Genomic DNA, 57,124 nt, shown 5'->3' with positions numbered 1-57,124 from the left:
CCTGGCCGAGGGGGTGCGGCAGCCCGCCCAGGCCACCGTGTACGTCCGCGCCTCCTCGGCGGTGACGATCACCTCGATCGCGGAGGAGGCCGTCACCACCCGGGCCGGGGTCGCGCCGGTGCTGCCCAGGGCCGTGGTGGCGACGTACAACGACGGGTCGAAGGACAGCTCGGTGGCCGTCACCTGGGAGTCCGTCGATCCCTCGCGGTACGCCCAGCCGGGCACGTTCACCGTGACCGGGCAGGTTGCGGGCACAACTGTGACCGCGAAGACCACCGTCACCGTCCAGTAGCGCCTATTCTGTCCTGGCCCCGCCCGTTTCGCGGGGCCAGGACAGGAGCGGGGACAGAGCACGATGGCCGAACTCGCGGAGCATCAGCGTGGACGCCTGACGGGCCCGTTCGTGGTCGCGTCGGTCATGGCCGTGGCCTCGCCGATCCTGTCCGTGACGACGTACCTGGTGTGGGCACGGCTGCCCGCGGCGTGGGCGCCCGACGTCACCGTCAGCCCCCAGTCGGCCGTCACCTTCACCTTCCCGGCCGTCGGCGCGTTCCTCATCTACCACCGGCCCCGGCTCAACATGGCCTGGCTCATGTGCGTCGGCGGGCTGGCCGCGGCCGTCAGCGACGTGTCCAGCGCGCTGATGTTCCACGCCGCCGCCGGCGGCGACCTCGCGCTGGCGGGATGGTTGCGGGTGCCGCTGCGGCTCGGGTGGGCGGTGTGCGGGCTGTCGCTCACGATGGTGCTGCCGCTGTACTCGCCGGACGGGCGCCTGCCGTCCAGGCGGTGGCGGCCCGCCCTGTGGCTGGGCTGCGTCTCGATCAGCGCCGCCGCCGTCCAGTACCTGTTCAGGGCGCCGCGCGTGCAGGGATACCCGTACCCCTCCGTCATCCCCAACCCGCTGCGGATCCCGGCGCTGACACCGTACGCGGAAACGATCGCGACGGTGGGCTGGACGGGCATCTACCTCGCGATGGCCCTGGCCGCGCTGTCGCTGGCGTCGCGGCTGCGCGGGGCCGGCCCGGCGGAACGGCGGCAGATCGGCTGGCCGCTGTTCGCGTTCGCCGGATACATCGTGTTCCTGATCGCCGCCGCGATCTCGCCGGTGTTCATGTGGCCGGCCATCGCCTGGGCGGCGGCCATCCCGTTCGCGGTGGCGTTCTCCGTGATGCGTTACCGGCTCTACGGCATCGACACCGTGATCAGCCGGGCCATCGTGGCCGCCGGCGTCATCGTCGTCGTCAGCCTCGTCTACTTCGGCGTCGGCACCCTGTCGAGCCTGGTCGTCTCCGGCTACCACCAGGTCGCCGGGGTCGCCGCCGCGCTGTTCGCCGGCGCGTTCTTCCAGCCGCTGCGGCGCGCGCTGCAGCGGGCCGTGGACCGGCTCCTGTACGGCGCCGTCGGCGACCCCGGCGTGCTGGCCGAGCGGCTGACCCAGGCCGTGCGCGGCGCCGACCCGGCCAGAGCACTGAACTCCGTGGTCAGCGTGCTGCGCGACGGGCTCGCCGTCGAAGGCGTGGCCGTCGAGGTGGCCGACGGCGAGCCCCGCTACGTGGAGAGCGGCCGCGTCGGAGCGGAACCCCGCGAGGTGCCGCTGGTCTGGCACGGGTCGCGGGTCGGCCGCCTGCTCGTCGGGCCGCCGGGGCCGCGCCGCTTCCCCGCCGCGCACAACGAGCGCGTGCTGGCCACGCTCACCCCGTACGCGGCGGACGTGGCGCACGCCGTGCGCATGGCGGCAGACCTGCAACGCTCCCGCGAGCGCATCCTGACCGCCAGGGAGGAGGAGCGCCGCCGCCTGCGCCGCGACCTGCACGACGGCCTCGGCCAGACCCTCTCCGCCATGGCCATGACCATCAACATGGCCCGGCTCAGCCTCAAGAGCTCCCCCGAGGCGGCCGACGAGCTGCTGCGCGAGCTGCACGCCGGCATGAGCGCCGTGACCGGCGACATCCGCGAGCTCGTCTACGGCCTGCGCCCGCCCGCCCTCGACGACCTCGGCCTCGCCCGCGCCGTCCGCGACCTGGCCGGGCAGTCCTCGCCCGGCACCGAGATCGAGGTGGCGGTCGAAGGCGACCTGGAGGACCTGCCCGCCGCCGTGGAGGTGGCCGTCTACCGCATCGTCCAGGAGGCGCTCACCAACATCCGCCGGCACGCCGAGGCGTCCCGCGCCCGGATCGCGCTGCAACGGGAGGAGCCGATGTTGCGCGTGCTGATCGCCGACGACGGCAAGGGCCTGCCCGCGTCGCACCGCGCGGGCGTGGGGCTGGGCTCGATGCGGGAACGGGCGGCCGAGCTGGGCGGCATCTGCGTGGTGACCGGTGAGCCGGGGGCGGGCACCCGGGTCGAGGTCATGCTGCCGCTTCTGACCGCCGGCATGAGCATCCGCTCATGACGGGCGCGGCCTCCGGTTTGGGAGGTCATGGCCGGAGCGGCGCATGGTGGCCCGCATGACCGGAACGTCGCGGGTCGCCGTCGCCTTCGCGGAAGTGGCCTGCGCGCACACGGGTGCCTGAGTGGTGGTTTCCTATACGCATGCCTGATCTGGTAGTCGACGGCGGCGACAAGCTCTGCGTGCAGTTGCTCATCGAGCTGCGGGCCCACGTACGCGCCGCGGGGCCGGGCGCCGTGATCCACCTGATCGCCACCGACCCCGCCGCCCCGGTGGACCTGCCCGCGTGGTGCCATCTGACCGGGCACACCTACCTGGGGCCGGTGGAGGGCTCCCGGCGGCCGACGTTCGCGCTGCGGGTGGCAGAGGCCGCCAACGAGACTCAGGATTCCCGGCCCTGGCACGCGACTTAAGCGGTTAACGGATGCTGTGCAGGGGCACCATGCCAGTGTCCTAGAGTGTGGAGGGTTATCCGGTTCAGAGAGGGAGTCCGGTGAAGCGACCGACGATCGCCGACATCGCCAGCCGGGCCGGCGTGTCCAAGGTGGCGGTCTCCTACGCGCTCAACGGGCAACCGGGGGTGTCGGAGGCGACCCGGGCCAGGATCATCGCCATCGCCGACGAGATCGGCTGGCGTCCCAACAGCGCCGCCCGCGCGCTCAACGGCGCCAGGGCCAACTGCGTGGGCCTCGCGTTGTGCCGCCCGGCCCGCATCCTGGGGGTCGAGCCGTTCTTCATGGAGCTGATCAGCGGCATCGAAGGGGTGCTCGGCGACCGCTCGTACGCGCTGCTGCTCCAGGTCGTCACCAGCCACCAGCAGGAGAGCGAGGTCTACCGCCACTGGTGGGGCGAGAGCCGCATCGACGGCGTGTTCCTCGTGGACCTGCACTACGACGACTCCCGCGTGGCCGAGCTCGAACGGCTCGGCATGCCGGCCGTGGTCATCGGCCACCCCTCCCAGTCGGGCTCGCTGTCGGCCATCTGGTCGGAGGAGGGCGAGGCGGTCCGCGAGACCGTCGGCTACCTGAGGGCGCTGGGGCACCGCCGCATCGCACGGGTGGCCGGGCTGCCCGAGCTGGTGCACACGACCGTACGCGACCAGGCGTTCACGCAGGCGTGCGAAGGGGTGGCGGAGCACGTCATCGTGCACACCGACTACACCGGCGAGGAGGGCGCCAGGGCCACCAGGCGGCTGCTCAGCTCGCCCGACCGGCCCACCGCCATCGTCTACGACAACGACATCATGGCCGTGGCCGGCCTGTCGGTGGCGCAGGAGATGCGGGTGGAGGTGCCCGGCGACCTGTCCATCGTGGCCTGGGACGACTCGCCGCTCGCCCAGGTGGTCAGGCCGCCGCTGACCGCGCTCACCCGCGACATCCCCGCCTACGGCGCGCACGCGGCGCAGCGGCTGCTCGCGCTGATCGCGGGCGAGGACGTGCCGCCGTACGAGGACCAGGCCGCCATCCTCACGCCACGTGGCAGCACCGGGCCCGCGCCCTCGCCTTCGTGACCCGCTCGGCACGTGTCGCGGGCCGGGACCGCGGCTGGCAGACCGCCCGTCCGAGCCCGTGACACGTGCCGTCCCCTCCTTGCGGCATTTCTCCTGGGAGCCGCCCCAGCGTCCCCCGCGCCAAGGCGACTCCATACTCCCCGAGGCACGGATGTACGCCCTGAGTACCTCCATACCTAAACGAGATGGGAAATACGGCGAACTGTGACCATCTCCAATGTAACACAAAGTTAGATATTCATTACTCTATGCGATTTTTGCAGCTAGATGGGCTAGAGAAGGAAGGGCGGTGCGTCAACCGGACGCATCTCGACAAAGAGAGGAGAACGTGATGGACAAGCAGGCTCCGTACCTGCCGCCGAGTCTGGAGGAGGCGGGCGACTTCGCGGAGGTCACCCGCGGCCACGGGCCGTACCACCGGCGCGACTGGCGTCGTCGCTACTTCGGCTGAGGGTGTGATCGGTGCCGATGCGTGCGGATGACTGGTTCGCGGTGCTGCCCGACAGCGCCGCCGCCGACGTCGCGGTGACTGGGCTGGTGCGGTCGCCAGGGGTCGTGGTGGTCCTGCGCCACCCCTCCGGCCGTCCCTGCCTGATCGGTGTCTTCACCGCGCCGGCGCCCGTCTGCGTGACGCTCGGCCCGATCCAGGTGGCGGTGATCGGCCACAGCCCGGTCACCGCCACCGACCTGGAACGCCGGGCGGCCCGGCTCACCCGCCACGGCACCGCCGAGGACGTGGTGGCGGGGCTGCCCGGCAGCTTCCACCTGGTCACCGTGATCGACGGCGCGCCGCGGGTCCGGGGCGACGCGGCCGGCCTGCGCCGTGTCTTCCACGCCCGGCTCGGCGGCGTCATGGTGGCCGCCGACCGGGCCGACGTCCTGGCCGCCTGGTGCGGCGCCGAGGTGAACCGGGACCGGCTGGTGGCGCGCATGCTGACGTTCGTGCCGCCGGCCCTGTCCGGCTCGATGTGGACGGGCGTGCACGCGGTCGAGCCCGGCCAGGCCGTGCGCCTGTCCCGTGACGGGTCGGTGCGGGCCACGCGTTGGTGGCAGCCGCCCGAGCCCGAGCTCGGTCTGGGTCAGGGCGCGCCGCTGCTGGGCCAGGCGCTGGCCGACGCGGTCGCCTGCCGCGTCCGCGAGGGGCTGACGGTCGCGGCCGACCTGTCCGGCGGGCTCGACTCCACCCCGCTCTGCTTCCTCGCCCAGACCGCCCTGCGCGAACGCGCCACCCAGCCCACCCGGTCCGGGTGCGGCGGCCGGCTGATCACTGTGCGGTCCGGCGCCCGCGACCTCGCCCACGACGACGAGCGCTGGGCCCGCCAGGCCGCCGCGCTGCTGGACGGCGAGCACCTCGTGCTCGCCCCCGGCGAGCTGCCCGACCGGTACGCGCGCGTCGCCGAGCCGATCACCGGCCTGGACGAGCCGCTGGGCGTCCTGTCCACCGTGGCGAGCGACCTCACCGTCGCCGCCCGGCTGGCCGCGCACGGCGCGAGCGTGCACCTGACCGGGCACGGCGGCGACGAGGTCACCCTGCCGCCGCCCTGCTACCTGCACGACCTGGCCGGGCAGCACCCCCTGGCGTGGTGGCCGCACCTGCGCGAGCGCCGCGCGAAGTCCCGCTGGCCGCTGGCCGCCGGCCTGGCCGCGCTGGCCGAACGCCGCTCCTACCCGTCCTGGCTGGCCCGCCAGGCCGACCGGCTCACCGCGCCGTACCCGCCCCCGCACCGGCCCGACCTGGGCTGGGAGTGGCCGTCCCGGCTGCCCTCCTGGACGCACCCCGACGCCGCCGCGACCGCCGCCCGCCTGTTCCGCGAGGCCGCCGCCCACGCCGAACCGCTGGCGGGCGCCCGCGCCCAGCACCTGACGCTGGCCGCCATCCGCGACAGCGCCGCCGACCTGCGTCTCGCGCAACGGCTGACCGCCAGGTACGGCGCCGCCATGCACACCCCGTACCTGGACACCCCGGTCATCGACGCCTGCCTGGCCATCCGCGTGGACCACCGCGCCCGCCCCGGCGCGTACAAGCCGCTGACCGTCGCCGCCATGACCGGCCGGGTGCCGCCCCAGTGCCTGAGCCGCACCACCAAGGGCGAGTTCTCCGCCGCCTTCTTCGACGGCCTGCGCCGCCACCGCGACCAGCTCCTGGCCCTGGCCGAGGACTCCCGGCTGGCCGCACTCGGCCTCGCCGACCCCGCCGCGCTGCGCCGCGCCGTCCTGCGCACCCCCACCACCGACGATCCAGGCGACGAGCTCGAACGGTTCATCGCGATGGAGAACTGGCTGCGCGCCCTGCCCCCACCACCCCGCACCCGGCCCGCACAGGAAGGTCCCGACCGATGAGGCTACGCCCCGGCGTCACCATGACCCAGGCCGACGACGCCGCCGTGCTGCTCGACGAACGCAACGGCCGCTACCGCCAGCTCAACGCCACCGCGGTGCTCGTGCTGCGCAGCCTGCTGGCGGGCGACAGCCCCGCCGAGGCGGCCCGCGAGCTGACGCGTGCCCACCCGGGCGCCGCGCCCACCGCCGAGGCCGACGTCGAAGCCCTCCTCGCGCTGCTGCGCGCCGCCGACCTGATCGACGAGACGAGGCATCCGTGAGCGTTTCCATGACCCCGGCTCCCCGCACGCGCCTGCCCTGGTGGCGCCGCCCGCCCGTGCTGGCCGCCGTGGGCGCCGCGCACCTGATCGGACGGCTGCCGCCCGCCCGGATCCGGGCCGTGCTCGAACTCGCCCGGCGCGGGGCCGCGCCCGCGACCGCCGAGCAGGCCAAGGCCGCCAGGGACGCGGTGATGGCCGTCAGCCTGTCCTGCGCCGGTGAAGGGTGCCTGCCGCGCTCGATCGCCACCGCGCTGCTGTGCCGGTTGCGCGGCTCGTGGCCGACCTGGTGCGCCGGGGTGCGGGTGCATCCGTTCGCGGCGCACGCCTGGGTCGAGGCCGGCAACCGGCCCATCGACGAGCCGCCCGCGAGCTACCACCGCACCATCGTCGTCCCTCCGCTCGACCCCCACCGCACCGTCGCCCCGCTGCCGAGCCATCCCCGCACCGCCGACCCGCCGCCCGACCACGGCCGCGCCGCCGTTCCGCCGCCGAGTCCGCCTGGTGATGACGGCGTCGGCCGCCGCGCCGGGTCCTGAGCCGCCGGAGCGGGCCGGCGTGCCGAGTCCTGAGCAGCCGGAGCGGGTCGGCGTGCCGGGTCCTGAGCAGCCGGAGCGGGTCGGCGTGCCGAGTCCTGAGCCGCCGGAGCGGGTCGGCGTCAGGCATCTGCTGCGGCTCACCGGCGCGCACCGCCCGGCCATGGCCGTGGCGGCGGTGCTCAGCCTGATCGGCACCGGGCTCGGCATGGCGCAGCCGCTGCTGGCCAAGCACGCCATCGACGCCGCCGGCGCCGGCCGCCCGTTCGGCGTGGCCCTCGCCGCGCTGGCCGCCCTGTTCGCCGCGCAGGCCGCCGTCGAGGCGTCCAGCCGTTACGTGCTGGGCCGCACCGCGGAGCACCTCCTGCTGCGCCTGCGCACCGCGCTTATCTCGCGGCTGCTGCGGCTGCCGATGGCCGAGTACGCCCGCCGCCGCAGAGCCGACCTCGTCACCCGCGTCACCGCCGACGTCGGCCAGTTGCGCGAGGTCGTCGCCGACACCGCCGTGGACGTCGCCACCAGCGCGCTGACCGCCGCCGCCGCCATCGCCCTGATGGTGTGGCTGGACCCGGTCCTGTTCACGTTCATCCTGGTCGTGATCGCCATCGCCGCCGCCCTCGTCGAGACCGCGCTCTCCGGCATCCGCACCGCGTCCGAGCGGGTGCAGGCGGGGGTGGGGGCGGTCGGCGCCGAGCTCGACCGCGCGCTCAGCGCCATCCGCACGGTGCGGGTCTGCCGGGCCGAGGAGCGGGAGAGCGCCGCCATCGGCGCCGCCGCGCGGGAGGCCTGCTCGGCCGGGGTGCGGGCGGCGAAGCTCACCGCCGTCGTGCATCCGGTCATGGCGCTGGCGGCCAACGGCTCGTTCCTGGTGATGTTGTTCGTCGGTGGCATCCGGGTGGCCACGGGGACCACTTCGCTGGGTGATCTCGTGGCCGTGCTGATGTACGCGCTCTATCTCGTGATGCCCGTGGCCGCGCTGTTCGAGGGTCTCGCCACCGTGCGGCGGGCGCTGGGAGCGCTGCAACGCGTCCACGAGATCATGGAGCTGCCCGTCGAACGCGACCGCCCCGAGCCGTCCTGCGCACCCGAACGGCCCGATCCACGCGGCGGGTGCGACCGCCCGCCCGCGGGCGGCATGCGCGACCGCCCCGATCCGGGCGGCGCCTGCGATGGTGCCGGGCGGCCGCCCGCGCTGGCGTTCCGCGACGTGTGGTTCGGCTACCCGGGCCGCCGCGTGCTGCGGGGCGTCTCCTTCAGCGTCCCTGAGCACGCCCACATCGCCCTGGTCGGCGCCTCGGGCGCGGGCAAGTCCACGATCTTCGCGCTGGCCGGCCGGTTCCACGACCCGGACGCCGGCGTCATCCTGTTCGACGGCGTCCCCGCCGACCGGCTCGGCCGGCACGCCTGCCGGGCCCGCATCGGCGTGGTGGAGCAGGACGCCCCGCTCCTGCACGGCACGCTGCGCGACAACATCGTCTACGCCCTCCCGCACGCGGACGACTCCCGCGTCGAGCACGTCGTGGACCTGGCCGGGCTGCGTCCCGTGGTCGAGCGGCTGCCCGGCGGGCTGGACTCGCCGGTCGGCGAGCACGGCGAGCTGCTGTCCGGCGGCGAGCGGCAGCGCGTGGCCATCGCGCGCGCCCTGCTGCCCCGCCCCCGCCTGCTCCTCATGGACGAGCCCACCGCCCACCTCGACCCCGCCGCCGAAGCCGCGCTCGCCGCCGCCACCGCGGCCCTGGCCGGGGAGAGCGCCCTGCTGACCATCGCGCACCGGCTGTCCACGATCCGCACCGCCCACCGCATCCTGGTGCTCGACCAGGGCCGGGTGTCCGCGGAAGGCACCTACGACGAGCTGCTGGCGACCAGCCCGGTCTTCCGCGCGTTCGCCCGCTGAGCTGTCGCGCCGGGCGTCACCTCAGCAGAATGTGCTGCGACGGATAGGTACGGGAGGGTTCGCGATGAGATTTCGCACCACGATCGAGCTGAACGGCAAGACCGCCACCGGCTTCGAGGTGCCCGCCGAAGTGGTCGACGAGCTGGGCGGCGGCAAGCGGCCCGCCGTGACCGTCACGATCAACGGTTACGCCTACCGCAGCACGGTGGCGACCATGGGCGGGCGTTTCATGATGCCGCTCAGCGCCGAGAACCGGCAGGGCTGCGGCGTGGCGGCGGGCGACGAGGTCGAGGTGGAGGTCACACTGGACACCGCACCCCGCGAGGTGACGGTGCCCGACGACCTGGCCGCGGCACTCGACGCGGCGCCCGAGGCCAAGAAGTTCTTCGAGAGCCTGTCCTACTCGCGCAAGCGGTGGCACGTGCTGAACGTCGAGGGCGCCAAGAAGCCCGAGACCCGGCAGCGGCGCGTCGCCGACACGGTGGCCAAGCTCGCCGACGGAGTGGGCTGACGGCCGTGACGCGTGGCCTGACCGCCTGCGAGAGCGCGGGCTGACGGCCATGACGGCGTGGCCTGGCCGCCTGGAAAGTGCGGGCTGACGGCCTGGACGGTGCGGGGCTGCGGCCGGAATGTCACAGGGGCGTAACGCGAGACCTGGCGGGTAGGCGGGCGAGTATGACTGAGGGCTTTGACACCGACATGCTGTGGGAAGAGTTCCACCGGGCGGTCAACATGAACTCCGAGGAGCTGCGCGCGTACCTGCTCGCCGACGCCTCCGACGAGGAGGGTTTCCCGCCCGACCCCGACCTGGGCATCGACGAGCTGGGCCGGGGCGTGCTGCATGTCCTGAGCAAGCGCAAGGGCGACCTCACCAAGAGCGATCTCGACGTGATGCGTCAGGTCGTGGAGCTGGTCGAGACGTTGGGTGACCGTACGGACGACGACTCGCGGCGCGAGCTCATGTCCGTCGGTCACGACCCACTGAGAGGATGACCCGGATGGTCAAGCCACACCCGTGGATCGAGGGCTACGTACGCGCGTGGAACTCCAACGATCCCGACGACATCGCCGCCCTGTTCACCGAGGACGCCGTCTACTACACCGAGCCGTACAGCTCGCCGTGGCAGGGGCGCGACGACATCGTCCGCGAGTGGCTGGGCCGGCAGGACAAGCCTGGTGAGGCCACCTTCGAGTGGCATCCGGTGAGCGTGACGGAGGACGTGAGCGTCATCCAGGGAGTCACGACGTACCCGGACAAGACGTACAGCAACCTCTGGGTGATACGGTTCGCTCCCGACGGGCGATGCCGGGAATTCACCGAATGGTGGATGCGGCACGATGCCAGATGATGCAATGGGCCGAACCGTCTTCACCCGAGGAGATCCGTTGAGAGACAACCTCGACCTCGCCGCGAGCGCCCAGGAACTGGCTGACGCCGCCCCGACGGGATCGATCGACCGCGCCGCCGCCTCGTCCGTGGCGATCACGCTGGCCACCACCCGCGACATCGACGACGCCAGGCAGACCCTGGACGGCGTCTCGCCCGAGGAGGTCAGGCAGGCGGCTCTGGCGCTGTTCGAACGTCTCTCGACCCAGTAGTGATCGCACCCAGGTGGCCCACCAGCTCGTCGATCTCGCTCGCGTACCGCTGCGGGAAGGAGATCCCGGCCTGCGTACGATGATCGGCCTGTCCCACCCGGACACGGTCACGCCGCCGCCGATCCGCACCTCCGTCCCGATCGGGCCGTGGCCCAAGGCCAAGGTGTTCTCCTGACGGTTGCGCTCAGCGACCGCGGCGAACACTGTGGAGACATGCCAGGCGTCGACACGCTGAGCGGCCTGCTGGAGGCCGTCGCCGAATTCCGCACGGACGACTACGAGCTGCCGGTCGGGAAGACCGCGCTCGACCGGGCCAGACGCTCGCTGGAGGAGACGGGGCTGCTGCTGCTCGGCGAGGTGCACGGCGTCAGGGAGAACCCGCTGGTCGTCCTCGGGCTCATGCGGGCACTCGACCTGACCCACCTCGCCCTCGAATGGCCGGAGAACCTGAAGCCACAGCTCGACGTCTACCTGTCCGACGGCACGGGGCTCGACCATCCGCTGTGGTGGCTCGGCGACGGACGCGTGACGGCGGGGCACTTCGCGATGCTCAAGGCCATCCCCGAGCTGTCCGTCACGCTGTTCGACGGGGGCATGTTCACCGGTGACTGGTCGCAGCGGGACGCGCTGATGGCGGAGCGGGTGCTGGCCGCGCGCATCGAACCCGCGCTGGTCGTGGCCGGCAACGCCCACACGCTCACCTCGCCGACCGAGCTGGGGCTGCCGATGGGGGCCTGTCTGGCCAGCGCGCGGCCGGCGGTGGAGAGCGTGCGCATCCAGTACGGCAACGGCAGCTACTACAACATCGAGCCGCGGGTGAGCAGGGGGTACGCGGCCGTGGCCGGGCTGTACGCGACCGAGGAGGAGCTGCTCGTGGGGCTGCCCGAGTTCAGCGAGGCGACGGTGCCGCACCTGCCCGTCGAGCTGCTGCGGGACCGGCTCGGCCTCTGAGCCCGTACGGGACGGGTGCGTCGGGTGCGTACTGTTGACTCGGCGCGCGGTCGTGGAGGGTGGATGCGGGTCGGGATTCTGGGGCCGCTGCGGGTGGCGGGCGGCGAGATCGGCGGCGCCCGGGTGCGTGCGCTGCTGGTGCGGCTGGCGCTCGACCCCGGCCGGGTGGTGACCGCCGACCGCCTGATCGGCGACCTGTGGCCCGGCGACTCGCCCGCGCATCCGATGGCGGCGCTGCAGTCGCTCGTGTCGAGGGCGCGCAGGGAGGCGCCGGGGCTGATCTCCTCGCATCCCGCCGGTTACCTGCTCGACGTGCCGCCCGGTGAGGTGGACGCGTGGGCGTTCGAGCGGCTGGTGCGCGAGGGTGACGTACGTGCGGCGCTGGCGTTGTGGCGCGGGCCCGCGCTGGCGGACGCGGCCGGCCTGCCCTTCGCGGCGGGGCCCGCGGCGCGGCTCGAAGAGCTGCGGCTCACGGCCCCGGCCACCCGCCTCACCGACGATCTCGACCGGAACGCCGCCGGGATGGCGGCCGAGCGGGAGGGGCGCACCTCCGAGATGGCGCCCAACCCGACAGGGCGCACCTCCAAGATGGCGCCCGGCCCGGAGGGGCGCGCCTCCGAAACGGCGGCCGAGCGGCGAGGGGTGGTGGTGGCCGAGCGGGAAGGGCTGGTCGGGGAGGTGGTGGCCGAGCTGGAGGGGCTGGTCGCCGCGTATCCGCTGCGCGAGCCGTTCCACGCGCTGCTCGTACGGGCCCTGACCGCGCAGGGCAGGCGCGCGGAGGCGCTGGCGCTCTTCGAGCGGATCAGGACGGCCCTGGCGACGGAGCTGGGCACCGACCCGGGCCCGGAGCTGCGGCAGGCCCACCTGGAGGCCCTGCGGGACGACGCTGAGCCGCCGGCACCCAGGAGCAACCTGCCCGCCAGGCTCACGCGCTTCGTGGGCCGCCGCGAGGACCTCGATCGGGTCCGCGGATCCCTGGCGGAGGCGAGGCTGGTCACGCTCGTCGGCCCGGGCGGCGCGGGCAAGACGCGCCTGGCGCTGGAGGCGGCGGCGGGGCTGGCCGTGCGCGACGGGGTGTGGCTGGTGGAGCTGGCCTCGGCCGCGAGCGTCCGGGCGGCCGTGGAGGGCGTGCTGAAGGCGACCGACCTGGTGGCGGCGCTGCGCGGCACCGCGCCGCTGATCGTGCTGGACAACTGCGAGCACCTGATCGAACAGGCGGCGCGGGTGGCGCGGTGGCTGCTGTCCGAGGTGGCGGGCCTGCGCGTGCTGGCCACCAGCAGGGAGCCGCTGGACATCCCGGGCGAGCGCCTGCACCAGGTGCTGCCGCTGCCGGCGGGTCCCGCCGCCGAGCTGTTCGCCGACCGCGCCGCCGCGGCCAGGCCGGACCTGGTGGTGACGCGGGCGGAGGCGGAGCGGATCTGCCGCGAGCTGGACGGCATCCCGCTGGCCATCGAGCTGGCCGCCGCGCGCCTGCGCACGATGCCGATGTCGGTGCTGGTCGAGCAGCTCGGCGACCGGCTGACGTTCCGCGGCGGCCGTACGTCGGAGCCGCGGCACCGCACGTTGCGGGCGGTCTTCGACTGGAGCTGGAACCTGTTGTCGGAGCGTGAGCGGGAGCTGCTGCGCGGCCTCACGGTGTTCTCGGGCGGCGCCACGTACGAGGCCGTCTCGCGGGTCTGCGGCGGCGATCCCGACCTGCTCTCCTCGCTGGTGGACAAGTCGCTGATCGCGGTGTCCGGCGACCGCTACACGATGCTGGAGACCATCAGGCAGTACGCCGCCGCCGACCTGCCGGAGCTGCGCCGCGAGCACGCCCGCTACTACACGGAGCTGGCCGAGAAGGCGGAGCCGCACCTGCGGACCGGGGCGCAGCTCGCCTGGCTGGCGGTGCTGGACGCCGAGCGGGACAACCTGGACGCGGCGCTGCACCGCTCCGACGACCCGCTCAGGCTCATCCTGCCGCGCTTGCTGTCGTGGATCGTGCGCGGCCGGTGGCGCGAGATGACAGAGCAGGCGGCGGCGGTGCTGGCCAGGGTGGGCGCGGCGGCGCCGCCTGGGCGGGAGCTGGCGCACGGGCTCTGCGTGGTGCTCACCGGGGGCGGGGTGAGCCGGGTGGTGCGCGAGTCTGACCATCCGGCGGCGCTGAACGCGTACCTGCTGGGCGGCAGTTTGACGACGCCCGCCGAGGCGGTGGAGCTGGCGGAGCGGGCGGTGGCGCGGCTGCGCGACCACCCCGACGTGTGGACGCGGTCGGCGGCGCTGCTGGCGGCGGGAGTCACGCGGTTCGAGTACGGCGCGGTGGCGGGCGCGGAGGACCTGCTGGAGCCGGCGCTGGCCGGGTTCCGCGAGACCGGCGACCGGTGGGGGCAGTGGGCGTCGCTCTACTGGCTGTCCCTGGTGGCGGAGAACCGGGGCGACTTCGCCGCGGCGGTGGCGCTCGGCGAGGAGCCGGAGCGGCTGGCCGCGGAGCTGTCAGGGCTGGAGACGCCGCTGGGGCCGATGACGTTCCTGCTGCGGCTGGGGCAGCTCAAGGGGCGGGCCGGTGATCGGGAGGGGGCGGCGCGGGCGCTGGATCGGGCGTGGGCCGCCGCCGAGCGTTGCGAGGACCAGGACATGATCGCCCGGGTGCTGCACGCAAGGGCCGAGCTGGCGCGGCGCGGCGGCGACCCGGGTGAGGCCGCGCGGCTGCTCGGGCTGGCCATGGCGCTGGGGGTCGAGACGACTCCGCAGTTCGGGGCGTTGCTGCGGGTGGAGCTCGCCCGGGTGAGCGAGTCACCGGCGGCGCCGCTGCGGCGGGCGCTGGAGCTGATGGCGGGCTGCTCCGACAGGACCGTTCGGGCGGCCGTGCTGGAGGGGGTGGCCGAGCACCTGGCTCCGCTGCCCGCCGCCGAGCTGCTCGGGGCCGCGCGGGGGTTGCGCGGCGTCAGGGAGTCGGCGGATCCGCACGTCAACGGGCTGGTGGACAGGTGCGTGCGGGCGCTGGGCGCCGACGTCTGCCAGGCGGCGCTGGCGCGGGGCGCGACACTGCCCGAGCCCGAGAAGTACGCGCTGGGACGGCTCGCGCCCGCATGAGGAGACACGCGCCATCAGGGCTCGCGCCCGTATGAGGAGACACGCGCCTCAGGGCTCGCGCCCGCGTGAGGAAACACGCGCCATCAGAACTCGCGCCCGCATGAGGAGACACGCCGATCAGGGCTCGCGTCCGCGCGAAAAGGCGCGCCGATCATGGCTTACGGCCGCATGATGGGGCATGGCCGATTGTGGCGGATTCCTCTCCCCCGGCCGGAGCTACGCGCTTCCGGTTTGGCGGCGGATGCGCCAAGGTTAGGGCAACTTGCACCGCGAGGTAAGGAGAGCAGTGGCCAGTCCTGGCACCATCGACACTCGAGGCAGTGACTTCGCCCGACTAGCCCATCGCATAGCGGACGCCGGTCTCCTCGACCGGCGTCCCTTTTATTACGCCATCCGGATGAGCATCATGGCCGCCGTGTACGCGGGCGGCTGGGCTCTGTTCGTCTGGGTAGGCGACTCCTGGTGGCAACTCCTCGTCGCGGCTGCACTGGCCGTGATCTTCGCTCAGCTGGGCTTTCTCGCCCACGATCTCGGGCACCGGCAGGTCTTCAGGACGCGCCGCCCGAGCGACGTCGCCGGCCTGATCATCGGCAATTTGGGCGTCGGTCTCGGCTGGGGCTGGTGGACGACCAAGCACAACAAGCACCACGCCAACCCCAACCACGAGGACCACGACCCGGACGTCTCACCCGCGGTGATCGTCTGGTCGCAGGATCAGGCGAGGCGGAGCGCCGGCTTGCCTCGATTTATCGCGAAATATCAGGCTTTCTGGTTCTTTCCGCTGCTGACGCTGGAGGCCTGGCACCTGCACATCGCCAGCTTCAAGGCGCTGTTCCAGGGGACGGCCAAGCGGCCCGCCATCGAGCTGACGCTCCTCATCACGCACGTCGTGGTCTACTTCGGCGCGGTCTTCGCCGTGCTGCCGTTCGGCAAGGCGCTGCTGTTCCTGGCGGTGCACCAGGGGCTGTTCGGGGTCTATCTCGGCTCCACGTTCGCGCCCAACCACAAGGGCATGCCGGTGCTGACCAAGGAGGACAAGCTGGACTTCCTCCGCAAGCAGGTGCTGACCTCCCGCAACGTGCGCGGCAACCTGTTCACCGACGTGGCGCTCGGCCAGCTCAACTACCAGATCGAGCACCACCTGTTCCCCAACATGCCGGCCCCGAACCTGCGCAAGGCGCAGCCCATCGTGGAGAGCTACTGCGCGGAGATCGGCGTCGACTATCTCCAGACCGGCCTCATCGAGTCGTACGGGCAGGCCCTGCGGCACCTGCACGAGGTCGGCGCCCCGCTGCGCTGACCTCATCCATGGGCGCCCCTCAGCGGGCGCCCTCCTCCTCCAGCCGCTCGATCAGCCGGTCACGGCGGCGTTCGAGCCCGGCGATCAGCTCGACCTGCTCGTCCGCCTGGCTGATCATCGCCGAGATCTCCACCTGGTCGGTCGCGCCCATGTCCCTGATCTGGTCGCGCACCTCCTGGTTCTCGGCCCGCAAACGGGTGAGGTCCTCTTCGACCCGCTGAAGTTCGTCCTTAGTGCTCATTCAACGGCTCTACCCAGAAGAGCGTAGAGAATGAGGGCATGCGCAGGCCGTCACCCAGCACGATCGTGTCACTCGTCACCATCGCCGCCGTGCTGGCCGGCTCGTTCTTCGCCTTCGGCAACTCCGGCCGGCTCAACGCGCTGGACGTCGTGCTGCCGCTGATCGCCTGCGCCGCGCTGCTGGCGCGGCAGCGTTACCCGGTGGCGTCGCTGGTCGTGATGACGGTGTCCGTGGCGGCGTACTACCCGTACGCGGGGCTGGACGGGCCGCTCATCGTGATGCTCTTCGTCGCCCTCTACACGGCGGCCGACCGGGGCCACCTGGTCGCGGCCATCGCCACGGGCGCGGCGGCGCTGCTGGCCATGGGGCTCGGCGAGACCGGCGGGGTCAGGCACGTGGACGACAGCATGTTCCTGATGATCACCGGCTGGGTGGTCGCGTCCATCGCGTTCGGCGGGGTCACCCGCAACCGCCGCGCCTACCTGTCGGAGGCCCGCCGGCACGCGCTCGACGCCCTGCTGACCAAGGAGGAGGAGGCCAGGCGGCGGGCCAGCGAGGAGCGGCTGCGCATCGCCAGGGAGCTGCACGACGTGCTCGGGCACAACATCTCCATGATCAACGTGCAGGCGTCCGCGGCGCTGCACGGGATCAGGAAACGGCCGGAGGACGCCGAGGCGGCGCTGCGGACGATCAAGGAGACCAGCAAGGACACGCTGCGCGAGCTGCGGAACACCCTGGGCGTGCTGCGACAGGTGGACGAGGACGCGCCGGTCGCGCCCGCCGACAGCTTGGCGCGGGTGGACGCGCTGGTCGCGGCGTCCGGGCTGAAGGTGCGCACGGAGCTGTCGGGTCCGCTCGACGACCTGCCGACCGAGGTCGACCTGGCCGCCGCCCGCATCGTCAGGGAGGCGCTGACGAACGTCTCCCGCCACTCGGGCACGGAACAGGCCACGCTCACGATCGCCAACGCGTCCGGAAATATCATCATCACCGTGGAGGATGACGGGCCAGGCGCCACCTACGACGGAGGCAGCGGCTTCGGCATCCAGGGCATGCGCGAGCGCGCGACCGCGCTCGGCGGCACCCTGGAGACCGGCGCACGCCCCGGGGGCGGCTTCCGCGTCACCGCCCGCCTGCCACTGACCCAGCCGACGAACGGGGCCCGATGATCCGCGTACTGCTAGCCGACGACCAGACCCTGGTCCGCGCCGGGTTCCGGTCCATACTCAGCGACGAGGACGACATCGAGGTGGTGGCCGAGGCCGCCAACGGCGCGCAGGCCATCGACGGAGCCCGGGAGCACCGCCCCGACGTGGTGCTCATGGACATCCGCATGCCCGAGCTGGACGGCCTGGAGGCCACCCGCCGCATCGCGGGCGACCCCGCGCTCGACGGCGTCAAGGTGATCATCCTGACCACGTTCGACCTCGACGACTACGTGTACGGCGCGCTGCGCGCGGGCGCGGGCGGCTTCCTGGTCAAGGACACCGAGCCGGCCGAGCTGATCCACGCCGTCAGGGTCGTGGCCAGGGGCGACGCGCTGATCGCGCCGTCGATCACGCGACGGCTGATCGCCGAGTTCGCCGGCCGGGTCAAGCGCCCCGAGCCCGGCCCCGAGCTGAACGCGCTCACCGAGCGGGAGCGGGAGGTCATGACGCTGGTGGCGGGCGGCCTGTCGAACGACGAGATCGCGGCCCGCCTCGTGCTCAGCCCCGCCACGGCCAAGACGCACGTCAGCCGGATCATGACCAAGCTGCGCGTGCGCGACAGGGCGCAGCTCGTGGTCATCGCGTACGAGGCCGGCATGATCACGCCGGGCTGGCTTACTCCCTGAGTCGTACGCCGGCGGCCCTCGTGCGACCGGGGAGGTAAGGCGAGAGCACGCCCCGGCATGACGCGGCGGGCGCAGCCGTACCGGGAGGGTCTGCGGTATGGACATCGTGGACCTCGCCCGCCTGCAGTTCGCGCTCACGGCCGGCGCGCACTTCCTGTTCGTGGCACTGACGCTCGGGCTGGCGACGCTGGTCGCCGTCGTGCAGACCCGCGCCACCTTCGGCGGCGATCCCGTGCACCTGCGAATGACGCGGTTCTGGGGCCAGCTCTACATCATCAACTACGCGATGGGCATCGTCACCGGGCTGGTGATGGAGTTCCAGCTCGGGCTGTCGTGGAGCGGGCTGACCACGTACGCGGGTGACGTGTTCGGGTCGGCGCTGGCCATCGAGACGCTGGTCGCGTTCTTCGTGGAGTCCACGTTCCTGGGATTGTGGATCTTCGGCTGGAACAAGCTGAACCGGTGGGCGCACCTGGCGCTCATCTGGGTGGTGACGCTGACCGCGTACGCGTCGGCGTTCTGGATCATGGTGGCCAACGGCTTCCTGCAGAACCCGGTCGGGCACGTCGTGGACGGCGGCCGGCTGCGGCTGACGGACTTCGGCGCCATGGTGGCCAACCCGGCGGCTCAGGTGGCGTTCGGGCACGTGCTGTTCGGCGCGATGATCGTGGGCGGCTTCTTCATGGCCGGGGTGAGCGCGTACCACCTGCGCAAGCGCACCGCCGAGCAGGACCTGTTCCGCAAGTCGCTGCGGATCGGGATCGGCGTGGCGCTGCCCGCCCTGCTGGTCACGGCGACGTTCGGCGGGCTCGGGTTCGAGACCATGCAGCCCACGAAGGTCGCCGCCTGGGTGAACGACCCGGAGCGGCTGGCCGCCGCGCAGGCCGAGATGGTGGCCAGGTTCGGCCCGGGTGACTACCTGCCGCCCGTGGAGGCGGTGCAGACAAGCGGCATCACGATGATGACGCTGTTCGCGCTCATGCTGTTCGTGGCGGGGCCGAGCTTCCTGCTCATGCTCATCAGGCCCGTCGTGCGCGGGTTCAGGGTGTGGCACTGGCTGCTGACGCTGATGATCCCGGTCCCGTTCGTCACCATGCTGGCCGGCTGGGTCTTCCGGGAGATGGGCCGCCAGCCCTGGGCCGTGTACGGGCTGCTGCGGACGTCCGACGCCATGTCGCCGGTGACCGAGGGTCAGATGGTGTTCTCGCTGGCCGCGTTCGTCACGGTGTTCACGATCCTGATCGCGGTCAACTACTGGCTGCTGGCCAGGCAGGCGCGGCGCGGGCCCGGCGCGGTGGCGCTGGGCGACCGGCCGGTCGACACCCCCGTTCCTGCTCCTTCGTTCTAGGGGACGCTCGTCATGGAGATCTTCGTTCTGGCCTTCTTCGCGCTCGGTTACCTGGTGCTGGCCGGCGCCGACATCGGGGTCGGCATGGCTCTGCCGTACCTGGGCAGGACGGCGGGCGAGCGGCGCGAGGTGATCGCCGCGATCGCGCCGTTCTTCCTCGGCAACGAGGTGTGGCTGGTGGCCACGGCGGGCGTGCTGGCGGGGCTGTTCCCCACGCTGGAGGGCGAGCTGCTGCACGGCAACCACACCGTGGTCGTGACGCTGCTGCTGGCCTGGGTGGTGCGTGACATGGGGCTGTGGCTGCGCGGGCGGCTGCCGGGGGCGCGCTGGCAGGCCTGCTGGGACGGCGCGATCGTGGCCGGTAGCTGGGGCCTGGCGCTGAGCTGGGGCGCGCTGCTGGCGCACGTGCTGCTCGGCATCGAGGGGCCGGTGGCGTTGCTGCCCGCGCTGGTGCTCGCCGTGGTGTTCGGCACGCACGGGCTGGCGTTCGCGGCGCTGCGGCTGCGCGGCACGTTGCGGGCGCGGGCGGCGGTGCTCGCGGGCGGGGCCGGCGAGGGCCGCACGTACGCGCTGACCTCGGCGGTGCTGGTGGCCGTGGGGGTGCTGGCCGGGCTCCGGCTGCCGCTGGAGCCCGGCACGTCGGGGCCGCTGCTGGTGCCGGTCGTCCTGACTCTGATCCCGTTCCTGGTGGCGGCCCAGGCGTGGGTGTGGTGGACGTTCAGGCACCGGGTGACCGGCCCGTCCTATCTCTAGAAGAGCGGCACTCCGTCGCGGGTCAGCTTCCAGTTGGCGGCGGCGAAGCCGGCCGGGTCGATGGTGCCCTGGGCGGTGGCGTACTCGATCAGCGCCTGCCGGATCTCCACCTGCGCGTTGTAGAGCACGGGGGCGGTGGTGACGTGCGGGAAGCCGCCGCCGCCCGACTGGCGGTAGTTGTTGATCGCGACCAGGAACTCCTTGTCCGCCGGGATCGGCGCGCCGTCGTAGGTGAGGTTCGCGACGCGCTGTCCGGCGGGCTTGGCCACGTCGAGGTCGTAGGAGACGCCGGCGAGCTGGTCGTAGTTGTAGTCGGGGGTGTTGTTCGCGTTGGTCAGCTTGGTGACGTCCACCGGGTCGCCGGGCGCGAGCTGGTTGAAGTACTTGGCGGAGTACTCCAGGTAGTCCTTGATCTGCGCCCCGGTCAGCTTGACCGCCATCAGCGTGTTGTCGTAGACGTACAGGCCGGCCACGTCCCTGACCCGGATGTCACCGGCGGGGAAGACGGCGCTGCGGCTGAACGGCGCGGCGATCGACAGCACCGGCAGCGTGTTGTCCGGCAGCGCCCGCTTGACCGTCTCGATCTGCACGTGCTGGATGTAGTCGAGGATCGGCGTGTCCTGGTACGGCGACTCGGCGGCGGAGAGCTGCTGCGCCGACTTGGCCACGACCGTGTTGACGTAGCCGACCGTGGTGTCGTGCTGCGGCTTCAGCAGCGCCACGATCTTCGGATCCTCGGGGACCGTGTTCGTGTTGATCGTGGCGGACGACTTGCCGGTGACCACCCACTTGCCGCGCTGCTTGGTGAGCTGGAAGTCCAGCCGCGACAGGCGCTGGCCCCACTTGCCCGGCTCGGTGAGCAGCACCTGCTTGCCCGTGACCTTGTTGGTCACGAACCGCTGGGCGACCTCGTTGTGCGCGTGCCCGAACAGCACCGCGTCGATGCCGGGCACCTGCTCGGCAACCATCGCCGAGGCGTTCTCGACCGGCAGGTCACCGCCATATGACGACATGCCGTTGTCGCCCGCGTGCGCGGTCACGACGACCACGTCCGCGCCGAGGCTCCGGATGACCGGCACCCACTTCCTGGCCGACTCGACCAGGTCGGTGAAGCGCAGCTCGCCCTCGACGTTGGCCTTGTCCCAGATGGCCACGCCGGGGTTGGTCAGGCCCAGCACGCCGACCTTGACCGGCTTGTCGCCCTTGACCTTCATGCTCTTGATCACGAACGGCTTGTACGCCGGCAGCCCCGACCTGTCGTGCACCGCGTTCGCGCCGAGCACGGGGGCCTTCATCTGGTCGATCCAGGTGGCCAGCAGCGGCAGACCGTAGTTGAACTCGTGGTTGCCCAGCGTCACGGCGTCGTACCCGATGGCGTTCATGGCCTGAGCCATCGGGTGGGTCTCGCCGGTCTCGGTGATCGGCTCGACCTTGGCGTAGTAGTACGCCAGCGGCGTGCCCTGGATCGTGTCCCCCGAGTCGAACAGCAGCGTGCGCTCCGCCCCGCGCTCGGCCCTGATCTGGTTGACCAGCGAGGACACCTTGGCCAGGCCGACGTGGTTGCCCTGGCTGTCGGAGTAGGCGGCGTCCTTGAAGTAGTCCCAGTTGAGGGTGTTGCCGTGGAGGTCGGAGGTGCCCATGACCGTGACCGTGACGGTTTTCGCCGGCGCGGCCTGCGCGGGGAGTGCCACCAGGGCCAGCACGCAGGTCGCGGCGGCCCCGGTGAGGGCGAGCTTCTTGGTCTGCATGGTGCGGAGGTTAATCGGGACAAATCACTCATTGATTACACGAGTGATGAAATCTCGGATCAGTGCGGTGACCTCCTCCTACGAGGACCTGCTCGCCATCGCCACCCTCGCCATGTCCGCCTATCCTCAGGCGCGCATGGTCACAACGACTTGACCGAGGCGTCCTCCGGCGGGATCTCCGGCGGCGAGGCACGCAGCCAGCGGCAGCCGTGCGGGTCCATCGGCAGCCGCACCACGCCCTGCTCCGACACCTCCAGCGTCCCGTCCACCAGCAGGTCCGTGAGCAGGTGCCGCTCCAGCCCGTCCAGCCGCAGCTCCACGTCCTGAGCCGTATCGCACAGGTTGTGGGCGACCACCACCGTGGCCCCGTCGGCGTCGCAGCGGTGCGCGAAGACCGCCGGATGCCCCGTGTCGAGCACGGTGTACTCGCCCCACGCCAGCTCCGGGCACTCCCGGTAACGCTCGATGAGGAGCTGGAACCAGCGCAGCAGCGACCCGGTGTCGCGCTTCTGGCCGGCCACGTTCACCCGGTCGGGGGCGAAGGAGCCCTCGGGGATCTCGCGGACCGGCTCGGCCTGGCTGAACCCGCCGTCCTCTGACCACTGCATCGGGACGCGGACCGCCATCCGGCCCTCCTCCTCCAGGTTCTCCCCCATCCCGATCTCCTCGCCGTAGAAGATCACGGGCGTGCCGGGCAGCGAGAACAGCAGGCTGTAGGCCATCTTGATGCGCCGCAGGTCGCCGCCGAGCATCGTCGGCAGGCGACGGCGCAGCCCCCGCCCGAAGATCTGCATCTCCTTCTCCGGGCCGAACGCGCGGAAGACCTCCTCCCGCTCCTCCTCCGTCAGCTTGTCGAGGGTCAGCTCGTCGTGGTTGCGCAGGAACATCGCCCACTGGCAGTCCTTGGGCGGCTTCGGACGCTCGCGCAGCGCCTCGGCCAGGGGCGTGGCGTCGTTGCGCGCCAGCGACAGCCAGGCCTTCTGCATGCCGATGAAGTCGAAGCACATGGTGATCTGGTCGCCCAGCCCGTCACCGAAGTAGGCGATCAGGTCCTTGTACGGCACGTTGACCTCGCCGAGCAGGATCGACCCGCCCTTGCGCCGCGTCATGAACGCCCGCAGATCCGCCAGGAACTCGTGCGGGCTGGCCAGCCTGGGGTTGACGTTCTCGATGAGGAACGGCACCGCGTCCACCCTGAACCCTGACAGCCCCAGCTCCATCCAGAACCCGAGAATGCGCGTGATCTCGTCCCTGACCTCGGGGTTGCCCACGTTCAGGTCCGGCTGGTGGCGGTAGAAACTGTGCAGGTAGTACTGGCTCGAACCCTCGTCGTACTCCCAGACGCTGTCCTCCTTGTCCGGGAAGACGATCTGCTCGGGGTTGTCGGGCTCGGGCTTGTCGGACCAGACGTACCAGTCGCGGCGCGGCGAGTCCCGCCCGGACCGCGCCTCCTTGAACCACGGATGCTGGTCCGAGGTGTGGTTGACGACGAGGTCGGCGATCACTCGCAGGCCTCTGTCGTGCGCGGTCCGCATGAACTCCACGAAGTCGCCCAGGGTGCCCAGGCGCGGGTCGATGCTGTAGAAGTCGGTGATGTCGTAGCCGTCGTCCTTGTTGGGGGTCGGGAAGAACGGCATGAGCCATAGACAGGTCACGCCGAGCCCCGCGAGGTAGTCGATCTGCTGCGTCAGGCCTCGGAAGTCGCCCACGCCGTCGCCGTTGCCGTCCTTGAACGTCTCCACGTCAAGGCAGTACACGACGGCGTTCTTCCACCAGACGTCGGAGGTGTACGTCAGTCGCATCCGTTCCCGCTACCCCGGGCGGCGCTCCTCATGACATCGTTGCGGGAGAAGGGGAGGTAGCGAACATGTCGTTCACCGACGAGGAGATCGCCTACCTGCGCTCGCAGCCGCTCGCCCGCCTGGCCACAGTGGCCGGCGACGGGCAGCCCGACGTGGTACCGGTGGCGTTCGAGTTCGACGGCACGCACTTCTGGATCGGTGGCGCGGGCGCGCAAGTGCTGCGCACCAGGAAGTTCCGCAACATCGGCGCGGGTGGGGTCAAGGTGTCCCTGGTGGTGGACGACCTGGTGTCGCTGCAGCCGTTCGTGGCGCGCGGCATCCGCGTGTACGGCGTCGCGGACGAACCGGTGGAGCGGGCCGGCATGGTCGGGCCGGGCATCTACAGCCGCGTCACGCCGGCCGTCTCGTGGAGCTGGAACCTGTCCGGCGAGCCGGTGGGCGACACCTGGTACGACTCCCGCCGCGCCGAGCACTAGCGCTCCGACATGGCCGCCTGCCTGGCCCGCAGCGCGATCTCCAGCTCGAACCGGATGTCGGGGTCGGCGAGCTGGTCGCCGTACAGCTCTTCGAGCTGCCGCAGCCGGTAGCGCACGGTCTGCGGGTGCACGTGCAGCTTGGCCGCCACCTCGCCGGCCCCGCGCCCGTGCCGCAGCCACGCCAGCAGCGTCTCCGCCAGCCGGTCCTGCTGCGTGGGACGCAGGTGAGCAAGGGGGGCGAGCCGCACCTCGGCCAGCGCGCTGACCAGTTCCTCGTCCTTGAACACCACCAGCGTGGCCAGGTGGTCCTCGCACCTCAGCAGCCCGCGGGGCAGCACGCCGCGCCGGGACAGGTCGAGCGCCTCCCCCGCCCAGCGCAGCGAGGACGCGGCGGCGTCCAGGGGCACGGCGGGCCCGATGGCGGCGCGCTGCCCGCGCAGGGCGTGCTCCAGCATCTGGCCCTGGCCGGGCCCCGCCGGGTCGGGCACCAGCAGGCACGGCAGGGGCCGGCCTGGCCCGGCGAGCACGTCGGGCGGCAGCGGGGGCACCCGGCAGGCGCCGTGCTGGTCGTCGAGCGCCACGCAGGCCACCGTTCTGGGCAGCCGCCAGGCGGCGGCCTTGGCCAGGTCGGCGATGGCGTCCGGGCTGGCGGGCGGCTGGCTGAGCAGCAGGTCGAGCAGGCGGGCGCGGCGGCGCTCCATCTCGCCCGCCTCGTGCGCCCTGGCCTCGTCGTAGCCCTCGGCGGCGGCGTCGGCGAGCCGGTCGAGGTGGACGAAGACGGCCTCACCCAGCTCGCACAGGGATCGGGGTGACAGGCCGAGCGGGCCCGCGATCTCGGTCAGCCGCCGCCAGCCGACCCGCGCCCCGAGCCGCATCGCGGCCTGCAGCGGCTCCAGGTTGCGGCCCTCCGCCGCCTCCCCCTTGCCGATCATGCGGAACGGCTCGGGGTCCCACGGGGCGTCCGGGCTCTCGATGCGGTCGAGAAAGCCTTCGATGGCCTGCTCGACCGCCATGCGCACGACCTTGATGTAGATCTCGTCCGATGGCCGGGCGTACTCGGGGATGCGGGCCTGGATCTCCTCGATGACCTCCTCGGAGACCGGCCCGATGCCCGACCTGAGCGTTTTCACGATGTCCGCGGGTGTACGGCTTTCGCTGATGTCACTCTTGATCGCCATCGTCCCTCCTGCCGCCATTGTGTCCCAGGCAACAGAAGAATGTGTAGCAAACGCTTGTTTCTTATCACTTCTGGAGGAACGCGCTGAACTCCGCCAGGTCGATCAGGCCGTCGCCGTCCTTGTCCAGCTTGAGCACCCCCTCCTGGGCGGCCTCCAGCGTCACCGGCTGGCCGAGCACCTCCATCAGCCGGACCAGCTCGACGGCGGAGATCCGGCCGTCCTTGTCGGCGTCGATCAGGTCGAAGGTGGTGGCGAACTCGCTCATGGGGGGCACCTTTCTACGTCTCGATCTCGGGTCAGACCTTAGTGGTCACCTGTCGCAGCGCGTCGATGAATGCGAGGACTTGCGCACTCGCGTCCCCTTCGCGCCAGGCAATGGCCAGTTCCCCGGGAGGCAGCCCTGTAACCGGCCGGTACGTCATCCCCGGCCGCTTGTAGAGCGCGGCGTTCCCCTCGGCCACCAGCACCACCCCGAGCCCGCTGATCACGGCCTCGAACACCTCCTCAGGCGTGTTGGCCGTCACCCCGACCACCGGCTCGTCGTCGCGCGCGTCGAGCCCGAGCCAGAAGTCCCGCAGCGGCCCCGCCGCCCTCGGCAGCGCGATGAACGGCTCCCCGCGCAGCGCCTCGAACGGGATCTCCGCCAGCTCCGCCAGCGGATGATCGGCGGGCATGGCGACCCCGCGCCGCTCGGTCGCCAGCACGTGCGTCCGCAGCCCCGGCGGCACGGGCAGCCAGATGAACGCCACGTCGGAGGAGCCGTCGGCCAGCCCGCCGCTGGGATCGTCCCAGCCCACCAGCCGCAACGACACCTCCCAGCCCGGCATCGCCGCGCGGAAGCGGCGCAGCGCCTCCTGCTGCAACCCCCGGCCCACCGCCGTCTGCAGGCCGATCACCAGCGTGCCCGTGGGCGCCGCCGCCCGCGCCTGCTCCACCCCCGCGTTCCAGCGCTCGATCAGCTCGCGGGCGACCGGCAGCAGCACCGCGCCCTGCCGCGTGAGCGCCACCCCGCTGGGCACCCGGTCGAACACCTTGAAACCGAGCTGCCGCTCCAGCACCCCGAGCTGCTTGGACAGCGCGGGCTGCGACACGAACAGCCGCTCGGCGGCCCGCGTCACGTTCAGCTCCTCGGCGACCGCCACGAAGTACCGCAGATCACGCAGATGCACGTCCATAGCCACTGGTTATAGCAAAAGGTCTTGGACTCGGGACGGGGCGCCACGACAGGATCATGACCATGAAGACACGCACTCTCGGCAACTTGCAGGTTCCCGCCATCGGCTTCGGCGCCATGGTGCTCTCCCCCGGCGTGTACGGCGAGGTGGACGACGCCCGCGCCGAGGCGGCGTTCAAGACGGCGCTGGACGCGGGCGCCACCCACGTGGACACCAGCGACGCCTACGGCGCCGACGGCCACAACGAGCGCCTGGTCGGCCGCGCCATCAAGGGCCGCAGGGACGAGGTGGTGGTCGCGACCAAGTTCGGCCTGGCGATCCCGGAGGGCGAGGCGAGCCGCTCGTACCCCGTCGGGTACGCCTTCAACGAGCTGCGCGTCAACGCCGAGCCCCGCCTGGTGCGCGGCTACGCCGAACGCAGCCTGCGCAACCTGGACACCGACGTGATCGACCTCTACTACGCCCACTACCCCGACCCCGGCGTGCCCATCGAGGAGACCACCGGCGCGATGGCCGAGCTGGTGCGCGACGGGCTGATCAAGCACATCGGCCTGTCCAACGTGACCGCCGCCCAGCTCAGGGCGGCCCACGCGGTGCACCCCGTGACGGCCGTGCAGAACGAGTGGTCGATGTGGCGGCCGGTGGACGCCGAACTGCTCGCGGCGGCACGCGAGCTGGGCGTCGGGATCGTGGCGTGGAGCCCTCTCGGCAACGGCTTCCTGACCGGCACCGTGCAGGAGCTCGGCGAGGGCGACTTCCGCCACAACGCGCCCCGCTTCGCCGCCGAGAACCTCTCCGGCAACAACGACCGCTACGCCCCCATCAGGACACTCGCCGCCAACCTCGGCATCACGCCCGCCCAGCTCGCCCTGGCCTGGCTGCTGCACCAGGACGAGCACGTGGTGGCCATCCCCGGCAGCCGCACCCCGTCCCACATCGTGGAGAACCTCGCCGCCGCCGACGTCACCCTCCACCCCGACACCCTGGCCAGGCTCGACGAGGCGCTCGCCAGGTTCGAGGTCAGCGGCGGGACCCTGCTCTGATCAGATGACGGGCGTGAGCCTGCCCCGGACCGGGGTGGCGAGCCAGACCGTGGCGATCGCGGCGTACAGGGCGAGCAGCGCCGTCCCGGGGCTCGCGGTGAGCGCCGAGGCCGCCACGGCGACGCCCAGCAGGCCCGCCCAGCCGTACAGGATCGCCCGCCCGACCGGCGACCCGGTGTGGGCGGCCTCCTGGACGGGCGTGACCAGAGCCATGACGGCCGCGCCCGCGAGGCCGGCCACCTCGTCCCCCAGCCCGATGCCCAGCCCGAGCAGCGCCGCCCCGGCCGCCACCAGGCCCAGGCAGCCCACCGCCACCCGCGCCTCGGCCCCCTCGAACAGCAGCCGGGTCGCCCTGCCGCGAGCCAGCCGCACCATCGTCCACGCCTCGGCCACCCAGCCCACCCAGTGCAGCAACGCCAGGATGACGAAGACCGCGATGACGGGCGGGATCACCGGCAGCAGGAAGATCAGCCGCCAGCCCTGCGGGAACCTGCCGCGCAGCCACGACAGCCGCCGGTAGACCGGGTTGCGCTGCTTGAGCGCCGACACCAGCAGATCCCGCGCCGCGCCGAACCCGGGATCCAGCCTGAGCACCTCGCGGAAGCTCTCCGCCGCCCTCCCAGGCGCGCCGAACCTCAGCTCCGCCTGCCCGTACACGAAGTGCGCGGTCGGGCTCTCCGGATCGATCCGTACGGCGTGCGCGGCGGCGGCCCTGGCCTGGGCGGCGTCACCCAGGTTCGTGTAGGCCAGCGACGCCAGGCTCACCAGGTCGCAGTCCTCCGGCTCGATGCTCAGGCCGTGCAGCGCCGCGTCCACCGCCGGCTGCCACTCGCCTTTCAGCAGGTGCGCGCGGGCCAGCACCTCCCAGGCCGGAGCGTACTCGGGGGAGATGTCCAGGGCCGTCCTGATCGCGGCCACGGCGTCGTCCGGGCGGCGGGCCCTGTTGTACACCTGGGCGGCGGCGTAGTGGGGCAGCCACTGGTCGGGGGCGAGCCGTACCGACTCCTGCGCCTCCTCGACCGCCTCGGCCACCTGGCGTTGCTCGATCAGGGCGAGCGACAGGAGGGCGTGGCCGTCGGTGTGCTGCGGCTCCCGCGCCAGCAGGCCGCGCAGCTCCCGCTCGGCGTCGGCGGGCCGCCGCAGCCGCAGGAGCGCCCGCGCCCGCTCGATGGGGTCGGCGACCCCTACCACTTCGCCTTCACCCAGGGCATCAGCTCGTCCCAGGCGCCGGAGTCGTTGGCGTGCATGACGTAGTTGCGCGCGGTGCCCATCCACTCCCGCACCGCCGTCGGCCGCACGCTCCTGGCGGCGGCCAGCAGGTCCTGCGTGGTCAGCGGGATGGGGCGCCCGGCGCTGAGCGACTGCTGCAGCTTCGCCTCGACCGCCCGGTCCACCACCCCCTTCAGGTCCGCGCCCACGAAGTGCTCGCTCGCCTGCGCCACCGCGTCGTAGTCCATCTCGGCCAGCGGCTTGTCCCTGCACAGGATGCGCAGGATGGCCGCGCGCGCGTGCTGGTCGGGCGGCGGCACGAACACCGGCTGGTCGAGCCGTCCTGGACGGCGGAAGGCCACGTCCACGTACCAGGGGGCGTTCGTGGCGGCCAGCACCAGCACGCCCTCGTTGGCGTCCTGGTCCACGCCGTCCAGCTCGGACAGGAACTGGTTGACGAGCTGGCGGCCGTGCGCGCTGCGCATGTCGGAGCGGCGGCCGGCCAGCGCGTCCACCTCGTCGAAGAACAGCACGCACGGGCGGTTGCGGCGGGCCAGGTCGAACGTGGCGCGCAGGTTGCGCTCGCTGTTGCCGATGTACATGTCGAGGATGTCGGCCAGGCCCACGTTGACGAACGCCGCGCCGAGCTCGCCGGCCGCCGCCCTGGCCAGGTGGGTCTTGCCCGCGCCCGGCGGGCCGTACAGCAGGACGCCGCCGCCGGCGCGCTTGCCGAACGCGGCGAACATCTCCGGCTGCTGCATCGGGAGGAGCAGCTTGATGCGCAGGGCCTCCTTGACGGCGTCCATGCCGGCCACGTCGGCGAAGGAGACCTTCGAACGCTCCACCTCCGCCGTGGTCGTGTCGCCCGGGAGGGGGACGGAGGGGAGGAACGGCGACTCGGGGCCGGGCGGGGCCGGCGTTCCCGTGGCGGGCGGTGAGGGGGCGGGGCGGGTCGAGCCCGTGATCCGCGCCTCCAGCGCCGGGTCGGCCACGGACGCGTCGCGCGAGGTCGCCTCGAAGTACCGGAAGGCGGCCCGGCCCGTGTCCCCCTCGCCCAGCAACGCCCTGGCCGCCAGCACCCCCACGGCGGGCGGGTAACCCGGTGCGGCCAGCAGCGGCTCCAGCGCCGCCATCGCCGCCCCGAAGGCGCTCTGGCGGATGAACGCGTCCGCCAGCCCGGCGATCAGCTCCGGGTCCTGCGGGGAGAGCGCGAGCGCGGCGCGGAACTCGGCCTCCGCGTCCGCCAGGTACCCCTTGGCGAGGAGCTGACCGGCCAGGAGCCGCCGGAGGGGGAGGTTGTCGGGGGAGAGACGCGCCGCCTCGCGGAGCGCCTGAAGGCCGGCATCGTCGGGCACGTGCCGTTCCCTTCTGTCGCAGGTTCGGTCATCTCGGACTACGCAAGATACCGAATCCCGGCGTTCCGCTCCGCGATGGTCCCCATGGGCATCAGCGCGGGCGGAACAGGCGCAGGCGGTCCTCGCCCACCCGCTCCCGCAGCTCGTGATCCTCGACGCCCAGCCCCTCCTCCGGGGCCAGCGCGAGCACGCCCACCTTGCCCACGTGCTGGTTGAGCTGCACGGCGCGGGTCGCGTCCGCCGCCCCCGTGAGCGGGTACACGGCGGAGAGCGTCGGCTGGAGGAGGCCCAGCGAGATGAGCCGGTTGACCTCGTGGCACTCCTGGTAGTTCGCGCCGTGGGAACCGATGATCCGCTTGAGCTTCATCCACAGGTGCCGGTTGTCGTACTCGTGGGCGTACCCGCTGGACGACCCGCACGTCACCACCGAGCCGCCGCGCCTGGCCACGTACACGGAGGCGCCGAACGTCTCCCTGCCCGTGTGCTCGAACACGATCGCCGGGTCCTCCCCCACCAGCCGCCGGACCTCCGCGCCCAGCCGCCGCCACGCCTTCTCGTCCGCCAGGTCGTCAAACTGCCCGCGGTCGATCACGTGCGGGCAGCCCATCCCGCGCAGCAGCTCCGCCTTCTCCGGCGAGCTGACCACGCCGACGGGGATGCCGCCGCCGCCCAGCACGAGCTGCACGCCGTACCCGCCGAGGCCGCCCGTCGCGCCCCACAGCAGCACCACGTCGCCCTGCTTCATCCGCGCGCCGCGCTCGCCGACCAGCATCCGGTACGCGGTCGAGGCGCACAACATGTTGCAGGCCGCCTCCTCCCAGGTCAGATGGCGGGGCTTGGGCAGCAACTGGGTGGCCTTGACCACGGCGAAGTCGGCCAGGCCGCCGAAGTTCGTCTCGAAGCCCCAGGCCCGCAGGTCGGCGGCGAGCATGCCGTCGTGCTGCACGACCGGGTCCTCGCCGTCCACGTACGCGGGGCTGGTCACCACCCTGTCGCCGACCCGCCAGCGGCGCACCGCCGCGCCGGTCCTGACGACCACGCCGGCCGCGTCCGAGCCGAGAACGTGGGTGGGCAGGTCGTGCCGCGGGTCCGTACGCCCGAACCGCTCCAGGAACGCGAACGTCGGGATCGGCTCGAACATCGCCGACCACACCGTGTTGTAGTTGATCGCGCTGGCCATGACGGCGATGAGCACCTCGTCCGCGGCCGGCTCCGGCATCGGGACCTCGCCGACGTGCAACGTCCTGCGCACGTCCTTGTCGGGCTCGTCCTGGTCGAACGTGCCCACCTCGTCCTTGCGCAGGTGGGCGGCCCGGTAGGTGGTCGGCACGTCCAGGCGCGCCAGCTCGGCGGGCTCCGCGCCTGCCACCACTGCCTGTGCCAGCGTCATAGCAGTCCTCCCAGGTGCTCGGCGATGACCTCGACGTGAGGGGGATCGAGCAGGTCGAGGTGGTGCGCTCCGGCGATCTCGACGATCTCCAGATTCGTGCAGTACGGCCCGAAGCCCCTGGCCGGGTCGCCCTCGTGGGCGTAGCGGACGTCCCGCACCGTCCAGGGGGTGGGCTCGGTCGAGCGGTAGAGCACGACCCGGCCGTGGAACGGGGCGCCGGGGCGGTAACGTTCGATGGCCCTGGTGTCCTCGTGCGAGGTGAGCTGGTGCCGCAGCACCGCGGCGGGCAGCGCCCTGGTGGCTCCCGACGCGGCCATCCGCTCCATCACCAGCGCCGTCCTCGCCTCGTCTGCCAGATCGAGCAGGTCCGCGGGGTCCAGGTCCACCTCGACGCCGTACGTCCGGCTCAGGTGGGCCGCGAAGTCCGCGTAGCGGCGGGCCTCGATCTCGCGCCGCGCCGCCTCAGGCACCTCCTCGGGCAGGCCCGAGTCGATCATGGCGACCAGCTCGACGTCCGCCTCGCCCAGCCTGCGGGCGATCTCGAACGCCAGGATCCCGCCGAACGACCACCCACCCAGCCGGTACGGCCCCGGCCCCGCCTCCCTGATCGCCTCCACGTAGCGGCCGGCGCGTTCCGTGACGCCCAGGGAGCCGTCCAGGCGCTCCAGGCCGTGGACGGGGATGGCGGGAAGGCGGTCGGCGAGGAGGGCGTAGACGCCGGTGGTGCCGCCGGCGGGGTGCGCCAGGAAGAGCGGCCGCCGGGCGGGGGCGGCGGCGTTCAACCGCCGCACCAGCGACCGTTCCGCCTCCGCCTCGTCCATGCCCCGCACCACCTCGGCCAGCTCCGCCACTTGCGGACTGCTCGCGTGCGGTGGCGGGACCGGTCTGCCGAGCTCCTCGCTCAGGAGGGCGATCGCCTCGGGCAGGGCGTGCGGCGGGACGGGGTCCGTCACGGACGGCTCGCGGCCGAGCACCCTGGCGAGCACCCGCACCACCTGCCGCTCGGCCGCGTCCCTGGCCCCGACGGGCGGCGCACTCGCCGTCAGCCCCAGCCCGGCCACCACGGCGCCCGCGAGCGTCCCCGCCGTGCCTCCTGTGAGCATCGGCGCGGTGGCCACCGTGACGCCGAAGTCGTGCTCGATCGTGCCGCGCAGCCGGGTCGCGGCCAGCGAGTCCAGCCCGAGGTCCGTCAGCACCACGTCCTCGTCCAGCGCGTCGGCGGCCACCCCGAGCACGACGGCCACCCTCTCCCGCACCCGCGCCGACACGACCTCGGGCGTGAGCGCGCCCAGGTCCAGGGGCGCGGCGGCCGGCGGCTGAGCACCCACCACCTCGGCGAAATACGGAATGCGGCCGATGGCCGGAAATATCGTGACTGCCTGCTTCGCGTTCACGTTGACCACTCCGGCCGACGTCCCGCCCCGGATCAGCTCCTCCAGCGCCTCCAGCCCTTCCTCCGCCGTCAACGGCTCCACGGCGGGCAGCGCACCGGCGGACGTCCCCGCCCACGGCCCCCACGCGATCGCCAGCCCCGGCAGTCCCTCCGCCCGCCGCAGCTCGCACAGCCCGTCCAGCCAGGCGTTCGCCGCCGCGTACGCCGCCTGCCCCGGCGAGCCGAGCACCCCGGCCGCCGACGAGAACGCCACCCACCAGTCCAGGTCCAGCGCCTTGGTGGCCTCGTGCAGGCGCAGGCCGCCGTCCACCTTGGCGGCCCACACGCGCTCCAGGCTGTCCCGGTCGAGGTCCGCGATCAGGCGGTCGTCCAGGACGCCCGCCGCGTGGATGACGCCGCGCAACCGCATCCCTCCGGCGGTGGCCGCCGCCACCAGCCGCTCCGCGGTGCCGGGCAGCGCGAGGTCGCCCGTCACCACCTGGACGATCCCGTCGGCGGCGGCCTCTGACCGGCCGTTCACCACGACCCTGGTGGCGCCCCGCTCGACCAGGCGGCGGGCGGCGAGCCTGCCCAGCCTGCCGGTGCCGCCGGTGATGAGGTACGCGCCCGGCCCCGCGACGGGGTCCGGCCCGGTGCGTGACGGCGAGATGCGGCGCAGGCGGGCCGCGTATCGCACCCCGCCGCGCCAGGCCACCTCGTCGTCCGCCCCGCCCTTCAGCTCCTCGGCCAGGTCCGTGAGGTCGTCGAAGTCCACGACGGCGGTGGTCCCGGGGCGTTCGAGGGCGAGGACGCGTACCAGCCCGCGCAGCGCCGCCGCGCCCGGGTCGGGCCGCTCGCCCTCCAGGACGGCCTGCGCCCGCTCGGTCCCTATCGTCACCCGGCAGCCTCGCGCGACGAGGGCGGCGACGTCCAGGATCACCCGCCGCGCACCCGCCGGATCCAGCCCCCGCGAAGGCAGCACGAGCACGGACGCCCCGCCGGGAGGCGGCGCGCCGGCGCTTCCGCCGCGTGGCACGGCGCCTTCGCCGCGCGGTGGTGCGAGGAGCGTGGTGGCCGGGCCGAGCAGGGAGTGGAGGCGGGCTGCCCGCGCATCCCCCTCATCGGCCAGGATGAGCCATGCGCGGGACGAGCCCGCCTCCCGTGGTGGCACGGCGGCCCAGTCCCGTACGACCAGTCTGCCGTCCAGCCCGTTCGGCCGGGCCACCGGGGGCACGGGCCCGGCCCAGTGGCGGACGTGCCGCCACGGCGCGAGCGGCACGTCCACGACGCGCCCCGACGTGCGCGGGGCGACGGCTACGGCGGCGGTGGCGAGCTGGGTGTGCAGGTCGCCCGTGGTCAGGACGGCGGTGGGCGGCAGGGTGCCGCGCAGCGCGCCGGTCAGCACGGGATGCGGGCTCACCTCGGTGAAGAGGGTGAAGCCGTCGTCGGCGGCGGCACGCACGGCCTGCATGAGCCGCACGGGACGGCGCACCCCCGCCGCCCAGTACGCCGCCTCGAACACGGGCGCCTCACGGGGGTCCTCGAACACCACCGAGTAGTACGGCACCAGCGGCTTGCCTCCGGCGACCCCCGCCAGCTCTTCCCTGAGCACCGGCAGCAGCGGCTTGACCTGGGGCGAGTGCCCCGCTCCCTCCGCCGTGAGCGTCCTGGCGAACAGCCCTCGCTCCGCCACCGACGCGGCGAACGCCGCCACCCGTTCCGGCTCCCCCGTGACCACGCACTGGCCGGGCGCCGAGTACACCGCCACGTGCAGGTCGGGCGGCACCTCGGCGGCGTCCACGCCCAGCACGGCCATCGCGCCGCCGCCGCCCAGCTCGCCGAGGAGTCTGGCGCGCGTGCAGATGACCTTGACGGCGTCGCGCAGGGAGAGGCCGCCCGCCACCACGGCCGCCGCCACCTCGCCCATCGAGTGGCCGATCAGGGCGGCCGGTTCGAAGCCGTAGGCCCGCCAGGTCTGGGCGAGGGCGAGCTGAGCCGCGAAGAGGACGGGCTGGATGGTGGCCACTCCGGTGGGGAGCGGGTCGTGCAGGTCGATGCCGGCCTCGGCGGCGAGCAGCGGGGAGAGGGCGTCGAGCGTCCGGCGGTATGCGGGCTCGACGTCGTAGAGGCCCAGGTCGGGTGGGTGGGGGCGGTAACCGCCGAAGACCCACACAGGGCCGGTGCCGGTCGCCTGCGCGGGGCGTATGTCACGCAGCCGCCTGGCCAGTTCGGCGGCGTCGCCCGCCACCACGGCGGCGGCCGTCCTGCCGCGTCCGGCTCGGCGGGCGAGGGTGTGGGCGACGTCCCGCAGGTCGGTCGCGGGTTGCCAGGAGGCCAGGGCGCGGGCGTGGTCGCGGACTCGGTCCTCGGTGATGTCGGTGAGGAGGAAGACGTGCTTGGCCGTGGTCCTGCGCGAGACGTCACCGGGGCCGGTGCTGGTGCTGACTCCGTCCAGGACGACGTGCGCGTTCGTCCCGCCGAAACCGAACGCTGACACCCCCGCCCGAGCATCCGCCCGAGGCCACCCCATCGGCTCGGTGACGACCCGCAACGTCTCCCACGGGATGTGCGGGTTGGGCCGCCGGAAGTGCAGGCTGGGCGGGATGACGCCGTGGTGCAGGGCGAGCACGGTCTTGATCAGCCCGGCGATCCCGGCGGCGGCCTCCAGGTGGCCGAGGTTGGTCTTGGCGGAGCCGAGGAGCACCGGCGTGCGGATGGCGGCGGCGATGGCGCGGGCCTCGATCGGGTCCCCGAGGAAGGTGCCCGTCCCGTGGGCCTCGATGTAGTCGGGGCCGCGATCCCCGTACACCTGCCGCAGCAGCGCCTCCTGCGCCTCCGGGTTGGGCGCGACCAGGCCGTTGGAGCGGCCGTCCTGGTTGACGGCGGTCGCGCCGACGAGGGCGAGCACGCGGTCGCCGTCGCGGATGGCGTCGGCGAGTCGTTTGAGCACGACCACTCCGCACCCTTCGGCCCGCACCATCCCGTCGGCGGAGGCGTCGAACGCCTTGCACCGCCCGTCGGGCGCGGTGCCGCCGCCCCGGTCGAAGGCGAGGGTGATCACCGGGGAGAGCAGCAGGTTGACGCCGGCGGCCAGCGCGAGGTCGCACTCGCCGGCGCGCAGGCTGGAGACGGCCAGGTGGGTGGCGACGAGGGAGGAGGAGCAGGCGGTGTCCACGGCCATGGAGGGGCCGCGCAGGTCGAGCAGGTACGACAGGCGGTTGGCGCCCATGCCGAGTGCGGCGCCGGTGGCGGTCCAGGCGTCCACGGCGGCCAGGTCGGAGGTGGTGAGGTAGGCGTACTCGTTGCCGGAGATGCCGGTCCACACCCCGGTGCGGGTGCCGGCCAGCGAGGTGGGCGCGATGCCGCCGTGTTCGAGCGCCTCCCACGCGGTCTCCAGGAGCAGCCGCTGCTGCGGGTCCATGGCGGCCGCCTCGCCCGGCGCGATGCCGAAGAACTCCGCGTCGAACCCGGCCACGTCGTCGAGGAACCCCCCGTGCCGCGAAGCGCCCGTCTCGAAAGGCGATCCGCCGTGCCGCGAAGCGCCCGCCCCGGAAGGCGACCCGCCGTGCCGCCAAGCGCCCGCCTTGCGGCTGAACGCCTCCCACCGTCCCGCGGGCACCTCGCCGACCGCGTCGCGCCCTTCGACGAGCAGTTCCCAGTACGCCCCGGGCCCGTGCGCGCCGGGGAAGCGGCAGCCGACGCCGACCACGGCGACGGGTTCGCCGGCGGGGGGCGCGGCGCGTACGGGGGTCTCGGGGGCGGCCAGCGCGCGGGCCAGGCGGTTGACGGTGGGGTGCTCCCACAGGAGCGTCGGGCTCAGCTCCCGGCCCAGCAGCTCGCCCAGCTCGGCCGCGACGGCCACCGACTCGCGCGAGGAGAGCCCGTACTCGCCGAGGGGCCGGTCGGGGTCCACGTGCTCGCCGAGCCGCTCGGCGAGGAAGCGGCGGATCTCACCTTCGCCGGGTACGTCCATCTGCGCTCCCATGCAACCGGGGTGATCGGCCAAGATACCCACGGGTCAGGGGCGGGGGTCAGGCCCGAACGGAACATTCCTCGGCCGCGTTTTGTCACGCGGGTGATGATTTATCCGCCGCCGCGCATCGAGAGCCGGATTTTCGTACGGACGCTCATAGCCCCGCCACCGCGACACCGCCTACCCTCGCCTGCACTCCCGGCGAAGGAGCCCGACCATGCCTTCACGCACGCGCCGCCTGCCGGCCGTGGCGATGGTGCCGCTGCTCGTCCTGTCCACGCCCGGCGTCGCCACCGCCGACCCCGACTGGTCGCTGGTCCCGGAGGGCGCCGAACCCTCCGCGAGTCCCAGTGCCCGGCCCGCCCGGGACACCGGCTACCTGCCCTGGCAGAAGGCGCTGCCGGGCCAGGCCAGGGTGGTGCGCGAGCGCCGCCTCGACGCCCGCACCCTGGACGTGCTCATCTCCTCCCCGTCGGTCGGCCGCATGCTGCCGGTGCGCCTGCTCCTCCCCCAGGGCTGGTCGAAGAGCGCGCGGCGGACGTGGCCGGTGCTGTACCTGCTGCACGGCGGCGCGGACGACTACACCTCGTGGACCCGCATGACCGACGTCTCCACCTACACCGCCGACCTGGACGCCATCGTCGTCATGCCGGAGGCGGGCCGCGCAGGCAACTACTCGGACTGGCACAACGGCGGCAGGGGCGGCCCGCCCGCGTGGGCCACGTTCCACACCTACGAGGTGCGCAGGCTGCTGGAGATCGGCTACCGCGCCGGCACCCGCCGCGCGATCGCGGGCCTGTCGATGGGCGCGTACGGCGCCGTCAAGTACGCCGCCCGCTACCGCGGCATGTTCCGCTTCGCGGGCGCCTACAGCGGCATCCTGGCCACTCGCCTGCCCGGCATCCCGGCGGTCATCATGAACGCCCAGGCCAGCGAGAAGCAGGACCCGCGGGCCCTGTGGGGCGACCCGGAGCGCGACAAGCGGGTGTGGGCCGCCAACGACCCCCTCGCCCTGGCCGCGAACCTCAAGGGCGTCAGCCTCTACCTGTCCAGCGGCACCAACAGCTTCAACGGCCCGCTGGACCCGCCGGGCTCGCCGTGGCATCCGGCGCACCTGGGCGAGCCGATCTCGGCGTACACGGGCAAGGCGCTGAGCAAGCGGCTCAAGCGGCTGGGCATCCCGCACACGCTGCACCTGTACGGGAACGGCACGCACACGTGGCCGTACTGGATCAGGGAGTTCAAGAGCTCGTACCCGATGATCCGCAAGGCGCTCGGCGCCTGACGACCCGGGCTTCCCGGTGCGGCCGATCGTCAAGGCCGCTTCAGGCGACGACCGCGCGCACGTCCCAGCCGGAGCCGCGCCGGTGCAGCTGGGGCATCAGGCCGGCCATGCCGGGCCGGCCGCGCTCGCGCCAGTCGCGCACCCACGCGTAGAGCCGCTCGGTCGCGGCGGGGTCGCCCGCCAGGAACAGGTGGCCGGCGGAGCCGACCAGCGCCACGCCGTCGGGCTGTGAGCAGCCGACGCCCCAGCCCTGGTCGCCGAGGGCGGCCGTGGTCAGCCCGTCGGGGCGGGCGGCCATGAGGTAGGCGTGGAAGTCGACGACGCCCGGCCAGCCCGGCTCGCCGCGCCCGTCGGTGATCATGAGTTCGAGCAGCCGCATGCCGACGAACGGCTCGTGAGCGCGCAGCCACTCGGCGGCCACCCACCACATGCGGCCGGCCGCGTCGCGGGTCAGCGCGTCCACGCCGTAGGAGGGCACCGGCCACTGGTCGTGCGGCTCGGGCCTGGCCTCGGCGAAGCCGCCCGGCATCAGCAGGTCGGCGGTGAGCTGGGCGGCCGTCGGGCCGCGGCGCAGGCGGACCACGCCCATGGCGCGGGCCAGCGGCGCGAGGTGCACCGGGCTGACGATGACCGCCCCAGGCACGGCCTGCCGTATCCAGACGTCGGGGACCCGTACGGGCGCGACCCAGGCGATCACCCGGTCGTAGCGCGCCTCAGGAGCCCAGCGGGTGCCGTCGCCGGTCACCAGGCGCACGTTGTGGCAGCCGTCGCCCTCCAGCAGCCGTGCGGCCCTGCCGGTCAGCCGGGGCTCGATGTCGACGGTGGTGACCTGGCCGCCCGGCCTCACCAGCCGCGACAGGACGGCGGCGGAGAAGCCCGACCCGGTGCCGATCTCCAGCACGCGGTGGCCCGGCTCAGCCTCCAGTCGTTCGAGCATGGCGGCGACCACGGCCGGGTCGGCGGGCTGCGGCAGCCGCGCGCCGCCGGGCAGGAGGGTGTAGGCCCTGCCGTCGACGCTGGCCAGGGCGCGTCGCACGGCCTCGCCGGCGAGCGCGTCCCCAGCCTGCGTCATCCGGAACATCGCCTCCTACGGGACGTCGAACGTCTTACGGTTGCCGGCCCCGATGACCTCGATCCCCTTGGTGCCGAGGATGCCGTCGAGCGGCAGCGACACCGTGTAGGGGGCCGTGGCGGGCAGCCCGATGCCGGGCAACGAGCCGATGACCTCGATGCCCCAGTACTCAGGCTGCTTGATGTAGACGAGCGGGGACAGCGAGACCGTCATGTTGATGTATGGCTTCGTCCCGCTGACGATGAGGATGAACGACTTGGGCACGATGCCGGGAACGACCCGCGCCTCCTCGAAGTCGATCAGCCTTACCGATGACGGCGCGGGCAGTTCCGCGAAGTTCTCGGCCATGGTGAAGCCCCCTTCGTAACAGGTGATACCCCCACGCGGGCCACCACCTCCCACATCCGGCCGGTGACCCGTCCCATGGCTCAAACTCTCATGCCCTCCCCGAGTGACGACAGGGCCACCGGGCACCCCCACGAGACCCTAACGGCCAGGACACAGCTTCCTGAGCACCACCAGCTCGCTGCGGTGGTCGGCCCCGATCGGCTCCCACGCGGCGGGCCTGATGCCGGCGCCCATGAGGGTGGCGCCGTGCCAGTGGGACCCGTCGGACTCCAGCTCGTACAGGGCCTCCGGGTCGAGCCCGGTGAGCCTGAGCGTGCGCGGCCCGCGCTTGGCGTTGCCGAGCGGGTTGTAGACGAGCACCACGACCTGGTCGTCCAGGACGTACTGCACGGCTGAGCGCTCCTGCCCCGGCGTGCCCGCCAGCCGGTACTGCGCCCCGTGCTGCACGGTCCTGCGCACCCGCTTGTACTGGGCGATCAGCTCGGCGGCCGTCTCCAGCTCGCTCGCGGACCACTCCGTCAGGTTCCCGCCGACGCCGAGCACGCCCGCCATGGCCACGTGGAAGCGGTAGCGCAGCGGCATCTCGCGGCGGGTGGTCGGGTTGGGCGAGTCGGTGACCCAGGCGGACATGGCGCCGGCCGGGTAGAGCTGGGAGAACCCGTGCTGCACGGTCTGCCGGTCGCGGGCGTCGGTGTTGTCCGACGGCCACACCTCGTCGGTGTAGCGCAGGATGCCGAGATCGACCCGGCCGCCGCCGCCCGAGCACGACTCGATGCGCAGCCCCGGATGCCGCTCGCGCAGCGCCCGCATCACCTCGTAGACGCCGCGCGTATGGTCGATCCAGACCCGGTCCTGGTCGCCGCCCCGCTCCGGCCAGCCGGCCTGGGTGAACGGGCGGTTCATGTCCCACTTGAGGTAGTCGAGGCGCAGGTCGGTGACGAGGCCGTCGAGCCAGCCGATCGCCCACTCGCGCACGTCGTCGCGGGCGAAGTTGAGCACGAGCTGACCGCGCTTCTCGTCGCGGCGGCGGTGCTCCATGTGCAGCGCCCAGTCGGGGTGCGCGCGGTAGAGCTCGCTCTCCTTGCTCAGCCCCTCCGGCTCCACCCACAGGCCGGCCAGCATCCCGAGGTCGCGGATGCCGTCGAGCATGCCGCGCAGCCCGTCGGGGAAGCGCTCGCGGTGGGGGAACCAGTCGCCCAGCGAGGTGGTGTCGTCGTCGCGGCGGCCGAACCAGCCGTCGTCGATCACGAACAGCTCGACGCCGAGCGAGGCGGCGGTCTTGGCCAGGTCGAGCTGGTGCGCCTCGGTGACGGCGAACGTGGTGGCCTCCCACGAGTTGTAGAGCACCGGCCGCTCCTCGGCGGGGGTCGGCAGCACGTGGCCGCGGGCGTAGGCGTGCCACGCCCTGCTGGCCCCGCCGAACCCGCCGTCGCTGTAGAGGCCCAGCGCGGACGGCGTGACGAGTTCCTCGCCCGGCGCGAGCGTCCAGCGCAGGCCGTCGTGGCCAAAGCCGCCGGAGACGCAGGCGCCGCCCTCCGGCCGCTGCGTGGTGGTCAGCCGCCAGCTTCCGCTCCAGGCCAGGGCGACGCCCCAGACCTCGCCGTGCTCCTCGGTCGCCGCGCCGGCGTCGATCATCACCCAGGGGTTGGCCGTATGGCTGGTGATGCCCTGGCGGCTGGTGAAGACCAGCTCGCCGACCGGCAGCGGGCCGCGCTGGAGCTGCGTCTCCTCGGCCCACGCGCCGAACACGCCGCTGTAGCGGTAGGCGGGGGCGTCGGGGACGAACCAGTTCCCGGAGTCCAGGCGGGTGACCACGGCCTCGGCGCCGGCCCTGACGGTGGTCCAGCGCTCGATGACGTCGGTGTCGTCGCGCACCCGCAGCGACAGCACGACCTCGAACGGGTGGTGGGCGTCGGCCAGCAGCACGTCCAGCCGCTCGGCGCCGCCTCCCTCGTCGTGCCGCCGCGAGCCGGTGAAGCGCAGCTCCACCGAGCGCGTGTCGCCGAACGCGACCTGCAGCGAGGGCGAGCCCCACCGCTTGCCGCCGTCCACCGGCAGCAGCTCCTCGATCTCGGCGGGCGTGGAGAAGCTGGAGACGTGCCGCTTGGGCAGGGCGGTGACCTGCCGCGCGGCCTCGGCTGACAGCCGAGGGCCCCAGTACGTCTGCCGTGGCGCGGCCTCCCCGGTGTCCGGGTCGAGGTCCACGCCTATGACGTACGTGGAGGCGGGCGTGGTGAGCGCCCAATGGTGGTCGTCGAGCGGGATTACAGGCATCGGCGTCCCCCGAGCTGCTGGATCGATCAGGCGGCTGGAGACTAACCCGCTTTAATGCACGCGGTCAATGAATACTTGGCTGAACAGCCACGAAGTTGTGATCCGCGCCACGTCTTTACTTGACAAGTCCAACAAATAGCCCCAACCATGTCCCCGTGTTCTCACACACCGCCACGGACCCTGTGCGCCTCACCGACGCCATGCGTTCCGTGTTCGTCGAGCTGCTCGTGCACGGCCCCCTGTCCAGGGCGGAGGTGGCACGGCGGCTCGCCCTGTCGCCGTCCGCGCTGACCAAGCTGACCAGGCCGCTCATCGAGGCGGGCTACCTGCTGGAGGCGACCGGCGAGGAAGGCCCGGCGACCGTCGGGCGGCCCTCGCAGCCGCTGCAGGTGGATGCCTCCCGCATGTCCTTCGCAGGCGTCAAGCTCACCGAGGACGAGCTGTTCGCCGTGCGCACCGACCTGGCGGCCACCGTCCAGGCCGAGACGTCCAGGCCGCTCGCCGGCCACGACATCGACCACGTGCTCGGCCAGATCGCCGAGGTGGTCGCGGAGCTGACCGTGCCCGGCCGGCCCCTGTCGGGCGTCGGCATCAGCCTGGCCGGCACCGCCACGCCCAGCGACCCCGTCGTGCACACCTCGCCGTTCCTCGGCTGGAGCCAGCTACCGCTGGCCGAGCTGGTCGAACGGGCCGTGAACGTGCCGACCGTGCTGGACAACGACGTGCGCGCGCTCACGGCGGTGCAGCAGTGGTTCGGCGAGGGCGTGGGGCACTCGTCGTTCGCGCTGGTCACCGTAGGCGCGGGCATCGGCTGCGGGCTCGTCGTCGGCGACCGCCTGGTCACCGGGCAGTCGGGCGCCACCGGCCTCGTCGGGCACCTGCAGATCGACGACCGCGGCCCCCTGTGCGAGCGGGGACACCGCGGCTGCGCCCGCGCCTACGCCTCCTCCCCCTCCATCCGCCGCTCGATCGCCACCACGATCGACCGGCCCGAGCTCACCTTCGACGACTGCCTCGCGCTGGCGGCCGACGGCCACCCCGTCGCCCGCCGCGTGCTCGACGAGGCGGGCGCCGCCCTCGGCCAGGTCGTCGCCACCGTCGCCAACATCACCGGGCCCGAGCTCGTCGTCCTGTCCGGCGAGTCGGTCCACATGTACGACGTGTGCGCGGGGGCCTTCCACACCGCCCTCGCCGCCCACACCCACTGGACGGCCGCCCCCGTGCGGGTCGCCGTCAAGCCCTTCGCCTTCAACGAGTGGGCCAGGGGAGCGGCCGTCACCGCTCTCCAGCATCTGCTGTTGCACCGCTGATCAACCGCCGGCGGGCACTAGGAGGTCGAATGACCAGTGATACCGTCCGCGCCGCCCCCCGCACCCCGTCCGGACCAGTGCCAGGGACAGTGCCCTCAACCCCCCGTCCGCCGCTCCTACGCCGCCTCGGCGACCTTCCCATCGCCGTCCTGTTCGTCCTCCCCGCAGCCGTCGGCTTCGCGCTCTTCTACCTCTGGCCCGCCATCCGCGGCGCCTACCTCAGCCTGACCAAGTACAACGTCCTGACGCCGCCCCGCTTCATCGGGCTGGAGAACTACGAGAAGCTCTTCGGCGACCGCCTGTTCTGGAACGCGCTGAAGGTCACCGCCGAGTACGTGGTGCTCAACATCGTCTCCCAGACGGTGATCTCCATGCTGCTGGCCGTCCTGCTGTACCGGCTGACGAAGTCGATGATCGTGCGCGGGATCGTGCTGCTTCCCTACCTGGTCGCCAACGTGATCGTGGCCCTCCTGTGGTTCTGGATGCTGGACTTCCAGCTCGGCGTGGTCAACAACGTCATCGAGTGGCTGGGCTTCGACCGGGTCGCGTTCTTCGGCTCCGACCTGGCCATCCCGACCATCGCGGGGATCAACACCTGGCGGCACATGGGCTACACGGCGCTGCTCATCTTCGCCGGGCTGCAGATGATCCCGCCCAGCGTGTACGAGGCCGCCGCCATCGACGGGGCCTCCGAGTGGCGCACGTTCTGGCGGGTCACGCTGCCGCTGCTGCGGCCCGTGATGGCACTGGTCATGGTGCTGAGCGTGATCGGCTCCTTCCAGGTCTTCGACACGATCGCGGTCACCACGGCGGGCGGGCCGATCAACGCCACCAGGGTCATCTACTTCTACATCTACGACCTGGCGTTCAACCGGTTCAACTTCGGCTACGCGGCGGCGCTGTCGTCCGTGCTGTTCGTGCTGCTCGCCGGGGTCGCGTACCTGCAGTTGCGGCTGTCCCGCGCCGGCGAGTCCGATCTGAGGAGTTCGTGATGGCCGGGATCCGCTGGGGCCGGGTGGCCGGCTGGGCCGTGCTCGTGGTGGTCATGCTGGTGACGCTGTTCCCGTTCTACTGGATGTTGCGCACGTCCTTCTCCAACACCCGCGCGCTGGCCGCAGGGGCCGCCGACCTGCTGCCCGTGGACTTCACGCTGGGCGCCTACCGCCGGGTGCTCGGCCTGTCGAGCACCGCGGAGGCGGTGGCGGAGGGCGGGTCGAGCGGCACCGTCAACTTCTGGCTCTACCTGCGCAACTCGATCATCGTCTCCACGGTCACCACGGCCGGGCAGGTCTTCTTCGGCGCGCTGGCCGCCTACGCCTTCGCGAGGCTGCGCTGGCCCGGCAGGAACGCCGTCTTCACGCTGTTCGTCACCGCGCTCATGGTGCCGCCGATCTTCACCACGCTGCCCAACTTCGTGCTGATCAAGGAGCTGGGGCTGCTCAACACGTTCGTCGGGATCGTGCTGCCGCACCTGCTCATGACGCCGTTCGCGGTGTTCTTCCTGCGGCAGTTCTTCCTCGGCATCAACGCGAGCGTGGAGGAGGCCGCCCGCATCGACGGGGCCGGGCACGTGCGGACGTTCTTCCGCATCGTGCTGCCGATGAGCCGCGGGCCCATCGCCACGCTGGCCATCCTCACCTACATCACGAGCTGGAACGACTACTTCTGGCCGCTGCTGGTCGGCAAGGCGGAGAACGTCCGGGTGCTGACCGTGGCGCTGGGCATCTTCCGCTCCCAGACGCCGCAGGGCAGCCCCGACTGGGCCGGTCTGATGGCCGCCACCCTCTTCGCCGCACTGCCGATCATGGTGCTGTTCGCCGTGCTCGGCCGCCGCGTCATCGACTCCATCGGCTACACCGGCGTCAAGTGAGCGCCGCCCCCCACCACGGAAGGTTTGTTGTGATGAAGCGTTGTCTTGCTGTCACGGGAGCGGCGGTGCTGCTGCTGACCGGCTGCGGCGCCCAGGAGGAGCCCCAGGCCGCCGCCGGGCCCGCCACGATCGACTACTGGCTCTGGGACACCGCCCAGCAGCCCCAGTACCAGGCCTGCGCCGACGCCTTCCACAAGGCGAACCCCGACTACACGGTCAAGATCACGCAGTACGGCTGGGACGACTACTGGAACACGCTGACCACCGCCTTCGTCTCCGGCACCGCCCCCGACGTCTTCGTCGGCCACCTGTCGCGCTACCCAGAGTTCGCCGCCCAGGGCCAGATCATGCCGCTCGACGACCAGGTCACCAAGGACAAGCTGGACCTGTCGCTCTACCAGGACGGCCTGGCCGACCTGTGGGTCGCCAAGGACGGCAAGCGGTACGGGCTGCCCAAGGACTTCGACACCGTGGCGGTGATCTACAACACCGAGAAGCTCAAGGAGGCCGGACTCAAGCCCGAGGAGATGGCCGAGCTCAAGTGGAACCCGCAGGACGGCGGCACGTACGAGAAGGCCATCGCCCGCCTCACCGTCGACAAGAACGGCAAGCGCGGCGACGAGCCCGGCTTCGACAAGAAGAACGTGGCCGTCTACGGCCTCGGGCTCAACGGCAGCGGCGCCGGCTTCGGGCAGACCGAGTGGAGCCAGTACACGATGAGCAACGGCTGGCAGTACGGCGACAAGAACCCGTGGCCCTCGAAGTTCAACTACGCCGACCCCAAGTTCAAGGAGACCATCAAGTGGTTCTCCTCGCTCATCGACAAGGGGTACATGCCGACCATGGACATCGTCAGCTCCGGGGTCGGGCAGATCGACGCGTACGGGGCGGGCAAGTACGCGATGGTCACCGAGGGAAGCTGGAACACCAAGACGTACTGGAACCTGAAGGGCGTCAAGTCGGCACTCGCCCCCACGCCCATCGGGCCCACCGGTAAGCGGGCCAGCCTCTTCAACGGCCTGGCCGACAACATCTCGGCGTCCACCGACAACCCGGACGCGGCGTGGGCGTGGGTCAAGTTCCTCGGCTCCCCGGCCTGCCAGGAGGAGATCGTGGCCAAGGAGGCGATCGTGTTCCCGGCGATCAAGACGGCCACGGTCAAGGCCGAGCAGGCGTTCAAGGACGCCGGGATCGACGTCGCGCCGTTCACCATGCACGTCGAGCAGGGCACCACGCACCTGGCGCCGATCGCCGAGCACTGGGCCGACATCACGGCGACGATGACGGAGACGATGGACGCCATCTTCTCCTTCAAGGCGGACGTCAACTCGCTCGACCAGGCGAACGCCACCGTGAACGGTTACTTCGGCTGAGAAAGACATCAGGGCCGGGCGCCGCCGCGTGAGGCGGCGCCCGGCCCTTCTCGTCGTTCGAGGCTCAGGAGGTGTGCAGGTACACCTGGCCGAACACCTCAGACAGGTTCTTCAGGTCCGTGGCCATGTCGACCTCGGGGTGGGCCGGGTCGTAGACGGTGGCCAGCCGCGGCTTGATCGTGCCGAGCTTCTTGAGCTGGTCCCACGTGGTGTTGGCAGCCCACTTCTCGCCGTACACGCGGCTGACCTGCCCCTGGTCGTTCTGCCAGCGCGTCCACAGGGTGACGGTCTCGGCGGCGTCGGCCCGCAGCGGGGCGGCGATCTTCGCGGCGATCGCCTGGGTGACCTGCTCCTCGGTCATCGCGGAGGAGCCGGCGGCGGCGAACGAGGCGTCCTCGGCGGAGATCTGCGCGTAGGCGTCCCAGGCGCGGGCCTCAACCTGGGCCCACTGGTTGCGCTGCGCGGCGGTGGCGTCGATCTTCCAGGTGGCGTACTCGGTGGCGAAGTGGCCGCTGTCGAGGGCGAGCTGGTCGAGGTAGCCCTTGCTCAGCCAGGCGCCGATGCGCTCGGGGTCGAGCAGCGGGTACTTCTTGGTCAGCTCCGCCGTGCAGGTCTGGTCGGTGCCGCAGCCGAGCACCGGCACCACCGTGTGCGCGGCCAGCTTCTTGCCCGGCAGCAGCGTGCGCAGCGCGGTCGCCGTCTCCGACACGAACTTGTCCAGCTCGTCCGCCGTGGCGAAGGTCTGGTTGTAGCCGAGCTGCGAGGTGAACCTGACACCCACGACCCCGGGCTGCGTGGCGACCAGCGCGGCGATCTTCTTGGCGGCCTCGGTGAGCTTGCCGGCCTTGTAGTCGTCGGCGAGCTCGGTGTCGATCCAGACCCGCATGGTGGTCTGGGTCTGGGCCATGGCCTGCGTGGCCTGGCCTGCCGGGGTCGCCTGGGCGGCGGTCTTCTCGGCCTCGGTGATCGTGTTCGGGTCGACGTAGCACTGCTCGCCGGTCTGGCACTCCGGCGTGCCGCCGTCCTCGGCGCCCGGCACGTCAGGGGAGTCGACGTCGTGGAGCTGGCCGTCACCCTCGGAGTCGGTCGGGCAGGAGTTGCCCTCCTCGCTGCAGTCGATCATGATCGGCGGGATCGGCGCGGCGTCCTGCAAGTTCTGGCCGTCGTCGCCGAGCCAGAACATCGCGGTCTCCAGCGCCTCCTCCGGCGTGTTCATCCAGGTGCACACGACGTACGACGGGGTGCCGGCGGGCAGCTCCTCGTTGCACTTCCTGTCGCCGTCCTCGGAATACGCCGGGGCACCGATGCCCAGCAGCGAGAGGGTGAGACCGATGATGAAGACCTGCCGTAGCCGCCGTCTCATGGCACCTAACTTCCAGGGGGTGATCGTGGGCATATGAACAATATCCGGACGATCAAGGACGATCAATGAGATCCACGGCGTTCTTCACGCCATGCTCAACATGCAGTAGCCGTCCCAGTCGTGCGGCGTTTCCCCGATATTCACGTGAGTCGATCAGCCGCGCCGCCAGCCCGTCCCTGGTCAGCCCGGTCACGGGCAACGGCCGCGGCCCCGCGCCCAGCGCCGCCACCCGCCTGGCCCAGAACGGCTGATCCGAGAAGAACGGGCACACCACATTCGGGACCCCCGCTGCCAGCGCCGTCCCCGTGGTGCCCGCGCCGCCGTGGTGCACCACGGCCGCCGTCCGCGGGAACAGCCACTCGTGCGACACCTCCCCCACCACCCGCACGTCGTCGTCCTCCGCCACCGGCAGCCCCTGCACGACCCCTCGCATCCGCGCCCGCCGCAACGCCCCGGCCACCTCGGCCGCCACCCGCTCCGGCTCGTCCGGCACCATGCTCCCGAACCCCACGAACACCGGCGCGGGCCCGGCCGCCAGGAACTCCTCCAGGCCCCCGCACCCTCCTCGACCGGGGAGCCGCCAGTAGCCGGTCAGGTGCACGTGCTCAGGCCAGTCGGCGGGCCTCGGCACGACCAGCGGGCTGACCCCGCACAACACCGGCACCCGCGCCCGCCGATCCGCCGCGAACGGGCTGCCGCGCAACGGCCTCAGACCCCAGACGCTCGATCGCAGCCGGTTCACCATGCGGCCGAGCAGCAGCCAGCCGAGGCGCTCGATCAGCGCGTAGCTGGCGCGGTTGGCCAGCGGGCCCAGGGTCGTCAGCGGGATCAGGGGGTTGGGGAACTCGCGGGTCGGCTCGCTGGGCTGGAAGTGCAGGATTGCGTACGGGGTGCCGTACCGGTCGTGCAGGTGCCTGCCGAAGGCGCCCAGGGCGGGGGCGAGCACCAGGTCCGCGGGGGCGCAGGCGGCGTCCACCTCCTTGACGAGGGTGGCCGCGAGCGGCTCCACGACGGTCCTGAAGCCGCGGACGAAGCCGAGCGGGCCGCTCCTCAGCCAGCGCCGCCCCTCCTCGCTCGCCACGACCTCCGCTGGATCGACGCCGAGAGGAGCGAATGTCACACCCGGCCCTGCCTGGGAGGCGTATCGGGCAGGTGCGACGAGCGTGACCGGGTGACCGCGCGCCGCCAGCCCATGGGCCAGCGCCGCGCACGGCTGCACGTCCCCTCGCGACCCCAGCCCCAGCACCGCCACCCTCATGACGCCGCACCCCTCATGCGCGGAGCCGCCCTCATGGCAGGGTCACCAGGCTGATCAGCGCCCCGGCCAGCACCAGCCCGGCCGCCACCAGCAACCCCACCGCGTACCCCGCCGCGAACCCACCGGCCGCGTGCACGATCACCCCCACGGCCGCGATCCCGAACAGTCCCGAAATTTCACGACTCACTGAGAAGATCCCGCCCGCCACCCCGGCCCTCGGCTCCGGCACGGCCCCCAGCACCGCCGACCCCAACGGCATGGTCAACGCCGATCCCACCCCGATGGCGCACACGGCGGGCAGCAACCGCCCCCACCCGTCCCCCGCCTCCAGGGTCGCCGCCAGCGCCATCCCGCCGGCCACGAGCACCAGCCCGGCGGCCACCGTACGACCGGCCCCGAGCCACCGCTCCAGAAGCGGCACGACCGGCGTGACGAGCACCACCAGCAGCGCCAGCGGCACGAACGCCATCCCGGAGTCCGTCGGCGTGAACCGGAGCACCCCTTGCAGGAAGATCGCCGTGTAGAAGAACACGCCGTTCACCCCGAGCCCCCACAGCACCTGCGCCGCCACCCCGCCCGCGAAGCTCCGCACCCTGAACAGCGCCAGGTCCACCATCGGCTCGCGGGCCCGCCGCTCGGCCACCACGAACGCCGCCCCGCCACCGGCGCACACCAGCACCGCCGCCACGACGGCCGGCGACGCCCATCCGTGCGCGCCGCCGTGAATCAACGCGAACGTCCCGGCCGCCAGGCACACCACCGACGCCACCACCCCGGCCCCGTCCAACTCCCGCCCACCGACCGGACGTGGACCTGGCGGAACGGCCACGGCGGCCAGCGCCATGATCACGGCGCCCAGCGGCACGTTGGCCAGGAACACCCAGCTCCAGTGCAGGTGCTGGCTGACGTACCCGCCCGCCACCGGCCCCAGCGCCAGCGCCGCCGCCCCGGAGGCCATCCACACGGCCACCCCCATGGACCGCTGCCGCTCCTCCCGCCCGGCCAGCGCGGCCAGCGTCGCGGGCAGGATCAGCGCCGCCCCGACCCCCTGCGCCAGGCGGGCCGCGATCAGCACCCCGATCGAACCCGCCAGGCCCGCCGCGAGCGAGGCCGCCGCGAACGCCGCCAGCCCCGCCAGCAGCACCCGCCGATGCCCGTGAACGTCGGCGAGGCGGCCGCCCGCGAGCATGAGGCCCGCGAACGTGAGGATGTAGCCGGTCGCCACCCATTCCAGGGCGGCCAGGCTCGCGTCGAGGTCGCGCTGGATGGTGGGGATCGCGACGGTGACGACCGTGTTGTCCAGCGTGGTCATGAAACCGGCCAGGCCCGTGACGAGGAGCAGCGGCCAGGCCCTGGTGCGTCGCTGGCCCGTCGTGGTGGCGGTCAGGCTCACTCGTCCACCTCCTCCCAGGTCCAGCCGCCGCCCGGCAGCGGGCGCACCACGCGGGCCCGCTTCTCCACCACCCGGACCCAGCCCGGCCGCTGCTCGGGCCGGCTCGCGGCGGGGCGGGGGATCGGGGCGGGGAGCGGCACGGGATCGGTGTCCGCGCCGAAGACGGCCGGCCGCCCGTTGAGGGTCACCGCCGGTGGTACGGCCTCAGGGGGCGGCGTAACGGCACGCGACGACGCCGCACCAGCCGACGCCTCATCGGCAGGCGACGCAGCGACGATCGAGCGCGGCGCAGCCCCGCGCGCCGGCGCAGACGCGGGTGCAGGCCCGGGTGCAGGCGCGGGGGCGGGGGCGGGGGCGGGCTCGCGGAGCGCGATGCGCCGGTGGAACCCCCGCCACGACCGCGGCAACCACCAGTTCACCCCACCCATCAACCGCATAGAAGCAGGCACCAGCAGGGCCCGCACCAACGTGGCATCCACCACGATCGCCACGAACATCCCCACCCCGAGCAACTTCACGATCGTGATCCCAGCGGTGGAGAACGCCCCGATCACCACCAGCAACAACAACGCCGCACTGGTGATCACCCCGCCCGTCTGCTGCAGCCCCGCCGCCACCGCAGCCGTGTTGTCCCCCGTCCGCTCCCACTCGGCCCGCACCCGCGACAACAGGAACAGCTCGTAATCCATGGACAACCCGAACACCACGGCCAGGATCAGCACGGTGACGGTCGCCTCGATGGCGCCGGTGGAGGTGAAGTTCAGGGCGGCGGCGAGGTGCCCGTCCTGGAAGGCCCACACGATCACCCCGAACGACGCCCCGATCGAGAGCACGTTCATCAGCAGGGCCTTGATCGGCAGCACCAGCGACCCGAACGCGGCGAACAGCAGCACCGCCGTGACGGAGCAGACGACCAGCGCCATCCACGGCAGCGTGGCGACCAGGCTGTCCTGGAGGTCGAGCTGGGCGGCGGTGGGCCCGCCGACCACGACCCGCCGCACGTTCGGCTCTGGCGGGAGGCCGCGGATGGCCCGGACGAGCGCCCTGGCCTGGTCCGACATGGGGTCGGCCGCGTACCGCACGGCCAGCCGCACCGCCCCGTTGTCCTGGGACAGGCCCGCGACCTCGACCTCCGTGACGGCGGGCAGCCGTTCCAGGCGCCGCACCAGCGGCCGGACGTCCACGGGGCTGACGGGGGTGACGGCGCTGATGGGGGTGTGTCCCTGGCCGAGCGGCCCTGGGAGGGGCGGGTCGTCGGTGAAGGTGCGTTCGACGAGGACGTGCACGTCGATGGCGGCCATGGCGTTGCGGGCGAAGTCCCGGTCGAGGGTCTCGGCGACGCGGCGGCTCTCGGAGGCGGCGGGCAGCACCCTGTGGTCCACGTTCCCGAACTTGACGTGCAGGAACGGCACGGCCAGCCCGACCAGCACGGCGGTCACCGCCACCAGGTACAGCACGGGCCGCCGCATGACGCTGGTGGCGACGGCGTGCCACAGGCCGCCCTGCCTGCGCGGCCCGAAGTCGGGCGTGATGCGGAGGGCGTTGACGCGCGGCCCGAGCACGCCGAGCACGGCGGGCAGCACGATCAGCGCGGCCCCCACGGCGACGAGCACGACGGCGGCGGCGCCGAGCCCGATGGAGCGCAGGAACATCTGTGGGAACAGCAGCAGCCCCAGCAGCGCCGTGGCCACGGTCAGCCCGGAGAAGGCGACGGTCCGCCCGGCCGTGGCCATGGTGCGCACGACGGCCTGCTCGTTCGTGGCGCCGCGGGCGATCTCCTCCCTGAACGCCTTGAGCACGAAGAGGGAGTAGTCGATGGCCAGGCCGAGGCCGAGCATGGTGACGACGTTCAGCGAGAAGACGGACACCTCGGTGACGGAGGTGAGCAGCCGCAGCAGCACCAGCGCGCCGAGGACCGCGAGCAGCCCCACGACCAGCGGCAGCCCGGCGGCGACGAGGCTGCCGAAGACCACGACGAGCAGCACCAGCAGCACCGGCATGGAGATGGCCTCGGCGCGGGTGAGGTCGGCGGCGGTCTGGTCGTTGAGCTCGTCGAGGAGGGGCACGGAGCCGCCGATGGACACGTACAGGTTCTCGACGTTCCTGAGCCGGTCGGCGATGGCGGCGTAGGCGCGCTGCTCGTCGCCCTTGAGGGTGACGACGGCGTACGTCGCGTGCCCGTCGGCGGAGACCATCTTCTTCGACCCGGTCGTCCAGTACGTGGCCATCGCCCGCACGTACCGGCCCGGCAGCGCCCGCAGCGAGTCGTGCACGGCGGCCTTGTAGCGGGCGTCGCGCACCTTGACCGCGGGGTGCCGGTAGAGGACGACCACGTCGGGGGCGTGGCCGCCGTACCATTCGTCGTTCCAGCGGGCGGCGGTGGTGGAGTCGGCGCGCGGGTCCTCGAAGCCGCCGTCGGCCATCCGGCCGAACAGCTCCAGCCCGAACGGGGCGACGAGGACGGCCGCCGCCAGCGTGAGCGCCAGCAGCGTCCACCGGCCCCGGTAGACCAGCCGCCCCGCCGACTCAAACAAGCAGACCCTCCAGGTACGCCTGGAGCGCGGCCCGCCGGGCGATCTTTCCGCTGGACGTCCTGGGGATGGTTCCGGCGGTGGTCAGCACGAAGTCGTGCACCGATAGTTCGTGATATTTCCGGACGGCAGCCCGTACGGCCCGCCCGACCTCCTGCACGTCGGCCGCCTCGCCACTGCGCGACCGCTCGGCCACCACCACGAGCCGCTCCCCCGCATCACCAGGCATGCCGAAGGCCGCGACCCGGTCCCGCCGCACGGCCGGGTGCGCCTCCTGCACGGTGGCCTCGATGTCCTGCGGGTAGTGGTTGCGCCCGTCCACGATGACCAGGTCCTTGATCCGCCCGGTGACGTACAGCCGCCCGTCGTGCAGCACCCCCAGGTCCCCGGTGCGCAGCCAGGTGCCCTCCTCGCCTTCCAGCACCGCCCCGAACACCTCCGTACTGCGGGCGGCGTCCCGCCAGTAGGCGCGGGCCACGTTCGGCCCCTGCACCCAGATCTCGCCCACCTCGCCATCCCGCAGCGCCCCGCCGGACACGATGCGGACCCGCTGACCGTGAGGACGGCCGCAGGACACGAGCCGGGAGCCGGTCTCGGCGGGCACCGCGCGCCCGTCGCGCAGCGCGTCGCGGTCGAAGACGGTGGTCACCGGCCGCTCGTCGCGTCCGGTGGCGGTGACGAAGACGGTGGCCTCGGCCAGCCCGTACGCGGGCGTGTGCGCCTCGGGCCGCAGCCCGCACCCCGCGAACGCCGTGTCGAACGCCTCGATCGCCTTGAGCCGCACCGGCTCCGCCCCGTTGAGCATGACCGTCACCCCGGACAGGTCCAGCCCGGCCTTCTCCTCGGCGGTGACGCGGGCGGCGGTGTACTCGTAGGCGAAGTTGGGCCCGGCGGTGAACACGTCGCCGTACTCCGACAGCAGCCGCAGCCACCGCACCGGCCGCATGACGAACGCGACGGGGTCCATGAACGCGGCCAGGTTCCCGCCCATCATCGGCATCGCGACGGTGGCGACCAGCCCCATGTCGTGGAAGAGCGGCAGCCACAACGCGGCCACCGAGGTCCTGGGCCTGGCCCGGAACAGCTCCCAGAGCTGGGTGGCGTTGGCGGTGAGGTTGCCGTGGGTGATCTCGACGCCGGCGGGCGCGCGGGTGGAGCCCGAGGTGTACTGCAGGTAGGCCAGGTCGTCCGGCCCGGCGGGCTCGGGCTCCCATTCGTCGGCGAGCAGGTCGGAGACGGTGTCCACGGCGAGCACGTGCTTGGGCGCCTGGGCGGTGGCCAGGAAGTCGGCGACGCCGGGGAGCGCGGCGGTGGTGGTCAGCACGATGAGGGGGTCGGCGTCGGCGTACGCCCCGGCGAGCCGTTCGCCGTGTCCGGGCAGCCCGGGTGCGAACAGCGGCACGGCGACGAGCCGCGCGTACATGGCGCCGATCATGGCGACGACGTAGTCGAGCCCCTGCGGCACGAGGACGGCCACGCGGTCGCCGGGCCTGGCCAGCTCGCGCAGCCGCACGGCCAGCGCCCTGGCCTTGAGGTCGGCGCGCGCCCAGGTGAGCGTGTGCCGCGCGCCGCCGCCGAGGTGGTCGACGAACGTGTACGCGGGCGCCTGCGGGATCTCGCGGGCCCAGCGGGCCACCTGTGCGAGCAACATGTCGTCGCGCATGCCTGGTCCCCTCGCCGTGAGCAGGACCAGCAAATTACGGGAGAAGCGGGCGCGATTCTTGCCAGGCGTCACCACAATCCGCGACGGATGTTGTTGCCGAAGTGACAAGGAATAAGCACACGACACGGCGGATTCCGTGCGGCAGAATGGCAGAGTTTGGCTGCTTTCAGGGGGTTTGCGAAAATGCACGGCAATCTAGGCGATCTCGGCCTGCTCAAGGACCGTCGCTTCGCACTCCTGCTGTCAGCCCGCACGATTTCCGTGCTGGGCAGCGCGTTCGCCCCTGTCGCGCTCGCGTTCGGCGTGCTCAACCTGCCGGGCGCCGACGCCTCCACGCTGTCGGCGGTGCTCACCGCCGAGGCGCTGCCCATGATCCTGTTCATGCTGGCGGGCGGCGTGATCGCGGACCGGCTGCCGCGCCACCGGGTGATGATGGCGGGCGAGTTCCTCATGGCGACCGGGTTCTTCTGCCTGGGCGCGATGCTGCTCACCGGCTGGACGCCGCTGCCCGCGCTGATCGCCGCATCGGCGCTGGCCGGGGTTGCGACGGCGGTCACGTTCCCGGCGCTGACCGGGATCATCCCCGAGGTCGTCCCCCTGGAGCGGCTGCAGACCGGAAACGCGCTGCTGGGCCTGGGCGCGAACGCCTCGCGGGTCGCGGGCGCGGTGCTCGGCGGCGGCATGGTGGTGCTGTTCGGCGGAGGCTGGGCGCTGGTGATGAGCGGCGCGATGTTCGCGGTGGCGGGCGTGCTGGTCGCGCTGCTGCGGATGGAGCCCGGCGACCGGCAGCGCGGCGAGTCCCACTCGGTGCTGGCCGACCTGCGGGACGGCTGGCGGGAGTTCGCCTCGCGGCAGTGGATCTGGGTGGTGGTCGCACAGTTCTCGCTGATGGTGATGGCCATCCAGGCGGCGCACGGCGTGCTCGGCCCGCTGCTGGCCAAGCAGAGCCTGGGCGGCCCGCTGGCCTGGTCCGGGTTCCTGGCAGGGGAGGCGGTCGGCACGATCGCCGGGGTGCTGATCTCGCTGCGGCTGCGCCCGAGCCGCCCGATCCTGGTCGCGGTGCTGCTCTGCCTGCCGACCGCGCTGCCGTACCTGCTGCTCGGGCTGGACGCGCCGCTGTGGCTGATCGTGGCGGGGGCGTTCGTGTTCGGCGTGTGCTTCGACGTGTTCGGCGTGCTCTGGCAGACCACGATGCAGCGGGAGATCCCGGCGGAGTCGCTGTCGCGGGTCAGCTCGTACGACATCCTCGGCTCGATGATGTTCGGCCCGATCGGGCTGCTGCTGGCCGGCCCGGCGGCGGGCTGGTTCGGCACCGAGGAGTCACTGCTGGGCTGCGCGGTCATCGTGGTGGTCGCCACGCTGGCCGCGCTGCTGTCGCCGGGGGTCAGAAACCTGCGCGCGCCGCAGCCGCAGGCGGCCGCTCACGCCGATCTGAAGTAGGCGTTGGCCCTGGGCTGGAACATCAGCGTCACCGCCCCGAGCACGGCCAGCACGTGCAGGATCCTGCTGGCCGCGAAGACCCACGCCATCGCGTCGGCCCCGGCCATGGCCTCGGTGATCGAGCCGCCCGCGATCAGCCACTCGATCGGCCCGAGCACCAGCGAGAGCGTGCCGAGCACGCCGAGCGTCCCGGCCAGCGTCCAGCGGGCCCAGTTGGCGCCGTCCTTCAGCTTCAGCGCCAGGAAGACCGCCCCGGCGAACACGGCCAGCCGGAACCCGGCCTGCGGCAGCAGACCGAGCACCGGCGTGCCCTCGTACAGCAGCCTGCCGACCATCAGCACGGCCTCGAACGCGCCGAACGCGACGGCCGACAGCCAGAGCATGACGGCGGTGTGCACGACGGGCGGGGCCGTCTCGGTCCTCATGACAGTGGTGCTCATGGTGGAAACCTCCGGAGAAGTGGTGATACCGCAGTCTCCGTCGCGCACCCCGCTCGAATCATGCCCGCGCTCCCCCGACTTGCGGTGGGGCGCGCCCTACCCCACCTGGCCGCTGGTCCGCAGGCCACGGGTAGGGAGACGCTCCCGCGGCCCGAAGCGCGGCTCCGGCGCGTGCTCGCCGTCCAGTACCCCCGCCACGTACGCGGCCAGCGCCGGCCCGTGCTTGAACCCGTGCCCCGAGTCGCCGCCCAGCAGCCACACGCCGGGCGATCTCTCGATGAGCAGCCACTCGGCGTCGGGGGTGAGCGAGTACTGGCAGACCTGGCTGAACACCACCGGCGCCTGCGCCAGCGCGGGAAACCTGCGGCCCAGGTAGCTCGCGGCCCGCTCGACGCTGTCCGCGTCGACCTGGCGGCTGCCGTGCTCGGGGTCGTACGGCCGCCCCTCCGCGTCGGAGGTGGACTTCATGCCGACGCCGTCCACGTCGCCGTGCCCGTAGGCGGAGGCGTCGTAGTCGACCCAGGCCGGGGTCTCGGGGACCGACCAGGCGGGCGGCACCGCGAAGTGCAGCGTGTCCTGCTTGGTCACGGTGATCGGCAGGCCGTCGAACAGGCGGGGCAGCCAGGCGCCGCACGCCCACACGACCCGGTCGGCGCGGTGGACCTCGCCGTCGATCTCGACCGCGCTCTCCTCCGGCACGGGCAGCGCCCGCGCCCTGACCAGCCGGACGCCGGCGTCGAGGGCCAGGCCGGCGGTGAC

Annotated in this window: 49 protein-coding genes (2 of these 49 only partly in view); 29 read left to right on the top strand and 20 right to left on the bottom strand. The window is 72.6% G+C overall.

The window, feature by feature from the left end; translation table 11 throughout:
- The 17 genes from FXF51_RS35780 to FXF51_RS35705 all read left to right on the top strand — a co-directional run.
- Positions 1-292 carry the end of an Ig-like domain-containing protein gene (locus FXF51_RS35780; protein WP_148439141.1) on the top strand. Its footprint begins 3,668 nt before the window's first position, so 292 of the gene's 3,960 nt are visible here — the last part of the coding sequence; its start codon lies beyond the left edge, outside the window; it ends in the stop codon at positions 290-292.
- Positions 293-355: 63 nt separating this feature from the next.
- On the top strand, positions 356-2,392 hold the full coding sequence (locus FXF51_RS35775; protein WP_148439140.1) for a sensor histidine kinase: 2,037 nt from the start codon (positions 356-358) through the stop codon (positions 2,390-2,392).
- Between the two features lie 140 nt (positions 2,393-2,532).
- Entirely contained in the window at positions 2,533-2,802 is a 270-nt protein-coding gene (locus FXF51_RS35770) for a sulfurtransferase TusA family protein (protein ID WP_148439139.1), read from the top strand.
- An 80-nt stretch (positions 2,803-2,882) separates the two neighbouring features.
- Positions 2,883-3,899, top strand: coding sequence for a LacI family DNA-binding transcriptional regulator (locus tag FXF51_RS35765; RefSeq protein WP_148439138.1), 1,017 nt, complete (start codon positions 2,883-2,885; stop codon positions 3,897-3,899).
- 331 nt (positions 3,900-4,230) lie between these two features.
- Positions 4,231-4,350 (top strand): lasso RiPP family leader peptide-containing protein, encoded by a 120-nt coding sequence (locus FXF51_RS35760; RefSeq protein ID WP_148439137.1) that lies wholly within the window; start codon positions 4,231-4,233, stop codon positions 4,348-4,350.
- A 17-nt stretch (positions 4,351-4,367) separates the two neighbouring features.
- Positions 4,368-6,239: an asparagine synthase-related protein gene (locus FXF51_RS35755; protein WP_148439136.1), complete on the top strand. Its 1,872-nt coding sequence runs from the start codon at positions 4,368-4,370 to the stop codon at positions 6,237-6,239.
- Entirely contained in the window at positions 6,236-6,499 is a 264-nt protein-coding gene (locus FXF51_RS35750; protein WP_148439135.1) for a lasso peptide biosynthesis PqqD family chaperone, read from the top strand. The genes FXF51_RS35755 and FXF51_RS35750 overlap by 4 nt, the downstream gene beginning before the upstream one ends.
- The gene (locus FXF51_RS35745; RefSeq protein WP_262380053.1) at positions 6,496-7,035 is read left to right on the top strand and encodes a lasso peptide biosynthesis B2 protein; all 540 of its coding nucleotides are present in this window, start codon (positions 6,496-6,498) and stop codon (positions 7,033-7,035) included. Before FXF51_RS35750 ends, FXF51_RS35745 begins: the two co-directional genes overlap by 4 nt.
- On the top strand, positions 7,004-8,926 hold the full coding sequence (locus tag FXF51_RS35740; protein WP_148439203.1) for an ABC transporter ATP-binding protein: 1,923 nt from the start codon (positions 7,004-7,006) through the stop codon (positions 8,924-8,926). The genes FXF51_RS35745 and FXF51_RS35740 overlap by 32 nt, the downstream gene beginning before the upstream one ends.
- Before the next feature lie 64 nt (positions 8,927-8,990).
- The gene (locus FXF51_RS35735) at positions 8,991-9,437 is read left to right on the top strand and encodes a YdeI/OmpD-associated family protein (protein ID WP_148439134.1); all 447 of its coding nucleotides are present in this window, start codon (positions 8,991-8,993) and stop codon (positions 9,435-9,437) included.
- Positions 9,438-9,601: 164 nt separating this feature from the next.
- On the top strand, positions 9,602-9,919 hold the full coding sequence (locus tag FXF51_RS35730) for a DUF3140 domain-containing protein (protein ID WP_148439133.1): 318 nt from the start codon (positions 9,602-9,604) through the stop codon (positions 9,917-9,919).
- Between the two features lie 5 nt (positions 9,920-9,924).
- Positions 9,925-10,275: a nuclear transport factor 2 family protein gene (locus FXF51_RS35725; protein WP_262380052.1), complete on the top strand. Its 351-nt coding sequence runs from the start codon at positions 9,925-9,927 to the stop codon at positions 10,273-10,275.
- Between the two features lie 37 nt (positions 10,276-10,312).
- A complete protein-coding gene (locus FXF51_RS35720; RefSeq protein ID WP_148439131.1) occupies positions 10,313-10,525 on the top strand; it encodes a hypothetical protein in 213 nt (70 codons plus the stop codon).
- Positions 10,526-10,538: 13 nt separating this feature from the next.
- Entirely contained in the window at positions 10,539-10,700 is a 162-nt protein-coding gene (locus FXF51_RS61155; RefSeq protein ID WP_187414749.1) for a hypothetical protein, read from the top strand.
- 38 nt (positions 10,701-10,738) lie between these two features.
- On the top strand, positions 10,739-11,476 hold the full coding sequence (locus tag FXF51_RS35715) for a hypothetical protein (RefSeq protein ID WP_148439130.1): 738 nt from the start codon (positions 10,739-10,741) through the stop codon (positions 11,474-11,476).
- A gap of 63 nt (positions 11,477-11,539) precedes the next feature.
- Positions 11,540-14,548: an AfsR/SARP family transcriptional regulator gene (locus FXF51_RS35710; RefSeq protein WP_148439129.1), complete on the top strand. Its 3,009-nt coding sequence runs from the start codon at positions 11,540-11,542 to the stop codon at positions 14,546-14,548.
- A 397-nt stretch (positions 14,549-14,945) separates the two neighbouring features.
- Positions 14,946-15,848 carry a fatty acid desaturase family protein gene (locus tag FXF51_RS35705; protein ID WP_148439128.1) on the top strand — a complete coding sequence of 301 codons (903 nt, stop codon included), beginning with the start codon at positions 14,946-14,948 and terminating at the stop codon, positions 15,846-15,848.
- Positions 15,849-15,867: 19 nt separating this feature from the next.
- Here FXF51_RS35705 and FXF51_RS35700 read toward each other — a convergent pair whose 3' ends face one another.
- The gene (locus FXF51_RS35700) at positions 15,868-16,089 is read right to left on the bottom strand and encodes a hypothetical protein (protein ID WP_148439127.1); all 222 of its coding nucleotides are present in this window, start codon (positions 16,087-16,089) and stop codon (positions 15,868-15,870) included.
- 38 nt (positions 16,090-16,127) lie between these two features.
- On the opposite strand from FXF51_RS35700, the gene FXF51_RS35695 reads away from it, so the two are divergent.
- From FXF51_RS35695 to FXF51_RS35680, 4 genes are all read left to right on the top strand, one after another.
- A complete protein-coding gene (locus tag FXF51_RS35695) occupies positions 16,128-17,258 on the top strand; it encodes a sensor histidine kinase (RefSeq protein ID WP_148439126.1) in 1,131 nt (376 codons plus the stop codon).
- Positions 17,255-17,923: a response regulator gene (locus tag FXF51_RS35690; protein ID WP_148439125.1), complete on the top strand. Its 669-nt coding sequence runs from the start codon at positions 17,255-17,257 to the stop codon at positions 17,921-17,923. The genes FXF51_RS35695 and FXF51_RS35690 overlap by 4 nt, the downstream gene beginning before the upstream one ends.
- 97 nt (positions 17,924-18,020) lie before the next feature.
- Positions 18,021-19,271: a cytochrome ubiquinol oxidase subunit I gene (locus FXF51_RS35685; RefSeq protein WP_148439124.1), complete on the top strand. Its 1,251-nt coding sequence runs from the start codon at positions 18,021-18,023 to the stop codon at positions 19,269-19,271.
- A gap of 12 nt (positions 19,272-19,283) precedes the next feature.
- Complete coding sequence (locus tag FXF51_RS35680; RefSeq protein WP_148439123.1) at positions 19,284-20,024, top strand: cytochrome d ubiquinol oxidase subunit II; 741 nt, start codon at positions 19,284-19,286, stop codon at positions 20,022-20,024.
- On the opposite strand, the gene FXF51_RS35675 is transcribed toward FXF51_RS35680, so the two are convergent.
- Together FXF51_RS35675 and FXF51_RS35670 are read right to left on the bottom strand one after the other, a co-directional pair.
- Positions 20,021-21,772, bottom strand: coding sequence for a bifunctional metallophosphatase/5'-nucleotidase (locus FXF51_RS35675; RefSeq protein WP_148439122.1), 1,752 nt, complete (start codon positions 21,770-21,772; stop codon positions 20,021-20,023). The genes FXF51_RS35680 and FXF51_RS35675 overlap by 4 nt on opposite strands.
- A 140-nt stretch (positions 21,773-21,912) precedes the next feature.
- Entirely contained in the window at positions 21,913-23,574 is a 1,662-nt protein-coding gene (locus tag FXF51_RS35670; RefSeq protein ID WP_148439121.1) for an alpha-amylase family protein, read from the bottom strand.
- 65 nt (positions 23,575-23,639) lie between these two features.
- On the opposite strand from FXF51_RS35670, the gene FXF51_RS35665 reads away from it, so the two are divergent.
- Complete coding sequence (locus FXF51_RS35665; protein ID WP_148439120.1) at positions 23,640-24,050, top strand: PPOX class F420-dependent oxidoreductase; 411 nt, start codon at positions 23,640-23,642, stop codon at positions 24,048-24,050.
- On the opposite strand, the gene FXF51_RS35660 is transcribed toward FXF51_RS35665, so the two are convergent.
- From FXF51_RS35660 to FXF51_RS35650, 3 genes are all read right to left on the bottom strand, one after another.
- Positions 24,047-25,228, bottom strand: a complete 1,182-nt coding sequence (locus FXF51_RS35660; protein ID WP_148439119.1) for a helix-turn-helix domain-containing protein — start codon at positions 25,226-25,228, stop codon at positions 24,047-24,049. The genes FXF51_RS35665 and FXF51_RS35660 overlap by 4 nt on opposite strands.
- 64 nt (positions 25,229-25,292) lie before the next feature.
- The gene (locus tag FXF51_RS35655) at positions 25,293-25,493 is read right to left on the bottom strand and encodes an EF-hand domain-containing protein (RefSeq protein WP_187414748.1); all 201 of its coding nucleotides are present in this window, start codon (positions 25,491-25,493) and stop codon (positions 25,293-25,295) included.
- Positions 25,494-25,524: 31 nt separating this feature from the next.
- Positions 25,525-26,403, bottom strand: a complete 879-nt coding sequence (locus FXF51_RS35650) for a LysR family transcriptional regulator (protein WP_148439117.1) — start codon at positions 26,401-26,403, stop codon at positions 25,525-25,527.
- 62 nt (positions 26,404-26,465) lie between these two features.
- Between FXF51_RS35650 and FXF51_RS35645 the strand changes: the two genes are divergently transcribed.
- The gene (locus FXF51_RS35645) at positions 26,466-27,446 is read left to right on the top strand and encodes an aldo/keto reductase (protein WP_262380051.1); all 981 of its coding nucleotides are present in this window, start codon (positions 26,466-26,468) and stop codon (positions 27,444-27,446) included.
- Here the strand turns inward: FXF51_RS35645 and FXF51_RS35640 are convergent, their stop codons facing one another.
- From FXF51_RS35640 to FXF51_RS35625, 4 genes are all read right to left on the bottom strand, one after another.
- Positions 27,447-28,637, bottom strand: coding sequence for a tetratricopeptide repeat protein (locus FXF51_RS35640; protein ID WP_187414747.1), 1,191 nt, complete (start codon positions 28,635-28,637; stop codon positions 27,447-27,449).
- On the bottom strand, positions 28,631-30,010 hold the full coding sequence (locus FXF51_RS35635; protein WP_148439114.1) for an AAA family ATPase: 1,380 nt from the start codon (positions 30,008-30,010) through the stop codon (positions 28,631-28,633). Before FXF51_RS35635 ends, FXF51_RS35640 begins: the two co-directional genes overlap by 7 nt.
- Before the next feature lie 91 nt (positions 30,011-30,101).
- On the bottom strand, positions 30,102-31,400 hold the full coding sequence (gene ccrA / locus FXF51_RS35630) for a crotonyl-CoA carboxylase/reductase (protein WP_148439113.1): 1,299 nt from the start codon (positions 31,398-31,400) through the stop codon (positions 30,102-30,104).
- Positions 31,397-36,745, bottom strand: a complete 5,349-nt coding sequence (locus FXF51_RS35625; RefSeq protein ID WP_148439112.1) for a type I polyketide synthase — start codon at positions 36,743-36,745, stop codon at positions 31,397-31,399. Before FXF51_RS35625 ends, ccrA begins: the two co-directional genes overlap by 4 nt.
- 217 nt (positions 36,746-36,962) lie before the next feature.
- Between FXF51_RS35625 and FXF51_RS35620 the strand changes: the two genes are divergently transcribed.
- A complete protein-coding gene (locus FXF51_RS35620; RefSeq protein WP_262380050.1) occupies positions 36,963-38,030 on the top strand; it encodes an alpha/beta hydrolase in 1,068 nt (355 codons plus the stop codon).
- 40 nt (positions 38,031-38,070) lie between these two features.
- Here the strand turns inward: FXF51_RS35620 and FXF51_RS35615 are convergent, their stop codons facing one another.
- The 3 genes from FXF51_RS35615 to FXF51_RS35605 all read right to left on the bottom strand — a co-directional run bounded on the left by FXF51_RS35615 (position 38,071) and on the right by FXF51_RS35605 (position 41,724).
- Complete coding sequence (locus FXF51_RS35615; RefSeq protein WP_187414746.1) at positions 38,071-39,102, bottom strand: methyltransferase domain-containing protein; 1,032 nt, start codon at positions 39,100-39,102, stop codon at positions 38,071-38,073.
- A gap of 15 nt (positions 39,103-39,117) precedes the next feature.
- Positions 39,118-39,450: a hypothetical protein gene (locus FXF51_RS35610; protein ID WP_148439110.1), complete on the bottom strand. Its 333-nt coding sequence runs from the start codon at positions 39,448-39,450 to the stop codon at positions 39,118-39,120.
- Positions 39,451-39,588: 138 nt separating this feature from the next.
- The gene (locus FXF51_RS35605) at positions 39,589-41,724 is read right to left on the bottom strand and encodes an alpha-galactosidase (RefSeq protein WP_148439109.1); all 2,136 of its coding nucleotides are present in this window, start codon (positions 41,722-41,724) and stop codon (positions 39,589-39,591) included.
- 155 nt (positions 41,725-41,879) lie between these two features.
- Here FXF51_RS35605 and FXF51_RS35600 point away from each other — a divergent pair, with 155 nt between their 5' ends.
- Genes FXF51_RS35600 through FXF51_RS35585 form a run of 4 tightly spaced genes read left to right on the top strand, consistent with a single transcriptional unit; the run spans position 41,880 to position 46,277 of the window.
- The gene (locus FXF51_RS35600; protein ID WP_148439108.1) at positions 41,880-43,034 is read left to right on the top strand and encodes an ROK family transcriptional regulator; all 1,155 of its coding nucleotides are present in this window, start codon (positions 41,880-41,882) and stop codon (positions 43,032-43,034) included.
- Between the two features lie 29 nt (positions 43,035-43,063).
- Positions 43,064-44,026 carry a carbohydrate ABC transporter permease gene (locus tag FXF51_RS35595; protein WP_148439107.1) on the top strand — a complete coding sequence of 321 codons (963 nt, stop codon included), beginning with the start codon at positions 43,064-43,066 and terminating at the stop codon, positions 44,024-44,026.
- Positions 44,026-44,904 carry a carbohydrate ABC transporter permease gene (locus tag FXF51_RS35590; protein ID WP_148439106.1) on the top strand — a complete coding sequence of 293 codons (879 nt, stop codon included), beginning with the start codon at positions 44,026-44,028 and terminating at the stop codon, positions 44,902-44,904. The genes FXF51_RS35595 and FXF51_RS35590 overlap by 1 nt, the downstream gene beginning before the upstream one ends.
- A gap of 32 nt (positions 44,905-44,936) precedes the next feature.
- The gene (locus FXF51_RS35585; RefSeq protein ID WP_148439105.1) at positions 44,937-46,277 is read left to right on the top strand and encodes an ABC transporter substrate-binding protein; all 1,341 of its coding nucleotides are present in this window, start codon (positions 44,937-44,939) and stop codon (positions 46,275-46,277) included.
- 64 nt (positions 46,278-46,341) lie between these two features.
- Here the strand turns inward: FXF51_RS35585 and FXF51_RS35580 are convergent, their stop codons facing one another.
- The 5 genes from FXF51_RS35580 to FXF51_RS35560 are packed head-to-tail and all read right to left on the bottom strand — an operon-like array spanning position 46,342 to position 54,485.
- Entirely contained in the window at positions 46,342-47,640 is a 1,299-nt protein-coding gene (locus tag FXF51_RS35580) for a hypothetical protein (protein WP_148439104.1), read from the bottom strand.
- 52 nt (positions 47,641-47,692) lie between these two features.
- The gene (locus FXF51_RS35575) at positions 47,693-48,898 is read right to left on the bottom strand and encodes a glycosyltransferase (RefSeq protein ID WP_148439103.1); all 1,206 of its coding nucleotides are present in this window, start codon (positions 48,896-48,898) and stop codon (positions 47,693-47,695) included.
- A gap of 31 nt (positions 48,899-48,929) precedes the next feature.
- The gene (locus FXF51_RS35570) at positions 48,930-50,291 is read right to left on the bottom strand and encodes an MFS transporter (protein ID WP_262380049.1); all 1,362 of its coding nucleotides are present in this window, start codon (positions 50,289-50,291) and stop codon (positions 48,930-48,932) included.
- Positions 50,288-52,825, bottom strand: a complete 2,538-nt coding sequence (locus tag FXF51_RS35565; RefSeq protein ID WP_148439102.1) for an MMPL family transporter — start codon at positions 52,823-52,825, stop codon at positions 50,288-50,290. The genes FXF51_RS35570 and FXF51_RS35565 overlap by 4 nt, the downstream gene beginning before the upstream one ends.
- Positions 52,818-54,485, bottom strand: coding sequence for a fatty acyl-AMP ligase (locus FXF51_RS35560; RefSeq protein WP_148439101.1), 1,668 nt, complete (start codon positions 54,483-54,485; stop codon positions 52,818-52,820). Before FXF51_RS35560 ends, FXF51_RS35565 begins: the two co-directional genes overlap by 8 nt.
- 183 nt (positions 54,486-54,668) lie before the next feature.
- On the opposite strand from FXF51_RS35560, the gene FXF51_RS35555 reads away from it, so the two are divergent.
- Complete coding sequence (locus tag FXF51_RS35555; protein ID WP_148439100.1) at positions 54,669-55,925, top strand: MFS transporter; 1,257 nt, start codon at positions 54,669-54,671, stop codon at positions 55,923-55,925.
- Here the strand turns inward: FXF51_RS35555 and FXF51_RS35550 are convergent.
- Positions 55,907-56,365 (bottom strand): hypothetical protein, encoded by a 459-nt coding sequence (locus FXF51_RS35550; protein ID WP_148439099.1) that lies wholly within the window; start codon positions 56,363-56,365, stop codon positions 55,907-55,909. The two genes, FXF51_RS35555 and FXF51_RS35550, sit on opposite strands and share 19 nt — an antisense overlap.
- 96 nt (positions 56,366-56,461) lie before the next feature.
- Positions 56,462-57,124, bottom strand: the 3' portion of a protein-coding gene (locus tag FXF51_RS35545) for an NAD(P)/FAD-dependent oxidoreductase (RefSeq protein ID WP_148439098.1). Its footprint extends 453 nt past the window's final position; 663 of the gene's 1,116 nt are visible here — the last part of the coding sequence; its start codon lies off the right edge, out of view; its stop codon occupies positions 56,462-56,464.

The sequence above is a fragment of the Nonomuraea sp. PA05 genome (genome assembly GCF_008086045.1).
Classification (GTDB): Bacteria; Actinomycetota; Actinomycetes; order Streptosporangiales; family Streptosporangiaceae; genus Nonomuraea; species Nonomuraea monospora.
Note: the sequence above shows the minus strand (reverse complement) of the source record. Positions and strands in the feature narration are given on the sequence as shown.

Excerpts from the sequence above, each read along its gene's own strand:
- FXF51_RS35750 (WP_148439135.1), top strand. The coding sequence starts at position 6,236 with ATGAGGCTACGCCCCGGCGTCACCATGACCCAGGCCGACGACGCCGCC.
- FXF51_RS35685 (WP_148439124.1), top strand. The coding sequence starts at position 18,021 with ATGGACATCGTGGACCTCGCCCGCCTGCAGTTCGCGCTCACGGCCGGC.
- FXF51_RS35735 (WP_148439134.1), top strand. The coding sequence starts at position 8,991 with ATGAGATTTCGCACCACGATCGAGCTGAACGGCAAGACCGCCACCGGC.
- FXF51_RS35575 (WP_148439103.1), bottom strand. The coding sequence starts at position 48,898 with ATGAGGGTGGCGGTGCTGGGGCTGGGGTCGCGAGGGGACGTGCAGCCG.
- FXF51_RS35590 (WP_148439106.1), top strand. The coding sequence starts at position 44,026 with ATGGCCGGGATCCGCTGGGGCCGGGTGGCCGGCTGGGCCGTGCTCGTG.
- FXF51_RS35650 (WP_148439117.1), bottom strand. The coding sequence starts at position 26,403 with ATGGACGTGCATCTGCGTGATCTGCGGTACTTCGTGGCGGTCGCCGAG.
- FXF51_RS35560 (WP_148439101.1), bottom strand. The coding sequence starts at position 54,485 with ATGCGCGACGACATGTTGCTCGCACAGGTGGCCCGCTGGGCCCGCGAG.
- FXF51_RS35715 (WP_148439130.1), top strand. The coding sequence starts at position 10,739 with ATGCCAGGCGTCGACACGCTGAGCGGCCTGCTGGAGGCCGTCGCCGAA.
- FXF51_RS35725 (WP_262380052.1), top strand. The coding sequence starts at position 9,925 with ATGGTCAAGCCACACCCGTGGATCGAGGGCTACGTACGCGCGTGGAAC.
- FXF51_RS35675 (WP_148439122.1), bottom strand. The coding sequence starts at position 21,772 with ATGCAGACCAAGAAGCTCGCCCTCACCGGGGCCGCCGCGACCTGCGTG.
- FXF51_RS35705 (WP_148439128.1), top strand. The coding sequence starts at position 14,946 with ATGAGCATCATGGCCGCCGTGTACGCGGGCGGCTGGGCTCTGTTCGTC.
- FXF51_RS35585 (WP_148439105.1), top strand. The coding sequence starts at position 44,937 with ATGAAGCGTTGTCTTGCTGTCACGGGAGCGGCGGTGCTGCTGCTGACC.
- FXF51_RS35605 (WP_148439109.1), bottom strand. The coding sequence starts at position 41,724 with ATGCCTGTAATCCCGCTCGACGACCACCATTGGGCGCTCACCACGCCC.
- FXF51_RS35620 (WP_262380050.1), top strand. The coding sequence starts at position 36,963 with ATGCCTTCACGCACGCGCCGCCTGCCGGCCGTGGCGATGGTGCCGCTG.
- FXF51_RS35770 (WP_148439139.1), top strand. The coding sequence starts at position 2,533 with ATGCCTGATCTGGTAGTCGACGGCGGCGACAAGCTCTGCGTGCAGTTG.
- FXF51_RS35700 (WP_148439127.1), bottom strand. The coding sequence starts at position 16,089 with ATGAGCACTAAGGACGAACTTCAGCGGGTCGAAGAGGACCTCACCCGT.
- FXF51_RS35660 (WP_148439119.1), bottom strand. The coding sequence starts at position 25,228 with ATGGCGATCAAGAGTGACATCAGCGAAAGCCGTACACCCGCGGACATC.
- FXF51_RS35690 (WP_148439125.1), top strand. The coding sequence starts at position 17,255 with ATGATCCGCGTACTGCTAGCCGACGACCAGACCCTGGTCCGCGCCGGG.
- FXF51_RS35670 (WP_148439121.1), bottom strand. The coding sequence starts at position 23,574 with ATGCGACTGACGTACACCTCCGACGTCTGGTGGAAGAACGCCGTCGTG.
- FXF51_RS35550 (WP_148439099.1), bottom strand. The coding sequence starts at position 56,365 with ATGAGCACCACTGTCATGAGGACCGAGACGGCCCCGCCCGTCGTGCAC.
- FXF51_RS35610 (WP_148439110.1), bottom strand. The coding sequence starts at position 39,450 with ATGGCCGAGAACTTCGCGGAACTGCCCGCGCCGTCATCGGTAAGGCTG.
- FXF51_RS35655 (WP_187414748.1), bottom strand. The coding sequence starts at position 25,493 with ATGAGCGAGTTCGCCACCACCTTCGACCTGATCGACGCCGACAAGGAC.
- FXF51_RS35680 (WP_148439123.1), top strand. The coding sequence starts at position 19,284 with ATGGAGATCTTCGTTCTGGCCTTCTTCGCGCTCGGTTACCTGGTGCTG.
- ccrA (WP_148439113.1), bottom strand. The coding sequence starts at position 31,400 with ATGACGCTGGCACAGGCAGTGGTGGCAGGCGCGGAGCCCGCCGAGCTG.
- FXF51_RS35645 (WP_262380051.1), top strand. The coding sequence starts at position 26,466 with ATGAAGACACGCACTCTCGGCAACTTGCAGGTTCCCGCCATCGGCTTC.
- FXF51_RS35595 (WP_148439107.1), top strand. The coding sequence starts at position 43,064 with ATGACCAGTGATACCGTCCGCGCCGCCCCCCGCACCCCGTCCGGACCA.
- FXF51_RS35695 (WP_148439126.1), top strand. The coding sequence starts at position 16,128 with ATGCGCAGGCCGTCACCCAGCACGATCGTGTCACTCGTCACCATCGCC.
- FXF51_RS35665 (WP_148439120.1), top strand. The coding sequence starts at position 23,640 with ATGTCGTTCACCGACGAGGAGATCGCCTACCTGCGCTCGCAGCCGCTC.
- FXF51_RS35775 (WP_148439140.1), top strand. The coding sequence starts at position 356 with ATGGCCGAACTCGCGGAGCATCAGCGTGGACGCCTGACGGGCCCGTTC.
- FXF51_RS35555 (WP_148439100.1), top strand. The coding sequence starts at position 54,669 with ATGCACGGCAATCTAGGCGATCTCGGCCTGCTCAAGGACCGTCGCTTC.
- FXF51_RS35710 (WP_148439129.1), top strand. The coding sequence starts at position 11,540 with ATGCGGGTCGGGATTCTGGGGCCGCTGCGGGTGGCGGGCGGCGAGATC.
- FXF51_RS35615 (WP_187414746.1), bottom strand. The coding sequence starts at position 39,102 with ATGACGCAGGCTGGGGACGCGCTCGCCGGCGAGGCCGTGCGACGCGCC.
- FXF51_RS35755 (WP_148439136.1), top strand. The coding sequence starts at position 4,368 with ATGCGTGCGGATGACTGGTTCGCGGTGCTGCCCGACAGCGCCGCCGCC.
- FXF51_RS35625 (WP_148439112.1), bottom strand. The coding sequence starts at position 36,745 with ATGGACGTACCCGGCGAAGGTGAGATCCGCCGCTTCCTCGCCGAGCGG.
- FXF51_RS35580 (WP_148439104.1), bottom strand. The coding sequence starts at position 47,640 with ATGAGACGGCGGCTACGGCAGGTCTTCATCATCGGTCTCACCCTCTCG.
- FXF51_RS35740 (WP_148439203.1), top strand. The coding sequence starts at position 7,004 with ATGACGGCGTCGGCCGCCGCGCCGGGTCCTGAGCCGCCGGAGCGGGCC.
- FXF51_RS35730 (WP_148439133.1), top strand. The coding sequence starts at position 9,602 with ATGACTGAGGGCTTTGACACCGACATGCTGTGGGAAGAGTTCCACCGG.
- FXF51_RS35760 (WP_148439137.1), top strand. The coding sequence starts at position 4,231 with ATGGACAAGCAGGCTCCGTACCTGCCGCCGAGTCTGGAGGAGGCGGGC.